At 64.0% G+C, this 55,469-nt stretch carries 54 protein-coding genes (2 of these 54 cut by a window edge); 19 read left to right on the top strand and 35 right to left on the bottom strand.

Features of this window, described 5'->3' with window-relative positions; all coding sequences use genetic code 11:
* Nucleotides 1–1,614 carry the 5' portion of a sodium-translocating pyrophosphatase gene (locus FJ988_RS20420; protein WP_140820146.1) on the bottom strand. 528 nt of this gene lie to the left of the window's left edge, so 1,614 of the gene's 2,142 nt are visible here — the first part of the coding sequence; it begins with the start codon at nucleotides 1,612–1,614; the stop codon falls past the left edge of the window.
* Between the two features lie 335 nt (nucleotides 1,615–1,949).
* On the opposite strand from FJ988_RS20420, the gene FJ988_RS20415 reads away from it, so the two are divergent.
* Nucleotides 1,950–2,153: a type II toxin-antitoxin system HicB family antitoxin gene (locus FJ988_RS20415; RefSeq protein ID WP_140820145.1), complete on the top strand. Its 204-nt coding sequence runs from the start codon at nucleotides 1,950–1,952 to the stop codon at nucleotides 2,151–2,153.
* A 209-nt stretch (nucleotides 2,154–2,362) separates the two neighbouring features.
* Here FJ988_RS20415 and FJ988_RS20405 read toward each other — a convergent pair whose 3' ends face one another.
* From FJ988_RS20405 to FJ988_RS20335, 14 genes are all read right to left on the bottom strand, one after another.
* Entirely contained in the window at nucleotides 2,363–3,112 is a 750-nt protein-coding gene (locus tag FJ988_RS20405) for an ABC transporter permease (protein ID WP_140820144.1), read from the bottom strand.
* A complete protein-coding gene (locus FJ988_RS20400; protein WP_140820143.1) occupies nucleotides 3,109–4,047 on the bottom strand; it encodes an ABC transporter ATP-binding protein in 939 nt (312 codons plus the stop codon). The genes FJ988_RS20405 and FJ988_RS20400 overlap by 4 nt, the downstream gene beginning before the upstream one ends.
* On the bottom strand, nucleotides 4,044–5,207 hold the full coding sequence (locus FJ988_RS20395) for an ABC transporter permease (protein ID WP_140820142.1): 1,164 nt from the start codon (nucleotides 5,205–5,207) through the stop codon (nucleotides 4,044–4,046). Before FJ988_RS20395 ends, FJ988_RS20400 begins: the two co-directional genes overlap by 4 nt.
* 249 nt (nucleotides 5,208–5,456) lie before the next feature.
* Nucleotides 5,457–6,368, bottom strand: a complete 912-nt coding sequence (locus FJ988_RS20385) for an ABC transporter substrate-binding protein (protein ID WP_140820141.1) — start codon at nucleotides 6,366–6,368, stop codon at nucleotides 5,457–5,459.
* A 159-nt stretch (nucleotides 6,369–6,527) separates the two neighbouring features.
* Nucleotides 6,528–7,748 carry an MFS transporter gene (locus FJ988_RS20380; protein ID WP_181183616.1) on the bottom strand — a complete coding sequence of 407 codons (1,221 nt, stop codon included), beginning with the start codon at nucleotides 7,746–7,748 and terminating at the stop codon, nucleotides 6,528–6,530.
* On the bottom strand, nucleotides 7,745–8,239 hold the full coding sequence (gene nusB, locus FJ988_RS20375) for a transcription antitermination factor NusB (RefSeq protein WP_140820140.1): 495 nt from the start codon (nucleotides 8,237–8,239) through the stop codon (nucleotides 7,745–7,747). The genes FJ988_RS20380 and nusB overlap by 4 nt, the downstream gene beginning before the upstream one ends.
* Nucleotides 8,236–8,727, bottom strand: a complete 492-nt coding sequence (gene ribH, locus FJ988_RS20370; RefSeq protein WP_140820139.1) for a 6,7-dimethyl-8-ribityllumazine synthase — start codon at nucleotides 8,725–8,727, stop codon at nucleotides 8,236–8,238. The genes nusB and ribH overlap by 4 nt, the downstream gene beginning before the upstream one ends.
* 85 nt (nucleotides 8,728–8,812) lie before the next feature.
* Nucleotides 8,813–8,974 (bottom strand): CopG family transcriptional regulator, encoded by a 162-nt coding sequence (locus FJ988_RS20365; RefSeq protein WP_140820138.1) that lies wholly within the window; start codon nucleotides 8,972–8,974, stop codon nucleotides 8,813–8,815.
* The gene (locus tag FJ988_RS20360) at nucleotides 8,974–9,591 is read right to left on the bottom strand and encodes a riboflavin synthase (RefSeq protein WP_140820253.1); all 618 of its coding nucleotides are present in this window, start codon (nucleotides 9,589–9,591) and stop codon (nucleotides 8,974–8,976) included. Before FJ988_RS20360 ends, FJ988_RS20365 begins: the two co-directional genes overlap by 1 nt.
* Nucleotides 9,591–10,721, bottom strand: a complete 1,131-nt coding sequence (ribD, locus tag FJ988_RS20355) for a bifunctional diaminohydroxyphosphoribosylaminopyrimidine deaminase/5-amino-6-(5-phosphoribosylamino)uracil reductase RibD (protein WP_181183615.1) — start codon at nucleotides 10,719–10,721, stop codon at nucleotides 9,591–9,593. The genes FJ988_RS20360 and ribD overlap by 1 nt, the downstream gene beginning before the upstream one ends.
* A gap of 2 nt (nucleotides 10,722–10,723) precedes the next feature.
* Nucleotides 10,724–11,203: a transcriptional regulator NrdR gene (gene nrdR, locus FJ988_RS20350; protein WP_127227519.1), complete on the bottom strand. Its 480-nt coding sequence runs from the start codon at nucleotides 11,201–11,203 to the stop codon at nucleotides 10,724–10,726.
* A gap of 131 nt (nucleotides 11,204–11,334) precedes the next feature.
* Nucleotides 11,335–11,925, bottom strand: coding sequence for a hypothetical protein (locus FJ988_RS20345; protein ID WP_140820251.1), 591 nt, complete (start codon nucleotides 11,923–11,925; stop codon nucleotides 11,335–11,337).
* Between the two features lie 97 nt (nucleotides 11,926–12,022).
* Entirely contained in the window at nucleotides 12,023–13,336 is a 1,314-nt protein-coding gene (gene glyA / locus FJ988_RS20340) for a serine hydroxymethyltransferase (protein WP_140820137.1), read from the bottom strand.
* Between the two features lie 128 nt (nucleotides 13,337–13,464).
* Nucleotides 13,465–15,102, bottom strand: a complete 1,638-nt coding sequence (locus FJ988_RS20335; protein ID WP_140820136.1) for a Na+/H+ antiporter — start codon at nucleotides 15,100–15,102, stop codon at nucleotides 13,465–13,467.
* Between the two features lie 552 nt (nucleotides 15,103–15,654).
* Here FJ988_RS20335 and FJ988_RS31410 point away from each other — a divergent pair.
* Complete coding sequence (locus FJ988_RS31410) at nucleotides 15,655–16,380, top strand: LuxR C-terminal-related transcriptional regulator (RefSeq protein WP_140820135.1); 726 nt, start codon at nucleotides 15,655–15,657, stop codon at nucleotides 16,378–16,380.
* Nucleotides 16,381–16,453: 73 nt separating this feature from the next.
* Here FJ988_RS31410 and FJ988_RS20325 read toward each other — a convergent pair whose 3' ends face one another.
* From FJ988_RS20325 to FJ988_RS20305, 5 genes are all read right to left on the bottom strand, one after another.
* Nucleotides 16,454–17,707, bottom strand: coding sequence for a murein L,D-transpeptidase (locus tag FJ988_RS20325; protein WP_140820250.1), 1,254 nt, complete (start codon nucleotides 17,705–17,707; stop codon nucleotides 16,454–16,456).
* Nucleotides 17,708–18,033: 326 nt separating this feature from the next.
* Nucleotides 18,034–18,414 carry a hypothetical protein gene (locus FJ988_RS20320; protein WP_140820134.1) on the bottom strand — a complete coding sequence of 127 codons (381 nt, stop codon included), beginning with the start codon at nucleotides 18,412–18,414 and terminating at the stop codon, nucleotides 18,034–18,036.
* A 176-nt stretch (nucleotides 18,415–18,590) separates the two neighbouring features.
* Complete coding sequence (gene ldtR, locus FJ988_RS20315) at nucleotides 18,591–19,106, bottom strand: transcriptional regulator LdtR (protein WP_040983294.1); 516 nt, start codon at nucleotides 19,104–19,106, stop codon at nucleotides 18,591–18,593.
* Between the two features lie 239 nt (nucleotides 19,107–19,345).
* The gene (locus tag FJ988_RS20310; protein ID WP_140820133.1) at nucleotides 19,346–19,768 is read right to left on the bottom strand and encodes a DUF6163 family protein; all 423 of its coding nucleotides are present in this window, start codon (nucleotides 19,766–19,768) and stop codon (nucleotides 19,346–19,348) included.
* A complete protein-coding gene (locus tag FJ988_RS20305; protein ID WP_140820132.1) occupies nucleotides 19,765–20,802 on the bottom strand; it encodes an enoyl-CoA hydratase/isomerase family protein in 1,038 nt (345 codons plus the stop codon). Before FJ988_RS20305 ends, FJ988_RS20310 begins: the two co-directional genes overlap by 4 nt.
* A gap of 164 nt (nucleotides 20,803–20,966) precedes the next feature.
* On the opposite strand from FJ988_RS20305, the gene FJ988_RS20300 reads away from it, so the two are divergent.
* The 3 genes from FJ988_RS20300 to FJ988_RS20290 all read left to right on the top strand — a co-directional run bounded on the left by FJ988_RS20300 (nucleotide 20,967) and on the right by FJ988_RS20290 (nucleotide 23,867).
* Nucleotides 20,967–21,782 (top strand): DUF2066 domain-containing protein, encoded by an 816-nt coding sequence (locus tag FJ988_RS20300; RefSeq protein ID WP_140820131.1) that lies wholly within the window; start codon nucleotides 20,967–20,969, stop codon nucleotides 21,780–21,782.
* A 214-nt stretch (nucleotides 21,783–21,996) separates the two neighbouring features.
* Entirely contained in the window at nucleotides 21,997–23,028 is a 1,032-nt protein-coding gene (gene hemB / locus FJ988_RS20295; protein WP_140820130.1) for a porphobilinogen synthase, read from the top strand.
* A 191-nt stretch (nucleotides 23,029–23,219) separates the two neighbouring features.
* Entirely contained in the window at nucleotides 23,220–23,867 is a 648-nt protein-coding gene (locus FJ988_RS20290; protein WP_140820129.1) for a dihydrofolate reductase family protein, read from the top strand.
* 193 nt (nucleotides 23,868–24,060) lie between these two features.
* On the opposite strand, the gene ppk2 is transcribed toward FJ988_RS20290, so the two are convergent.
* Nucleotides 24,061–24,981 carry a polyphosphate kinase 2 gene (ppk2, locus tag FJ988_RS20285; RefSeq protein WP_140820128.1) on the bottom strand — a complete coding sequence of 307 codons (921 nt, stop codon included), beginning with the start codon at nucleotides 24,979–24,981 and terminating at the stop codon, nucleotides 24,061–24,063.
* A gap of 251 nt (nucleotides 24,982–25,232) precedes the next feature.
* Here ppk2 and FJ988_RS20280 point away from each other — a divergent pair, with 251 nt between their 5' ends.
* The gene (locus FJ988_RS20280) at nucleotides 25,233–26,276 is read left to right on the top strand and encodes an aldo/keto reductase (RefSeq protein ID WP_140820127.1); all 1,044 of its coding nucleotides are present in this window, start codon (nucleotides 25,233–25,235) and stop codon (nucleotides 26,274–26,276) included.
* 5 nt (nucleotides 26,277–26,281) lie between these two features.
* Here FJ988_RS20280 and FJ988_RS20275 read toward each other — a convergent pair whose 3' ends face one another.
* Together FJ988_RS20275 and FJ988_RS20270 are read right to left on the bottom strand one after the other, a co-directional pair.
* Nucleotides 26,282–27,253, bottom strand: coding sequence for a glycosyl transferase family 90 (locus FJ988_RS20275; protein ID WP_140820126.1), 972 nt, complete (start codon nucleotides 27,251–27,253; stop codon nucleotides 26,282–26,284).
* Nucleotides 27,254–27,376: 123 nt separating this feature from the next.
* Nucleotides 27,377–28,042 carry a GntR family transcriptional regulator gene (locus FJ988_RS20270; protein ID WP_140820249.1) on the bottom strand — a complete coding sequence of 222 codons (666 nt, stop codon included), beginning with the start codon at nucleotides 28,040–28,042 and terminating at the stop codon, nucleotides 27,377–27,379.
* Between the two features lie 116 nt (nucleotides 28,043–28,158).
* On the opposite strand from FJ988_RS20270, the gene FJ988_RS20265 reads away from it, so the two are divergent.
* Nucleotides 28,159–29,409 (top strand): MFS transporter, encoded by a 1,251-nt coding sequence (locus tag FJ988_RS20265; protein WP_140820125.1) that lies wholly within the window; start codon nucleotides 28,159–28,161, stop codon nucleotides 29,407–29,409.
* Between the two features lie 39 nt (nucleotides 29,410–29,448).
* Nucleotides 29,449–29,823 carry a DUF423 domain-containing protein gene (locus FJ988_RS20260; protein WP_140820124.1) on the top strand — a complete coding sequence of 125 codons (375 nt, stop codon included), beginning with the start codon at nucleotides 29,449–29,451 and terminating at the stop codon, nucleotides 29,821–29,823.
* 21 nt (nucleotides 29,824–29,844) lie between these two features.
* Here FJ988_RS20260 and FJ988_RS20255 read toward each other — a convergent pair whose 3' ends face one another.
* On the bottom strand, nucleotides 29,845–30,093 hold the full coding sequence (locus FJ988_RS20255; protein ID WP_140820123.1) for a DUF6719 family protein: 249 nt from the start codon (nucleotides 30,091–30,093) through the stop codon (nucleotides 29,845–29,847).
* A gap of 431 nt (nucleotides 30,094–30,524) precedes the next feature.
* Between FJ988_RS20255 and FJ988_RS20250 the strand changes: the two genes are divergently transcribed.
* Nucleotides 30,525–31,619 (top strand): LacI family DNA-binding transcriptional regulator, encoded by a 1,095-nt coding sequence (locus FJ988_RS20250; RefSeq protein ID WP_140820122.1) that lies wholly within the window; start codon nucleotides 30,525–30,527, stop codon nucleotides 31,617–31,619.
* Between the two features lie 54 nt (nucleotides 31,620–31,673).
* On the opposite strand, the gene FJ988_RS20245 is transcribed toward FJ988_RS20250, so the two are convergent.
* On the bottom strand, nucleotides 31,674–32,849 hold the full coding sequence (locus FJ988_RS20245; RefSeq protein ID WP_140820121.1) for an OpgC family protein: 1,176 nt from the start codon (nucleotides 32,847–32,849) through the stop codon (nucleotides 31,674–31,676).
* Between the two features lie 197 nt (nucleotides 32,850–33,046).
* On the opposite strand from FJ988_RS20245, the gene FJ988_RS20240 reads away from it, so the two are divergent.
* Both FJ988_RS20240 and FJ988_RS20235 read left to right on the top strand, forming a co-directional pair.
* Nucleotides 33,047–33,712: an alpha/beta hydrolase gene (locus tag FJ988_RS20240; protein ID WP_140820120.1), complete on the top strand. Its 666-nt coding sequence runs from the start codon at nucleotides 33,047–33,049 to the stop codon at nucleotides 33,710–33,712.
* Nucleotides 33,713–33,858: 146 nt separating this feature from the next.
* Nucleotides 33,859–34,047: a hypothetical protein gene (locus FJ988_RS20235; RefSeq protein ID WP_246688617.1), complete on the top strand. Its 189-nt coding sequence runs from the start codon at nucleotides 33,859–33,861 to the stop codon at nucleotides 34,045–34,047.
* A gap of 36 nt (nucleotides 34,048–34,083) precedes the next feature.
* Here FJ988_RS20235 and sthA read toward each other — a convergent pair whose 3' ends face one another.
* Complete coding sequence (gene sthA / locus FJ988_RS20230) at nucleotides 34,084–35,472, bottom strand: Si-specific NAD(P)(+) transhydrogenase (protein ID WP_140820118.1); 1,389 nt, start codon at nucleotides 35,470–35,472, stop codon at nucleotides 34,084–34,086.
* A gap of 200 nt (nucleotides 35,473–35,672) precedes the next feature.
* Here sthA and FJ988_RS20225 point away from each other — a divergent pair, with 200 nt between their 5' ends.
* The 4 genes from FJ988_RS20225 (at nucleotide 35,673) to FJ988_RS20210 (ending at nucleotide 38,829) form a co-directional block, all read left to right on the top strand.
* Nucleotides 35,673–36,332, top strand: a complete 660-nt coding sequence (locus FJ988_RS20225; RefSeq protein ID WP_140820248.1) for an isoprenylcysteine carboxylmethyltransferase family protein — start codon at nucleotides 35,673–35,675, stop codon at nucleotides 36,330–36,332.
* Between the two features lie 92 nt (nucleotides 36,333–36,424).
* Complete coding sequence (locus tag FJ988_RS20220; protein ID WP_040983322.1) at nucleotides 36,425–36,895, top strand: RDD family protein; 471 nt, start codon at nucleotides 36,425–36,427, stop codon at nucleotides 36,893–36,895.
* A gap of 148 nt (nucleotides 36,896–37,043) precedes the next feature.
* Nucleotides 37,044–37,808: an arginyltransferase gene (locus tag FJ988_RS20215; RefSeq protein ID WP_140820117.1), complete on the top strand. Its 765-nt coding sequence runs from the start codon at nucleotides 37,044–37,046 to the stop codon at nucleotides 37,806–37,808.
* A gap of 124 nt (nucleotides 37,809–37,932) precedes the next feature.
* The gene (locus FJ988_RS20210; protein WP_140820116.1) at nucleotides 37,933–38,829 is read left to right on the top strand and encodes a DMT family transporter; all 897 of its coding nucleotides are present in this window, start codon (nucleotides 37,933–37,935) and stop codon (nucleotides 38,827–38,829) included.
* Here the strand turns inward: FJ988_RS20210 and FJ988_RS20205 are convergent.
* Both FJ988_RS20205 and parC read right to left on the bottom strand, forming a co-directional pair.
* The gene (locus FJ988_RS20205) at nucleotides 38,817–40,016 is read right to left on the bottom strand and encodes an AI-2E family transporter (RefSeq protein ID WP_140820115.1); all 1,200 of its coding nucleotides are present in this window, start codon (nucleotides 40,014–40,016) and stop codon (nucleotides 38,817–38,819) included. The genes FJ988_RS20210 and FJ988_RS20205 overlap by 13 nt on opposite strands.
* A 118-nt stretch (nucleotides 40,017–40,134) precedes the next feature.
* On the bottom strand, nucleotides 40,135–42,390 hold the full coding sequence (parC, locus tag FJ988_RS20200) for a DNA topoisomerase IV subunit A (RefSeq protein WP_140820114.1): 2,256 nt from the start codon (nucleotides 42,388–42,390) through the stop codon (nucleotides 40,135–40,137).
* A gap of 407 nt (nucleotides 42,391–42,797) precedes the next feature.
* Between parC and FJ988_RS20195 the strand changes: the two genes are divergently transcribed.
* Entirely contained in the window at nucleotides 42,798–43,988 is a 1,191-nt protein-coding gene (locus FJ988_RS20195; RefSeq protein WP_140820113.1) for a hypothetical protein, read from the top strand.
* Between the two features lie 231 nt (nucleotides 43,989–44,219).
* On the opposite strand, the gene aspS is transcribed toward FJ988_RS20195, so the two are convergent.
* Together aspS and FJ988_RS20185 are read right to left on the bottom strand one after the other, a co-directional pair.
* Nucleotides 44,220–46,007 carry an aspartate--tRNA ligase gene (gene aspS, locus FJ988_RS20190; protein ID WP_181183623.1) on the bottom strand — a complete coding sequence of 596 codons (1,788 nt, stop codon included), beginning with the start codon at nucleotides 46,005–46,007 and terminating at the stop codon, nucleotides 44,220–44,222.
* A 119-nt stretch (nucleotides 46,008–46,126) separates the two neighbouring features.
* Nucleotides 46,127–46,885: a DeoR/GlpR family DNA-binding transcription regulator gene (locus tag FJ988_RS20185; protein ID WP_140820111.1), complete on the bottom strand. Its 759-nt coding sequence runs from the start codon at nucleotides 46,883–46,885 to the stop codon at nucleotides 46,127–46,129.
* A gap of 107 nt (nucleotides 46,886–46,992) precedes the next feature.
* Here FJ988_RS20185 and FJ988_RS20180 point away from each other — a divergent pair, with 107 nt between their 5' ends.
* Nucleotides 46,993–48,207: an MFS transporter gene (locus FJ988_RS20180; protein WP_140820110.1), complete on the top strand. Its 1,215-nt coding sequence runs from the start codon at nucleotides 46,993–46,995 to the stop codon at nucleotides 48,205–48,207.
* Between the two features lie 137 nt (nucleotides 48,208–48,344).
* A complete protein-coding gene (gene rnd / locus FJ988_RS20175; RefSeq protein WP_140820109.1) occupies nucleotides 48,345–49,496 on the top strand; it encodes a ribonuclease D in 1,152 nt (383 codons plus the stop codon).
* A 208-nt stretch (nucleotides 49,497–49,704) separates the two neighbouring features.
* Here the strand turns inward: rnd and FJ988_RS20165 are convergent, their stop codons facing one another.
* From FJ988_RS20165 to guaB, 3 genes are read right to left on the bottom strand one after another with little or no spacing between them, the layout of a single operon-like run.
* Nucleotides 49,705–50,124 (bottom strand): MAPEG family protein, encoded by a 420-nt coding sequence (locus FJ988_RS20165; RefSeq protein WP_140820107.1) that lies wholly within the window; start codon nucleotides 50,122–50,124, stop codon nucleotides 49,705–49,707.
* A gap of 26 nt (nucleotides 50,125–50,150) precedes the next feature.
* Entirely contained in the window at nucleotides 50,151–50,789 is a 639-nt protein-coding gene (locus FJ988_RS20160; protein ID WP_246688616.1) for a hypothetical protein, read from the bottom strand.
* On the bottom strand, nucleotides 50,740–52,242 hold the full coding sequence (guaB, locus tag FJ988_RS20155) for an IMP dehydrogenase (RefSeq protein WP_140820106.1): 1,503 nt from the start codon (nucleotides 52,240–52,242) through the stop codon (nucleotides 50,740–50,742). The genes FJ988_RS20160 and guaB overlap by 50 nt, the downstream gene beginning before the upstream one ends.
* A gap of 302 nt (nucleotides 52,243–52,544) precedes the next feature.
* Between guaB and FJ988_RS20150 the strand changes: the two genes are divergently transcribed.
* On the top strand, nucleotides 52,545–53,966 hold the full coding sequence (locus FJ988_RS20150) for an MFS transporter (protein WP_140820105.1): 1,422 nt from the start codon (nucleotides 52,545–52,547) through the stop codon (nucleotides 53,964–53,966).
* A 159-nt stretch (nucleotides 53,967–54,125) separates the two neighbouring features.
* Here FJ988_RS20150 and FJ988_RS20140 read toward each other — a convergent pair whose 3' ends face one another.
* A complete protein-coding gene (locus tag FJ988_RS20140) occupies nucleotides 54,126–54,821 on the bottom strand; it encodes an RlmE family RNA methyltransferase (protein ID WP_140820103.1) in 696 nt (231 codons plus the stop codon).
* Between the two features lie 337 nt (nucleotides 54,822–55,158).
* On the bottom strand, nucleotides 55,159–55,469 hold the 3' portion of the coding sequence (locus FJ988_RS20130) for a Ppx/GppA phosphatase family protein (protein WP_140820102.1). Its footprint extends 1,024 nt past the window's final position; only the last 311 of its 1,335 coding nucleotides appear in the window; its start codon lies beyond the right edge, outside the window — the gene reads right to left on this strand; its stop codon occupies nucleotides 55,159–55,161.

Below are 55,469 nucleotides of genomic sequence, written 5' to 3'. Positions count from 1 at the left end.
GATGCCGCCGAACAGATAGGGGATCAGGCCGCCGAAGATCAGGCCGGCGACGACGTAAGGGTTGGAGAGGTCGAAGGAGACGTCGCCCATGCCCTGGAAGTAATGGTACTTGTCGCCATTGGCCGCGAAGAACTTCAGGTCGTTCGAGTAAGCCGCGAACAGCACCAGCGCGCCGAGACCGGCCGAGCCGATTGCATAGCCCTTGGTCACCGCCTTGGTGGTGTTGCCGACCGCGTCGAGCGCGTCGGTCGAGTGGCGCACTTCCTTGGGCAGGCCGGCCATTTCGGCGATGCCGCCGGCATTGTCGGTGACCGGGCCGAAGGCGTCCAGCGCCACGATCATGCCGGCGAGACCGAGCATGGTGGTGACGGCGATCGCGGTGCCGAACAGGCCGCCGAGCTGGTAGGTGGCAATGATGCCGCCGACGATGACGATGGCCGGCAGCGCCGTCGATTCCAGCGAGACCGCGAGGCCCTGGATGACGTTGGTGCCGTGACCGGTCACCGAGGCCTGGGCGATCGAGTTGACCGGGCGCTTGTTGGTGCCGGTATAGTATTCGGTGATCACCACGATAAGCCCGGTCACCACGAGGCCGATCAGGCCGCAGATGAACAGGTTCTTGCCGGTGATGGCGATGCCGGCGACGGTGCCGACCTCGCCCCAGCCGACGGTTGCCGAGGTGGCGATGCCGAGGCCGACGATGGAGAGCAGACCGGTGACGATAAGGCCCTTGTAGAGCGCGCCCATGATCGAGCCGTTGGCGCCGAGCTTGACGAAGAAGGTGCCGACGATCGAGGTCAGGATGCAGGCGCCGCAGATGGCGAGCGGGTAGAGCATCGCCGCGCCCAGAATGGCGGTGCCGCCGAAGAAGATCGCGGCCAAGACCATGGTGGCGACGACTGTCACCGCATAGGTCTCGAACAGGTCCGCGGCCATGCCGGCGCAGTCGCCGACATTGTCGCCGACATTGTCGGCGATGGTGGCGGGGTTGCGCGGATCGTCTTCGGGAATACCGGCTTCGACCTTGCCGACGAGGTCGCCGCCGACGTCGGCGCCCTTGGTGAAGATGCCACCGCCGAGACGGGCGAAGATCGAGATCAGCGAAGCGCCGAAGCCGAGCGAGACCAGCGCGTCGATGACGATGCGGTCATTGGGCTGCAGGCCCATCGGGCCGGTCAGGATCCAGTAGTAGATGGAGACGCCGAGCAGCGCCAGGCCCGCGACCAGCAAGCCGGTGATGGCGCCCGACTTGAAGGCGATGTCAAGGCCGGCGGCGAGGCTGTTGGAGGCGGCTTGCGCGGTGCGCACATTGGCGCGCACCGAGACATGCATGCCGATGAAGCCGGCGGCGCCTGAAAGCACGGCGCCGATCAGGAAGCCGAGCGCCGAGGTAAAGGAGAGCAGCCACCAGGCGAGCAGGAGCACGACGACGCCGACAATGGCGATGGTCGTATATTGGCGCGCCAGATAGGCCTGGGCGCCCTCGCGGATGGCGGCGGAGATTTCCTGCATGCGCTGGTTGCCCTGATCGGACGCAAGGACCGACCGTGTCGCCCAGATGGCGTAGAGCACTGAAAGCAAGCCGCAGGCGATGACGGCGAAGATGATGGTCATGCCGGATTTTTCCTCGATTTTTGGCCCAAAAGAACCCCTCCCTGGGCCGATGAGACAGAAGACGAATTGCCGGCAAGTCGGAATCCGCCCCTTCGCTGGCGTGTATGCGAAACAGGGCTCGGAACGTCAAGATATTGTTCGGTTTTTGCCCTGCTTTCACCCGAAAGACGAAGGCACTAAACGTTGTGCCAGCACGGGTCCGGAATTAGATCGATTGAAATGACGTTACGTCCGGCTGCTCGGATCTGGTCTTGAGCAAGGCCAATCGCTGACGGATCGCGCGCTTTGCAAATGCTCCAGACCAAGCATATCTTCAGGCGGACAGGAGCTGATCAATGACGTTCAAGGCTATCGTCCACGAAGCGGAAGAAGGCGGATTCTGGGCCGAGGTCCCCGCCATTCCCGGTTGCGCGACTGAGGGAGAAACTCTGGACGAACTTTACGCAAATCTGCGTGAAGCCATTGAAGGCTGTCTTTCGGTGGATCTGCCTTCCTCGGTCACTTCATTACCCGGCAGGTTGGTGGAAATCGCAGTTTGAAATCCATTTCAGGCAAGGACCTGGCAAAGGCCGTCGAGCGGCGAGGCTGGCAACTTCTGCGAATAGCGGGCAGCCATCACATCTACGGATAGGCGGGAAGCATCGTACGCCTCTCCATTCCGATACATGGCAACAAACCGCTTAAAACGGGGCTCGTTCGCCATCTTTTGAAGATGGCGGAAATCGACGAAACCGATGTCTGAGCCTCACTATTCCGTGCCCTGCCCCATGCGCCGCGCGGCGTAGCGTTCGACTGCCGACAGCGCGTCGTAGATAAGCACGGCCAGCGCGGCGACGATCAGGCCGCCCTGCAGCACGAAAGCAAGGTTGTTGGTGGTAAGCCCGGCGATGATGACCTCGCCGAGCGTCTTGGCGGCAACCGTCGAGCCGATGGTTGCGGTGGCGAGGCTGATGACCACCGAGAGCCGGATGCCGCCGAGGACCACCGGCGCGCTCAACGGCAGTTCCACCTTCAAGAGCCTTTGCCAGCCAGTCATGCCGGCACCGCGCGCCGCTTCCATGACGTTGCCGGGGAGCGTGGTGAGCGCGGTGAGCGCGTTTTCGAAGATCGGCAGCAGGCCGTAGAGGAAAAGCGCAATCAGTGTCGGCGTCTGCCCGAAGCCGACAGCGGGCACGGCGAGCGCCAGCACCGCAACCGGTGGAAAGGTCTGGCCGATATTGACCAGGCTGCGCGACAACGGCAGGAACTCGGCGCCGAACGGCCTGGTGACCAGAATGGCGAGCGCCACGGCGACGATGGTCGCGGCGACCGTCGCAATCGCCACGGTCCACAGATGCTGCAGGGTCAGGGACAAGAGGCTGCCCTGGTTGTAGATCGCCGGCGCGCCGTTCTCTGTCAACGGCTTGAGCAACGGCTCGAACCAGCCGGGATTGGTGATGAAGGCCACCAGAAACACCAGCACGGCGAGCCTGAGCAGCGCGGGCAGCCAGGCTTTCATCGCGGCCTCGCCGCGCGTTTCACCAGGCCTTCCACGGTGATGCGGCCGAGCGGCTTGCCGTCGGCGTCCGTGACCGGCAATGCCGGCCGGCCGGTCCACAACAGCTCAGCCAGCGCGTCGCGTTGGCTGGCGTCGCCAGGGATCGCCTCGCCTTCGGCGCCGCCCGGCTCTACGGCGTCGCGCACATGGCCGAGCGACAAGAGCCGGAACGGCCTTTCGCTGGCGCCGACCAGCGTCTCGACGAAATCATTCGCGGGTCTCGCCAGGATTTCGGCCGGCTTTGCGTACTGGACCAGCTTGCCAGCGTCCATCACGGCGATCTTGTCGCCAAGATGCACCGCCTCTTCCATATCGTGGGTAACGAGGATGATGGTGGTGCCGAAGCGTTTCTGGATCTTGAGCAGATCCTCCTGCGCCTTGGTGCGGATGATCGGGTCGAGCGCGCCGAAAGGCTCGTCCATCAAAAGCACGTTCGGCTCGGCGGCGAGAGCGCGGGCGACGCCGACGCGCTGCTGCTGGCCGCCGGAAAGCTCGTGCGGATAACGCGGCCCGTAGGCTTGCGGATCGAGTTGGTAGAGCGTCATCAGCTCATCGACGCGGGCCTTGATGCGGTCTCGGTCCCAGCCGAGCAGCACCGGCACCGTGGCGATGTTCTGCGCCACCGTGCGGTGCGGAAAAAGCCCATGGCCCTGGATTGCATAGCCGATGCTGCGGCGCAGCTGGTAGTCCGGCACCGAGCGGTTGTCGACGCCGTCGAGCTTGATCACGCCGGCGGTCGGTTCGACGAGGCGATTGATCATGCGAAGCAGCGTCGTCTTGCCGGAGCCCGAGGTGCCGACAATGGTTGCGATGGTGCGCGGCTCGATGACCATCGACACGTTGTCGACCACGGTCGTCTCGCCATAGCGCTTGGTGATGCCTTCGATCTCGATCATGCGGGTTCGGCCCTGCGCCTGGTGGAGGTCATTTCAATGATGGCGTCGAGGATGATGGCCGCGGCGAAGGCCAGCGCCACGGTCGGCAGCGCGCCGAGCAGCACGAGGTCCATCGCCGTCTGGCCGACGCCCTGGAAGACGAACACGCCGAAGCCGCCACCGCCGATCAGCGCCGCGATGGTGGCCAAGCCGATATTCTGCACCAGCACGATGCGGATGCCGGTCAGGATAACCGGAAAGGCGAGCGGGAACTCGACGCCGAACAGGCGCTGGCGGTCGGTCATGCCCATGCCGCGAGCGGCATCGTTGGCGGCACGAGGCACGCCGGCCAGGCCGACCACCGTGTTCGCGACCACCGGCAGCAGCGAATAGAGGAAGAGCGCGACGAAGGCCGGCGCGGCGCCGATGCCCCTGATACCGATTGCGGCCGCACCCGGAACATGCAACGCGACCCAGCCGAGCGGCGCGATCAGCAGGCCGAAGAGCGCGATCGAGGGAATGGTCTGGATGATGTTGAGCACATTGAGCACGCCGGCCCGCAGCCGCTCGACGCGATGGCAGAGGATGCCGAGCGGCAGGCCGACGATCACCGCGCCGGCCAGCGACCCCAGCGCCAGCGTGACGTGCTTGGAGGCTTCGGCCCAGAAGGAGTCGGCGCGGCTGGCGTATTCCTTGAGGATCGACAGGCTGTCCAGACTTCCAGATGCAAGCAAGGCGGCGATGGCGATCGCGGCGGCGACCAGGACGCCGACGCGCGTCCAGGGAGTAAGGTTCAGGCGGGTCAACACATCTGCCAGAAGCAGCGTAAAGGTGAAGACCAGCAGCCAGAAACCGGAGGCCGGCGCAACGCGGGCGAAGGTGTTGCCGGCGGGAGTGAGAAAGCTCCCAGCAGTGCCAATCAGGATCGCGAGGGCGACCAGCGCGACGACGCTTGTGGCGAGCCTGAGGATAAGCGGCGTCTTGAACAGCGCGACGATGGCGCCGGCCAGCATGACGGCGAGCAGCAGCCATCCGAGCGTGAGCGGCAGGGCTTCGAGGATCGAACGCCCCTGCCCCGGCACGATGCGGTTGGCGCGAAAGGTGGCGAAGGGGGCGAGGAGCGCCGCATAGGCGACGATCACGGCGATGACGACGCCGAGCTTGTCGAAGCGCAGCGTCATGACGCGCGCCCGTGCTGGGTGGCGGGCGTTGAGCGATAAGGGTTGTGAGGCTTGCGCGAAGCCCCCCCCTGTGGCCTGCCGGCCATTTCCCCCTCAAGGGGGGAGATCAGATGTCGCAAGCGCTTTCGCCAATCGCCCAGGCCGGAAAAGGAAGCGGAGCGCAGCAACTGCCAATCTCCCCCCTTGAGGGGGAGATGTCCGGCAGGACAGAGAGGGGGGCCTCGCACCGACGTCACGTTTCGAAGTGTGCTACTTCAAGAACCCGTTCTTCTTCAAAAAGTCCTCCGCCACGCCCTTCGCCGGCTCGCCGCCGAGCTGGACGCGGCCGTTGAGCTCCTGCAGCGTGACGAGGTCGAGCTTGGCGAAGACCGGCTTCAGCAGCGCCTCGATCTCGGGATGCTGTTTCAAAACCTCTTCGCGAATGATCGGCGCCGGCTGGTAGACCGGTTGCACGCCCTTGTCGTCCTCGAGCACGACGAGGCCGGACGGCGCAATGCCGCCGTCCGTGCCGTAGACCATGGCGGCATTGGCGCCGTTGGTCTGGTTGGCGGCGGCGGCGATGGTCGCGGCGGTGTCACCACCCGACAGCGTGATCAGTTGATCAGGTTTCAAGGTAAAGCCGTAAGTGGTCTGGAAGGCCGGAAGGGCGGCGGCCGAATTGACGAATTCGGCGGATGCCGCGAGCACCACCTTGCCGCCGCCAGCGACATATTTGCCGAAGTCCGACAGGGTGACGAGTTTGTTCGCGTCGGTCACGTCCTTGCGCAGCGCGATCGCCCAGGTGTTGTTAGCCGGCGACGGCGACAGCCAGACGATCTTGTTGGCGTCATAGTCGAGCTTCTTGGCGGTTTCGTAGGCCTTGGCGGCATCCTTCCAGACCGGATCGTCGGCCTTCTGGAAGAAGAAGGCGGCATTGCCAGTATATTCGGGATAGATGTCGATCTCGCCAGCGGTGATCGCCTTGCGCACGACTGGCGTCGCGCCAAGCTGGATGCGGTCCGTGGTCTTGATGTTGTTGGCGTTGAGGACCAATTGGATGATGTTGCCCAGGACACCGCCCTCGGTGTCGATCTTCGAGGAGACGACCACCTGGGCCTGAGCGGCGGTGGTGGCGAGGCCGAGCGCGACAGCCGCCACGGCGATCTTTCTCATTGAAAACATTGTGAAAATCCCTTGCTGTAAACCGAGAAACCGGTGGCGGCATATGAGCATGGCTTGAATGGGCCGTCGGGGCACACGGTTTCATAAGTTGTGGGACCAGCGCAATATTTTTGTTCCCGGCGCTAAGAGCGCGCCGTGCGATGTCCCGACAGCGTGATGTCAGTTGGCGGCGCGCAAGCCCGGCAGCTTCAGGGCGCCGAGCGCCAGGAAGCATAGCGCGACCACGGGGAACACGATCCAGTTCAGCATGGTCCAGCCCCAAGCATTGTAGATCGCGCCCGACATCAGCGAAGCGAAGGCGACGGACCCGAACAGCACGAAGTCGTGGAAGCCCTGCACCTTGCTCTTCTCCGAGGGACGGTAGCTGGCGGCGACCATGGCGGTGCCACCGATGAAACCGAAGTTCCAGCCGAGGCCGAGCAGGATCAGCGACGTCCAGAACTGCCACAGCGCCAGGCCGGACAGCGCCACCGCCGCGCAGCCGATCAGCAGGACAAGGCCGGTGGCGACGATGCGTTCGGCGCCGAAGCGATGAATCAGCGAGCCGGTGAAGAAGCTCGGCGCGAACATCGCCATTACATGCCAGGAAATGCCGAGCGTCGCGTTGTCTTCCGACAGGCCACAGCCGACCATGGCGAGCGGCGCGCCGGTCATGACGAAGCTCATCAGCGCGTAGCTGCCGACGACGCAGAAGAGTGCGGCGACAAAACGCGGTTGGGTCGCGATTTCGGCTAGCGGACGAGCGTCGCTGGCGGCAACCTCCGCGACCGCGCTTGTCCGCGTCGAAACATGCAGGAATGAAAGGATGATCGCGCCGACGGCTGCAAGCGGCAGGATCGAGACGAACGACCCGGCAAACATCACCGGCGCCAGCAACTCCCGGGTGTAGATGACGATCTGCGGCCCAAGGATGGCGGTGATGATGCCGCCCGCCAGCACGAAGGATATGGCGCGCGCCTTGAACTCGGGCGGCGCGTTGTCCGCCGCGGCGAAGCGGAACTGCTGGACGAAAGCGCCGCCGACGCCGATGACGCCGAGACCGAAGGCAAACAGCCAGAAGCTTGCGTGGTAGAGCGCAAGCGTCGCGATCAGGCCGCCAAACGCGGTGACGATGGTGCCGGTCATGAAGCCGCCGCGATAGCCGAGCCGGCGGATGATGGCAGCGGCAGGCAGGGCGCCGAGCGCGACGCCGATGTTGAAGCCGGTGACCGGCGCGGTCGCCAGCGACTTGTCGGGTCCAAGCAGATATTGGCCGGCGAGCGCGCCGAGCGAAATGGCGATCGGCGCCGCCGAGCCGACTATCGCCTGCGCGGCGGCAAGCAATACCGCTGTGCGGCGCGCCTCCCTGCCGGTCCCGGCGACCGCGATTGCGGCGGTCACGACGCGTCCTTGCCGCGCCCTTCGCCACGCACCCGGCGCGAGACCCGATCGAGCACGGCATTCACCAGCTTCGGCTCGTCCTCTTCGTAAAACGCCTTGGCGATGTCGACATATTCCGAAACGATGACGGCCACCGGCACGTCCTCGCGCTTCATTAGTTCATAGACGCCGGCGCGCAAGATGGCGCGCAGTGTCGAATCCAGCCGCGAAAGCGGCCAGTCCTCGGTGAGCGCCTGGCGGATGACGGGATCGATGGCCTTCTGGTTCTCGACGACGCCGGTCAGGATGGCGCGGAACCATTGCGCATCGGCCTCGCGGTAGAGCGCGCCGTCGACTTCCTTGCCGAGCCGGAAAGTCTCGTATTCGGCGGTGGTCTCGAAAACGCCGCTACCGGCCACGTCCATCTGGTACAGCGCCTGGACGGCGGCAAGACGAGCGGCGCCGCGCTTGTTGGCATGGCGCACCGTACCGGTCGAGGCGGGCTCGGTCACGATTGGGCTCCGAATTTCTCTTTCAGCGCAATCATGGTCAGTGCCGCGCGCGCGGCAAAGCCACCCTTGTCGCCTTCCGTCTTCCTGGCGCGCGCCCAGGCCTGCGCGTCGTTCTCTGTGGTCAGGATGCCGTTGCCGATGGCGATCGCCTCCTGCACCGAAAGGTCCATCAGGGCGCGGCTCGATTCATTGGCGACGATGTCGAAATGATAGGTGTCGCCGCGGATGATGGTGCCCAGCGCGACAAACCCGTCGTAGTGCGTGCCGGCCTCGGCGCCATCGAGCGCGAAGGTGATCACGGCCGGGATCTCGAGCGAGCCGGGAACCGTCACCACGTCATAGGTGGCGCCGGCTTCGTCGAGCGCGCTGGTCGCGCCATCGAGAAGCGCGTCGGCGAGATCGTCGTGAAAACGCGCCTCGATGATGAGCAGATGCGCCTTCGCCCGCGGACGAATGAACGCTTTGCCGTGTTGGGATGTGCCTGCCATAAAAGTCTCCGGGGGGTTGCCGGTGACTTAGGCCGAAGCGGGATTGATCGCAAGCGGAAGATGCTGCGGCGCGACGTCCTGTGACCTATTCAGGCTGACGCGTTGCGAGCTCCGCGCGATCCACAAGGGTCTTGACCCAAGCCTCGACGTCCTGGTGTTTGATCACTCTGCCGGCATCGACATCCGCTAACGCGTCGAGAGTCATCTGCCGGTGGTCGATGCTCTCTTCAGTTCCTTTGGGATCCATCACAACCCCTCTCTCTCCGCCTCGGCCAAACGCGCGGCGTAGCGGGCCATGGTGTCGATCTCGATGTTGACGCGCTCGCCGGCCTGGCGTTCGCCCCAGGTGGTGACGCTCAGCGAGTGATGGATCAATAGCACGTCGAAGCGGGTGCCTTCGACCTTGTTGACGGTAAGCGAGGTGCCGTCGAGCGCGACAGAGCCTTTCGGCGCGATGAATTTGGCCAGATGACGCGGGGCTTCGAGGGTGAAGCGCACGGCATCGCCCTCCTCCTTGCGCTCGACGATTTCGGCCACGCCGTCGACATGGCCGGAGACAATGTGGCCGCCGAGCTCGTCGCCGATCTTAAGCGCTCGTTCGAGATTGATCCGGGTTCCGGACTTCCAGCTCGAAGCAGTGGTCAGCCTGAGGGCCTCTTCCCAGGCCTCGACCTCGAACCAGCGCGCGTTCGAGCCTTGTTCTGGCAAGGCGGTGACGGTGAGGCAGACGCCGCCGCAGGAAATCGAGGCGCCGATGGCGATGGTTTCGGGATCATAGGCGGTGTCGATGCGCAGGCCGACGCCTTCGGCCAGCGGCTTCACGGTGGCGACAGTGCCGACATCGGTGACAATACCGGTAAACATCAGAAGTCCCTCACCCATTCAGCATAGGCGTCCTCGCCGAAGCGCATGTCGCGCAACTTGCGAAAGCCTGGCGGGATATGGTCGGCGTCCATGGGCGACGCAATGCCATCCTCGCCGATTGCTTCCGGGCCTTGATACAAAACGATGCGGTCGACAAGCTCTTCGTCGAGGAACGCCTTGGCGACCCGGGCGCCGCCCTCGACCAGCACCGTCGCCATACCGAGCGCCGCAAGGTCCTCGAGCAGTTCCGGCAAGGCGACGACGCCGTCATGGGTTTCGGTGCCGAGGAAGCGCACGCCCAGACGCTCGAGCGCCGCGCGCCGGTGCGGACCGGCCTCCAGGCAGGCCGCGACATAGAGCGGTACGCGGTCGACGCCGGACACGAGCTTCGACGTATCCGGCAGCCGGATCTGGCGGTCGAGGATGATGCGCGATGGCGAGCGGTTCTCCAAACCTGGCAGACGCACGGTCAGCGCCGGGTCATCCTCAAGTGCCGTGCCGATGCCGACGAGGATGGCGTCGGATTCCGCGCGCATCAGGTAGACGTCGCGGCGCGCGATCTCGCCGGTAATGGCGACCTGGCCGGCGCCCTTCCTGCCGATTTTGCCGTCGCTCGAAAGCGCAAGCTTCAGCGTGACTTCCGGACGTTTCCTGAGAGATCGAATCAAGTATCCGGCCATTTGCTCGGAGGCTTCGGCCGCGAGTACCTTCTCGACGACCTCGACACCCGCGGCGCGCAGGATAGCGTAGCCCTTGCCGGAGACGCGCGGATCTGGGTCGCTGGCCGCGCCCACGACCCGCGCCACACCGGCGTTGACCAGCGCGTTGGCGCAAGGCGGCGTCCGGCCGTGATGAGCGCAAGGCTCCAAGGTGACGTAGGCCGTGGCGCCACGCGCCAACTCGCCGGCTTCGGCCAGCGCCTCGGTCTCGGCATGCGGGCGGCCGCCGATGGCGGTGACGCCAGTGCCGACGATCATCGGGCCGGCGCCGTCGTCGCGGACCAGGATCGTGCCGACGGACGGATTGGTCGAGGTGCGGCCGGCATTGCGCCGCGACAGCCGGATGGCCGCGGCCATGAAACGGCGGTCAAGGACCGCCTGCCCGGCCTCGCTCAGTCGAGATCCCGCCATGATCAGTCGGCGTCCTCCTCGGCCTTTTCCTCGTCGCCCTTCAACTCGCCCAGCAATTCGTGAAAATCCTTGGCTTCGCGGAAATTGCGGTAGACCGAAGCGAAGCGGACATAGGCGACGTCGTCGAGCGACTTCAGCGCCTCCATGACCAGCCGGCCGACCTCGCCCGAGGCTATCTCGGTCTCGCCGGAGCTTTCCAACTGGCGCACGATGCCGGTCACAGCGCGGTCGATACGCTCGGGGTCGACATTGCGCTTGCGCACCGCGATCTCGACCGAGCGCAGGAGCTTGTCGCGGTCGAACGGCACCTTGCGGCCGGACTTCTTGACGACGACGAGGTCGCGCAGCTGGACGCGCTCGAAAGTGGTGAAACGGCCGCCGCAATCGGGGCAGACGCGGCGCCTGCGGATCGCCGCGCCATCCTCGGCGGGACGCGAATCCTTCACCTGCGTGTCTTCGGACTGGCAATAGGGGCAGCGCATGGAGAGCCTTGTTTGCGATTCTAGCGGGAGAAAAGGCTTAGTGCCTTTTGCCTCGAGGGCAAAGCACGCAGACTTTCATGCCCCAGAGATAGCGAGCCGCGGGCACAATTGCCAGCGCCCTGCCCAACGCCTCAGGGCGCAACGTCCTTGGTCGGAAAGCCGCAGGAGGTGCCTAGATTGCGATAGGCTTTGGTGAAGCCGTCCATCGGAATGCTGGCGACGGTTTGCTTGCCGAAAACCACGTCAAGCGAGGTGACCCTGCGCATCGCGCGCAGCAGCGCAAGGCTGGTCTTGGCCTGGTTGTCGACCATCCAACTCGGATGGCCACCGACGCCTGCGTTGGAGGTGACCGTCGCGGCCACCTTCACGCCGGGGTCACCGAAGGTCGCGGCAATCTTGTTGCCGGTCGGCAGACCAACGGCGTCGGACGTAATCGTGACGGCCGGATAAGCGTTGGGCGGCAGTGCGTCACCGGTCGAGATCGACAGCGTCAGCGTGCCCGGATTGCCGCTACCGTCGACAAAAGCGGTCGAGGCAGCACAGGTCTTGTGCGCATCCTGGCCGCTATCGAGCGTGTCGATGATGGTGGTCCAGCGGCCGAAAGTATTGGTTGCCGGCATGTCTGTCGCCGGCTGCGTGTCGTCCTGCGCAACCGCGCCGGAGGTGGCGAAGGCTGCCAGCGAACCCAACAAAGCCGCGGCGGCGAGACGGGACGTGCGCATCATCGGATCTCCAATAAGCCGCGCCGCTCAAGAGAGCGGCGCAAGCGCAGGATAAAAGATGACGCGCGGCGCCCAGTCAACCAACCGAAACGAGGGCTCAACCCAGATAGGGATAGAGCGGGAAGCGATCGGTCAGCGCCGTGACCTTGGCCTTGACCGCGGCTTCGACGGCGGCGTTGCCTTCGTCGGAGTTCGCCACCTTCAGCCCGTCCAGCACCTCGGCGATCAGCTTACCGATCTCGCGGAACTCGGCCTGGCCGAAGCCGCGCGTCGTGCCCGCCGGCGTGCCGAGACGCACACCGGACGTGACGAAGGGCTTTTCCGGATCGAAGGGGATGCCGTTCTTGTTGCAGGTGATGTTGGCGCGGCCGAGCGCGGCTTCCGCGCGCTTGCCGGTGGCGTTCTTCGGCCGCAGGTCGACCAGCATTAGATGGTTGTCGGTGCCGCCGGAAACGATGTCGAGGCCGGTTTCCTTGAGGCTCGAAGCCAGCGCCTTGGCGTTCGCGACGATGCTCTCGGCATAGGTCTTGAAGCTCGGCTTCAGTGCCTCGCCGAAGGCCACCGCCTTGGCGGCGATGACATGCATCAGCGGGCCGCCCTGCAGGCCGGGGAACACCGCCGAGTTCATCTTCTTGGCGATGTCCTCGTCGTTGCACAGGATCATGCCGCCGCGCGGGCCGCGCAGCGATTTGTGCGTGGTGGTGGTGACGACATGAGCGTAAGGCAGCGGCGACGGATGCACGCCGCCGGCGACGAGACCGGCGATATGCGCCATGTCGACCATCAGATAGGCGTCGATCGAATCGGCGATCTCGCGAAAGCGCTTCCAGTCCCAGATGCGCGAATAGGCCGTGCCGCCGGCCAGGATCAGCTTCGGCTTCGTCTCCTGCGCGGTCTTCTCGATCGCATCCATGTCGAGCAGGTGGTCGTCCTTGCGCACGCCGTAGGACACGACCTTGAACCACTTGCCGCTCATGTTGACCGGCGAGCCATGGGTGAGATGGCCGCCGGAATTCAAGTCCAGGCCCATGAAGGTGTCGCCGGGCTGCAGCAGCGCCAGGAACACTGCCTGGTTCATCTGGCTGCCGGAGTTCGGCTGGACGTTGGCGAAGTTGCAGCCGAACAGCTTTTTCGCCCGCTCGATGGCCAGTTCCTCGGCAACGTCGACGAACTGGCAGCCGCCATAATAGCGCTTGCCCGGATAACCCTCGGCGTATTTGTTGGTCATGATCGAGCCCTGCGCCTCGAGCACGGCGCGCGACACGATGTTTTCGGAAGCGATCAGCTCGATCTCATGGCGCTGGCGGCCAAGCTCGTTGCGGATGGCGCCGAAAATCTCGGGATCGGCATCAGCAAGCGTGGTCTCGAAAAAGGACTCGAATTTGCTGGAGACTGCCGCGGCATTTGACATGGCTTGCTTTCCCTTGGGGCCGGAGGTCTGCGAATTCGCCGCGCATTAACACAGTTGTTTTCGCCGTGCCACGTTTGCGCCGCGAAATTTGCTGGCCGGTTTGCGCCAAGACGAATGCGTCGCGCGGTCTATTGCGGCGCCCGGCCTTTCAGCACGGCCTCGGAAAAGGTGATCTCTGTGTAGAGCTTGCGCGCCGTGTGATCGTTGATGTCGCCGCGCCGGAACATTTTTTGCAGCTCGGCGCGCTCGGCCTCCATGCCGGCAAGCCTGAGCTCAAGCTCGAGCCGGCCGGATTCGCGAGCGTCGTCGCGCGCCTCGTCACCGTCGTCTGACAAGGCGATGCGGCGCCGGTAGATGGAAACGACGCTCTCGGCTATAGCGAGCCGGGCTTCGGCTGCCTCGCCTTCGCCGCCCTCGCCGGCGAGGCTTTCTATCCTGGCTATCGCGGCGTTGGCCGCGCCGACCCGCGCCTTGCGCTCCTCGGCAGCAGCCGGATCTTCACCGGGCTCGACCAGACCACGCGCGATGGCCGGCAAGGCGAGGCTGGCGATCGCCAGCGAGCAGATGATGACGCCGGCGGCAAGGAAGATGACGAGGTCGCGGGCCGGAAAGGGCGAGCCGTCCTGCAAGACGAGCGGCAAGGACAGAATGCCGGCCAGCGTGATCGCGCCGCGCACGCCGGCCACCGAGCCAGCCAAGCGGACGCGGAAGCCGAACGGCTCGGCCTTGCGCTTGCCCAATCGCGCGGCGAGCCCGGCAGCGATGTCGCCGATCCAGATCCAGATGAAGCGCAGGCCGATCAGGCAGAGCGTCAGCACAAGCACCGTCAAGGCCGGCTCGAACAGCCAGTGCCGGGTGGTGAGCTCCGGCGGCACCTTGCGGATGATGTCGGGCAGTTGCATCCCGAGCAGGATGAACAACGCGCCGTTGAACATGAAGATCAGCATCGACCAGAGCGAGAATGTCTGGATGCGCGCCGAGACCGTCATGAAACGGACAATGCCGGACAGGCCGGTGAGCAGGCCGGCGGTGACCGCCGCCAGGATGCCGGAAGCGCCGAAATGCTCTGCGATGAGATAGGCGACGAAGGGCAGCAAGGTCATGACCAGCACCTGCGCTTCCGCCGGCGTGCCGCCGATGCGGCCGAGGATCTGCAGCGCCTTGGCGGCGACAAACAGCGCCGCCATGCCGGCAAGGATGCCGATCGCCACGGCATAGAGGAAGCTCAGCGAGGCATTGGCGAAGGAAAAGCTGCCGGTGAGCGCGGCCGCGACGGCGAAGCGGAACATGACAAGGCCCGACGCGTCGTTGAGCAGGGATTCGCCTTCCAGGATGTGCATCAGCCGCGCAGGAACGACAGTACGGTCGACGATAGAAGACACGGCAACCGCGTCGGTCGGCGACAGCACGGCGGCCAGCGCGAAGGCGACGACCATCGGGATGCTCGGCACCAGCCAGTGCAAGGCATAGCCGAAGCCGATAATGGTGAAAAAGACCAGCCCGATGGCGAGATCGAGAATCGGACCGCGCAGCGCGATCAATTCGCGTTTCGGCGCCGAGAAAGCATCGCCGAACAGCAGCGGCGGGATGAACACGAGCAGGAAAAGCTCGGGATCGAGCTCGACATGCAGGCCGCGCGCCGGCCAGGCCAGAGCGACGCCGATAGCGATCTGCAGCACCGGCAGCGGCACGCGCACCAGCCGCGCCAGCGCGCCCGACAGCGTCACGAAGGCGAGCACGATGAGGATGAAGACGGCAACTTCCATGGCGCGATTCCGGCTCTTTCGCCGAACCATGCGCAATTGAGTGTGTGGCGTCCAGCCGGGCGCCACTCAACAGTCGTGATGAAGAATACGTCCGAAATAGAAGATGCGCCCCGACGCCCCGCCGCGCTGGTGCCCTCGCCCTCGGCCGTCGATAGCGGCGCCTGGTTGAAGGCAAGCCCCTGTCGGGGCGCATCTGGCGGCGACCGGCGAGAGGGCGCCGACCGCCGACCTCGATAGCGGCCGACAACGGCCGCGCAGGAAAAAGGCCGGCACCCGGCGTCAGCGCATGGCTGCCTAGGGGGCACCGGGTGTCCGGCCGCCGCGCCAAGGCCCTGGAGTCGGCACGGCAAATGCATAAGAGAACTGTGGCTCGCAGCCCCATCCGCGAGAAGGTGCCAGCATTAGCCGACGCTCATCTTTCCAGATACGCGAGGCGGCAGGTGCATCACACCTCTCGATAGCGCGGGGTTGACAGGTCGAAGCGCCCCTGCCCTCGCGGCATGCGGCGGCTCGTGTCACCGTATGCTCGGGTGGGTTGAATTGGGACGACCGATGCTGTCACGGTTGATGACGCATGTCGAAGGGGCGTATGCGGCGCCGACGGCCGAAGATGCCAGCGTGGCGTTCTTTACGGCGATGCAGGATTTCGGGGCGTCCTATCTGCAGACCAGGCTGTACCGACGGCCGACCTCGATCCTCACCTCGACCAGCCATTGGGCGGCCGGCGGCTTCATCACCAGGCTGGCGCCCACGGCGTGGCCCGGCAGCGCGGCCTTCGACTATGTCTGCTTCGAATGCAACCCGCTGCTCGGCGCCATCCGCGAGAGCCGGACCAGCTATCGCTTCAGCGATTTCGCGCCGCAGGACAGCGTGCAATATGGCGCCTATTGGGAGGCGCTCAGCGAAGCCGACATCGACGACGCGCTCTGCGCCACCTCCTATGGGTCCGACGGCGCCATCGCCTCGCTGCATCTCGGCTTTCACAAGCGCGATTTTTCGCCGGACGAGGCCTTTGCCATCCACATGGCCGGCCTTGGCCTGACCGAGCGGCTGATGAGCCTGACCTCGCCGCCGCCGACCGCCGCAGTCAGGCTGACGGCGCGCGAACGCGACAGCCTGGCGCTGGTGGCCGAAGGCAAGACCGATTGGGAAATCTCGGTGATCCTCGGCATCGCCGAGGCAACGGTACGCTTCCATGTCGACAATGCCAGGCGCAAGCTCGGCGCCGTCAACCGCGCGCAAGCGGTCGCGCGACTTGTGAACCAGCGGCTTATCTAAAAGCGATCATTGCGGCTCCAAACAAAAAAGGCCGCTTCATAGCGGCCTTCTTTTAGTTCGGAATATCAGAGACTTACTGCGCTGAGCTGATCTGCAGCTCCTGGGCGCCGTCGAGCGCGTAGATGTCGTCGCGGAACTGGACGACGCCCGGAGCGGTCGACCAGGCCGACAGATAGAGGAAGTGCACCGGCACCGGGTTCACCACGTTGATCGGCGTGTTCTCGCCGGTCTTGATCGCGGCCTCGAAATGCTGGCGGTCCCATCCGGGCGTGTCGCGCAGGATCCAGGTGACGAGGTCGCGCACGTTCTGGACGCGCACGCAGCCGGACGAGTCGAAGCGCATCAGCTTGCCGAACAGGCTCTGCTGCGGCGTGTCGTGCATGTAGACGCCGTCCGGACTCGGGAAGTTGATCTTGACCGATGCCATGGCGTTGTTGGAGCCCGGATCCTGGCGGAAGCGGTACTTCGCGGCGTCGTCCGTCGACCAGTCGACGGTCATCGGATCGACCTCGCTGCCATCCGGCGCGAACAGGCGGATATGGCTTTCCTTGAGGTAGTTCGGGTCCTTCCGCATCAGCGGAATGATGTCCTTGCGCACGATCGAGACCGGCGCGTTCCAGTACGGATTGACGATGATCTCGTTGATCTTGGAATTCACGATCGGCGTCTGGCGGTCGATCTTGCCGACGATTGCGGTGTGGCGCAGCACGACGCGGTCGTTCTCGACAGCCTCGACCTGCGCGGCCGGAATGTCGACAAGCACGTAACGGCTGCCCAGCGTGCCGGCCTTTTCCTTCAGGCGCTGCAGGTTCGTCTGCAACTGTCCGAGACGGATCTGAGGCGAAACGTTCATCGCCGCATAGGTGTATTTGCCCATGGAGCCGTCCGCCGGCAGGCCGTGACGGAGCTGGAAGCGCTTCACCGCCGAATCGACATAGGAATCGAAGGCCGTCGAGATGCCGGCGCTTTGCGGCAGGTCGCCCGAGACCATCAGGCGCTTGCGCAACGGCACGACATCCGGGTCGTCGACGCCGAGTTGCAATTTCTTGGTCGCCGGAACCTGCTCCCAGCCGCCCTGCGAGACGATGTTCTGGTACTGCGCCACCGCCTGCTCGGTAAAGGCAACGGTCTGCAGGCTGAAGATCGGCAGCGTGGAAGCGACCTTGCCTGTGTCGCTGGCGCGGGCATCGAACTGGTCGTCCCAATTACCGCGCGTCGAGGATTTTAGAATGTCCCCGATCACGTCCTGGGCGCTGGCATGGCCGGCGACCACGGCCGCGGCAAGCGCGGAAGCTCCGGTGAGGAAGAAACGGCGGCTGGTTCTCATGTCAGACATTTTTTCGCTTAATCGCTCTCGCTCAATTCGCTGGCCGGGCGGCATTGTCCGCACTCTAGGGGCGGCAAACTTAACATTTTGCCAACCATGACCCGACGTTTACCGGCTGCCAGAAACGCGCTGCCGCAACGCAGGTTCCAAGGAGCGCAGGGCATAGGCCCGCAGCTTCACCCGTAACCCGCATCGACCCCGATTATGGCGGTAACGTGGCCTTGGCCCGCGATTTGGTTGTGGCAGGGAGGCGAAGGGAAGGCAGCGATGCTTTTTTGCATCGCAGCAACGCTGTTGGGCGCGTGACGAAGGCTTTGCCCCTCAAATCAAGGCCGCGTGCCCGGCGGCCCCTTCAAGTCCGAGCATCGTTGCAGCACCTCATTTTGCGGGTAGCGCAGGATTTTGTTGTCCTCCAGCTTGAGCAGCAGCTCGCGCCTCTTGCTCGAACTTTCGCCATCCGTGCAGGTCATGTCGAGGATGACGGCATCCAGGCGATTGATCTTCTGGACCTTCTCCAGCGCGCAGCCGACTTCCCACATGTCCACCGTCTTGTCGGTGAATGTCACGATCGAGTCGTTGTTATCGCACGGCGAACTGCCCACGGCGGCGAAGGAATCCTTCCACCACTCTTCGGCGATGGCCGGTTGCGAGAACGACAGAAGCGTCGCGCCAACCCAGCAAACCTTCGCGCGTTTCCCCAAGTCCATGGTGTATCCCCCCGCCACGTCAAGACATTACGCAGCGCCGCTGCGAAAGAAAACCAGGCCGGGATCCGAGCCAGCCGCTTAACGCAAAAAGAAATGGACCGGCGCGTTTTCCGCACCGGCCCTCTATTTTTCCCCCGGCCGCGCTTCTTCGGCGCGGCTCGAAACTTGGTATCGGCTTACATCCGGTAAGCGATCGTATCGTTCCAGAAGCGATCCAGCCGCTGCAGCGCGCGGTTCATCTGCTTGAACTCGTCGGTGTTGATGCCGCCGACAGCTTCGATCGAACCGACATGGCGCTCGTAGAGGCCGGCGACGACGTCAGCGACCTCGTTGCCCTTCGGCGTCAGCGAGACGCGGACCGAACGGCGGTCGATGCGCGAGCGCTGGTGGTTGATGAAGCCCAGGTCGACCAGCTTCTTCAGATTGTAGGAGACGTTCGAGCCGAGATAGTAGCCGCGCGAGCGCAGCTCGCCGGCGGTCAGCTCCGAATTGCCGATGTTGAAGAGCAGCAGCGCCTGGATGGCGTTGATGTCGGAGCGGCCGTTGCGGTCGAACTCGTCCTTGATCACGTCAAGCAGGCGGCGGTGCAGGCGCTCCACCAGCTGCAGCGATTCCATGTACAGCGAGCGGATAGCCTCGCGGCGATCGTCGGATACGTTTGCGGTCTTCGCCGCCGGACGCGAATTGATCATTGTCTTTGCCTCTCGTTTGTCGCCTTGGTGATTTTTTGTTTTTCACCTTGATCGCGACACTATCGAATACTCATAAAATTCGACTTAAACGCCAGGGCTAACAAGAGCTTACCGGTAAGAGGTTTCGCAAGACGCTTAACGATCGGTCACCCGAGCAAGAACAATTAACCTAAAGATTTAGGCAACGGATTTTGGGGAAAAACGGGCACGAAAACGGCCCATGAAGGCCGGTTCTCGGCCTACTGGCGAAGCTGGCGCTTCTGCAGCCAGATGGTGACGCGGAAGACGATATAAAGCAAGGCCACGCAGGCATGCGAGACGAGGATCAGCAGCCGGTGGCCGAAGAGATCGGGAAAGCCGGCATACATCACCGTCTCGGTCGCGGCGCAGATGAACCAGATCACCGGCCCCCAGGACGCCAGCATCCACAAGCCCGCCGCCGCGAAGGGAAAGAAGACCGCCAGCATCGCGGCCGCCACCTGCCAATGCACCGGCATCAGGTCGAAGCGCCAGAGATCGCCCGGATAGATGCCGATCAGGCGGATCCAGTAGAGGATGCCGAACATCAGGCAGTAGCCGGCGATGACGCGCTGGAACCAGGCGAAGATCACCTCGGTGGTCGAGGGCTGCAGCACGACGCGCCTGGAGGTCACTTCGCTCACAGCGCAAGCTCCTGCTCGAGCGGCGCGAAATAGGCGTCGATGGCGGCCGCGTTGACGTCCTCGATCGCGGCCGGACGCCAGTCGGGCGTCGAGCCCTTGTCGATGATCGCGGCGCGGATGCCTTCGTAGAAATCATGACCGGCGAGCATACGGTTGAGGATGCGGAACTCCATCTTCATGCACTCGTCCATAGACAGCGTCGAGCCGGCACTGATCTCGCGCCAGGCGACGTGGAGGCTGGTCGGCGAGCGCGTTTTCATAACGTCAAGCGTCTTTGCGGCGAAGGCATCGCCCGAAGCGGCCTCGAGACTGGCGATGATGCCGGCAAGCGAGGTTTGCGAGAAATGCCGCGCGATCGCATCCAGATCCTGCCGCTCGGTCTCGCGCTTTGCCGGCACGAAGAAATCGCGCAGCTCGGCATTCGGATCGTTGCTGGCCGCCAGCTCGTCGAGCAGGCCGGCCTGGTCCGCCGCCTTGATCGTATGCGTGGCCAGCCCCGACCACAGCGCATCGCCGTAGCGGATGCGGGTTCCCGTGAGCCCCAGATACATGCCGAAGCTGCCGCCGAGATCCGGAAGCAGATGGCTGGCACCGACATCGGGGAAGAAACCGATGCCGACCTCCGGCATGGCGAATTGCGCGTTCTCGGTCAGCACACGATGCGAGCCGTGGAAGGAGATGCCGACGCCGCCGCCCATGACGATGCCGTCGATCAGCGCCACATAGGGTTTCTTGAATCGCGCGATGCGGGCGTTGAGCCGATACTCGTCGGCGAAGAAATCGACAGGTGGTGTGCCGGCGCGGCCAGCTTCGTAGATGTGCAGGATATCGCCGCCGGCGGAAAACGCCCTGCCCTCGGCTTTGACGATGACGACGTTGATGCCGGCATCCGCTTCCCAGGCCTCGAGCGCCCTACTCAGCGCCTTCACCATATTATGCGTGACGGCATTGAGCGCCTGCGGCCGCGTCAGCGTGACGACGCCGGCCTTGCCCAAACGCTCGAAGCGGATCTCGTCGCCTCCGCCAAAATCCATCACCAGAGAATCCCTCTCCCGGCCCTCCCAGGGGAGAGAAGTGCTAAAGGCGGCATAGGGATGCGTCAATGGCGGCGCGCCTTGCGCTGGCGGACGACCGCGCCAGATGTTAGGTAATCGGCAAAGCACTGCGCGGCGCCCGACAGATTTCGAGAAAAACCGACATGCCTGGAATTTCTCGCCTGGTGGCTGGATTGTTTGGCCTCCTATGCCTGGGAGGTCCAGCGGCATTTGCTGCGACGCCGACGGACCTCTACCAGGCGCAGGCCATCGTCACCGGCACCGGCGAGCCCAACCGCGAGATTGGTTTTCGCGAATGCCTGGACAAGGTGCTGGTCAAGGTTTCCGGCGACCAGCGGCTGACGCAGAAACCGGAGATACTGGCGCTTCGCGACAAGGCCGGCCATTTCGTCCAGTCCTTCCGCTACCATGACCGGTTGGAAGGCATTCCGATCCATGACGAGCAAGGCACGCATGACCGGCCGCACGACCTGACCTGCCTCTACAAGCCTGCCGTGGTCGACAAGCTGCTCGCGCAACTCGGCAGCAAGCCCTGGCTCGGCGAGCGGCCGCTGCTGGCCATCGTCATGACGGCCGAGCAGGGCCAGCGGCATTTCGTGCTGACGGCCGACGAGGACCAAGGCAAGACGATGCGCGAATCCTTCGCCAACGCCACAGCTCCGTTGCTGATGCGGATTGCCTTTCCAAAGGCCAAACAGCTCGGCGGGCTGGACGAAAAGGCACTCGCAGCGGCCGACATGACAAAGCTCGACCAGTTGGCGAGGAAGGCCGGCGCTGCCCGCGCGCTCGCCGGGTCGATCGTGTGGAGCGACAAGGAGCTCGGCTGGATCGCCGACTGGCGGCTCGCCAATCGCGGCAAGACCTATCGCTGGCAGGTGCGCGGGGTGAGCTTCGACGAGGCGTTCAGGGTGGCGATGCGGGGCGCGGCGCAGATCCTGTCGGGGAACGGGGCGCCCTGAGATTCCTCGCCCCACGCAGTGGGGAGAGGTGGCTCGGCGAAGCCGAGACGGAGAGGGGAGCGCCCTACGAAGGCCCCCTCTCCGTCCGCTTCGCGGACACCTCTCCCGCCTCTGGCGGAGGCGAGGAACTCGCGCGTCCCCCTGGCGCAATCGTGTCGCATTGGTCAGCGGCGGAGACGCGTGGTAAAAGCCGCGCCAAAAGAGAGTTTCGGCGATGAACAAATTCACCCCCGCAAAGCCCGCCGGCGCACGCAGCGTCGACGAGATCACCGGCAGCCGGCGGCTGAGGCGCATGCGCAAGGCCGACTGGTCGCGGCGGCTGGTGCAGGAGAACCAGCTTTCGGTGAACGACCTGATCTGGCCGATCTTCGTCATCGACGGCAAGAACACGCGCGAGCCGATCGCCGCCATGCCGGACGTCTATCGCCTGACCATCGACCTCGCCGTTAAGGAAGCCGAGCGCGCCGCAAAACTTGGCATTCCGGCCATCGCCACCTTCCCCAATGTCGAGCTTGCGCTGCGCGATCAGACGGGATCGCACATCCTCGATCCTGACAACATCATCAACCGCGCCACGCGCGCCATAAAGGCGGCGGTGCCGGAGATCGGCATCATCACCGATGCCGCGCTCGACCCGTTCACCAGCCACGGCCATGACGGCATCTTGCGCGACGGCGTCATCGTCAATGACGAGACGGTGGAACAGGTCACCGCCGCTGCCGTCATCCAGGCCGCGGCCGGCGCCGACATCATCGCGCCGTCCGACATGATGGACGGCCGCATCGGCGCCATCCGCGACGCGCTCGACGCCAACGGTTTCCAGGACGTGGCGATCATGTCCTATGCGACGAAATTCGCTTCGGCCTTCTACGGCCCGTACCGCGAGGCGGTCGGCACCGCCGGCCTGCTCAAGGGCGACAAGAAGACCTATTACATCGACCATGCCAATTCCGACGAGGCGGTGCGCGAGGCCGAGCAGGACATCGCCGAAGGCGCCGACATGCTGATGGTGAAGCCAGGCTTGCCCTATCTCGACATCATCCGGAGGCTGAAGGACGAATTCCAGATGCCGACCTTCGCCTACCAGGTGTCGGGCGAATATTCGATGATCAAGGCGGCAGCCGCCAATGGCTGGATCGACGGCGAAAAAGCGATGTTGGAATCGCTGCTGGCCCTGAAGCGCGCCGGCTGCGACGGCGTGCTCACCTATTTCGCGCCGACCGTGGCGGAGATGCTGAGGGGGTAGTTTCCACCAACCTCAGCGAAAGGCGGCGCGGCGTACCAGCGCCGCTATCCTTCTTTTGAACAATCGCCATCGACCTGGGTGTCAGGAGCCTTCCGCAGCCTGCTTCGCATCGGGTAAAACCGATTGTTTTTTGCAAGCAGTTAAGTTAGACGGGCACTGATTGCAAATTACATGCGGTTCAGGAGGCAACGATGTCCAAGCTTCGTGTCAACGCTTTCACCCTCTCACTCGACGGCTACGGCGCCGGCCCCGATCAGACTCTCGAATCCCCGCTCGGCGTCGGCGGCGAAAATCTACACAAATGGATGATCGGCACCCGCACCTTCCGCCAGATGGTGCTCGGCAAGAACGACGGGACCAGCGACGCCAATGACGGCTTCGCCGCGCGCAGCTTCGAGAATGTCGGCGCCTGGATTCTCGGCCGCAGCATGTTCGGGCCGATCCGTGGCGAATGGCCGGATGACAGCTGGAAGGGCTGGTGGGGCGACAACCCGCCCTATCATGTCCCGACCTTCGTGCTGACTCAGCACAAGCGCGCGCCGATCGAGATGGAAGGCGGCACGACTTTCTACTTCGTCACCGACGGCATCCATTCGGCGCTAGAACAGGCGAAAGCGGCGGCGGCCGGCAAGGATGTGCGCGTCGGCGGCGGCGTCTCGACTGTCCGGCAGTACCTGCAGGAGCGGCTCATCGACGAGATGCACCTGGCGATCTCGCCGATCCTGCTGGGCTCGGGCGAGCATCTCTTTGCAGGGCTGGACGTGCCGAAGCTGGGATACCGCTGCACCGGGCAGATCGCGACAGCCGATGCGACGCATGTGATGATTGGACGGGCTTAGGTACAGCCCTTTCTCCCCGTCACTATACGGGGAGAAATGCCCGGCAGGGCAATGAGGGGCGGCGCTGCCCTCCGAAAATTAGCGACAAGCTACCCAATGGCGAATTGGAGGCCGGCCACCGACGCCGGCGCCGCCCCTCATCCGCCCTTCGGGCACCTTCTCCCCGTGAAACGGGGAGAAGGAAAGATGGGGCTCAATACTTCTCCGGCACATACAACTCGCGCGGCAGCACCTGGCGCTCATATTGCGGGTTGAAGACGCGCTCGGGCAGCGAGATCTCCTCATGCGGCACGTCCTCATAGGGCAGTTGCTGCAACAGATGGTCGATGCAGTTCAGCCGCGCGCGCTTCTTGTCGTTGCCCTCGACGATGAACCACGGGGCTTCCGGAATGTTGGTGCGGGCGAAAGTTTCTTCCTTGGCCTTGGTGTACTGCTCCCAGCGCACGCGCGACTGCAGGTCCATCGGCGACAACTTCCACTGCTTCATCGGGTCGTGGATGCGCATGAGGAATCGCATCTGCTGCTCCTCGTCGGTGATCGAGAACCAGTATTTCACCAGCGTGATGCCGGAGCGCACCAGCATGCGCTCGAACTCGGGCACGTCGTGGAAGAACTCCTCGACCTGATGCTGATCGGCGAAGCCCATGACGCGCTCGACGCCGGAGCGGTTGTACCAGGAGCGATCGAACAGCACGATCTCGCCGCCGGCGGGAAGATGCGGCACGTAGCGCTGGAAATACCACTGCGACTTCTCGCGCTCGGTCGGCGCCGGCAGCGCGACGACGCGGGCGATGCGCGGGTTGAGGCGCTGCGTGATGCGCTTGATGACGCCGCCCTTGCCCGCCGAGTCGCGGCCCTCGAAGATCACCACCAGCTTCTTCTTGTGGTAGGCGACCCAGGACTGCAGCTTGATCAACTCGGACTGCAGTCTCAGCAGCTCACGGAAATAGGTCATGCGCTCGATGGAAGGCGGATGCGACTTTTTGTAGATCTTGGCGATCTCGAGCGAGAGCGCCGGCTCGGAAAGCTCCAACTCATAGTCCTCGTCGAGTGTGTCCTCGAGCTCGGCTTCCAGCCAGTCCTTCGCCCCGGAGTTCGGTTTTTCTTCGTTCATCGCATTGCTCCGCCTGCCTGTTAGCCGCCTTCGCTTCGGGTGCCCCTCCGGCATGGCCGGACACGCAACTCCGTAAGCCGACTGAGATACAGGCGCGCAATGACGGTTTTATTGCAAGCTGGCCTATTCGATATCTGACCGGCCCGTATCGATAGCGGGGCGACAAGCGACTTGAATTGTCCTACAAATCCCCTCGCCTCTTTCGCGGCGCCGGTACGGCGCCTCTCCAGAACAAAATCGCGAGGACCGACATGGAATACCGCACGCTGGGCCGTTCCGGCTTGAAAGTCTCGACATTGACGCTGGGCACCATGACCTTCGGTGGCACCGGACCGTTCGCCGCCGTCGGCAATTCCGATCTTGCGGAGGCCAAACGCATCATCGGCACCTGCATCGATGCCGGCATCAACCTCATCGACACCGCAAACGTCTATTCCAACGGCCTGTCGGAAGAGATCATCGGTGAGGCGCTCGGCGGCAAGCGCCCGAATGATGTACTGATCGCGTCGAAGGCGCGCATGCGCATCGGTACCGGGCCCAATGACGAGGGCCTGTCGCGCCATCACCTGATCCGCGAATGCGAAAAGAGCCTGAAGCGGCTCAAGACCGATGTCATCGACATCTATTTCGTCCATCAGTGGGACGGACAAACCCCGGTCGAGGAGACCGTCGCGGCGCTCGACACCTTGGTCAACCAGGGCAAGATCCGCTATATCGGCTGCTCCAACTGGTCCGGATGGCAAGTGATGAAGGCGCTGGCGGTGAGCGACAGCCGCCACCAGGCCCGTTTTGTCACCCAGCAGATCCATTACACGCTGGAAGCGCGCGAGGCCGAATATGAATTGCTGCCGATCTCGGTCGACCAAGGCCTGGGCGTGCTGGTCTGGAGCCCGCTGGCCGGCGGCCTGCTGTCCGGCAAGTACCATCGCGACAGCCCGACGGCGCGCCAGCTCGGCGGCTGGTCGGAACCGCCGATCCGCGACGAGGACCGGTTGTGGCGGATCGTCGATGTGCTCAACGACATCGGCAAGGCGCGCGGCGTCTCGGCCGCCCAGGTGGCGCTCGCCTGGCTGCTCGGCCGTCCGGCCGTCTCCTCGCTGGTGATCGGCGCTCGCAACGAAGCCCAGTTGAAGGACAACCTTGCCGCGGCCAGCCTGACGCTGTCGCTCGACGAGCGCCTGCGGCTCGATGCCGTCAGCCGGCCGCCGGTGCTTTATCCCTACTGGCACCAGCAGTTCACGGCCAAGGACCGGCTGAGCCCGGCCGACCTGGTACTCGACCGCAGCAGCATCTAACCCATTCAACCGGCAATGTAGCGCCAGACTTCCGGGTCGGGCCTTATCTGGCCGCTAAGCACGAAATATTTGTAGAGGACGAGCAGCGAGATCGCCTGCTCGTCCTTTTCGTTGCCGAATTGCCGGCAATAGGCGTTGGCGGCGGCGGTGATGCGCCCCGCCTCGGCCGGATGTTTCTCGAAATAGGTTATCTTGTCGACAAGGTCGGAGAAATCCGGCGCCAGCGGCACGTAATGCACGTTGGGCTCGACCCGCGCCTCGGCGAACCAGGTCTCGTAGGTCGGCTCCGGCATCAGGCAAAGCGAGTTCGAGCTCATGATCCATTTGAGGTTGGTGGCGACATCATTGCCTTCGAGCGAGACGACGTAGCGATAGCGCCGCTGCTCCTCGATGCTGAGAAACGGCTTGCGGAACTCTGCCGGCGCGTCCGCCTTCGGCGAGCCGGCGTCGCAGATCGGCAGAGCGCCGACCGTCTCCATGAAGCGGGTGCGGATCGGGTTGTTGAGATGGCCGCGCCAGACCGCCATCGGCCGCTTGGCGGCGAAGGACAGGCTGTCGGGCGGCATGTAGAAATGGCGGAACTTGTTGAGCTTCATCAACACGCCGTTCTCGTTGCCGTCCAGTATCGGCCGGTCCTTCACGATCCTCGGGATTTCCGGAACGCCGATGACGTCGCCGAATTCGAGATCGATGAGCAGGTTGGGGTCGAAGTAGCGGGCGAATTCCTTGAGGTCGTAATAATACATGCTGGCCGTGAACGGCACCTTGCCGGCCTCTATGGCGGCCGGGCTCGGCACGAAGGGCGTCGTCAGTTTGTTGTAGTAGTTCAGCCGCTCACGAACCGACTTGCCGGAAAGTCTGGCCTGATCGAGACGCGCGGCCAGGCGCGCACGGAACATCGCCTGCGGGGCGTGGTCGCGCGCATAGTTGCGCGCGTAGTAGAACAGCTTTGCGGCGGTGCGTGAGATTGTGGCCATGCGTCCGCGGTTCAACACAAACGATCGGCGGCTGCTGCCGCTCATCCCCCATCTTTCCTACAGCATTGTGCCGCCTATGTTGCAAGCCCGCTGACGCTGCCACCCCAGACAGCGTGTCATTCGTCACGCCGCAACCACGGCAAAGCCCCTGGCGCGCAGGCTGCGGCGGTCGTCATGCAAGGAGGTGACGAGACGGTCGCGGCTGCCGGCGATATGGGCCGACAGCAGCTTTGCCGCCTGATCGGCGTCGCCGGCCCTGACGGCGGCGAGGATGGCGTGATGCTCGGCCCAGGCGCGGCCGAGCGCCGCTTCGTCGCGGACCTCCAGCCAGCGGGCGCGAGACAGCCTGGTCATGGCGTCGCGCACGGCCCTTAGCAGGAACTCATTGCCGGAAAGCCTGGCCAGCTCGATGTGGAAATCCATGCCTACGCGGTGCCATTCCTCGCGCGGCGTCTCGGCATCGCAGGAGTCCAGCATCGCCGCGATCACCTCGACGCCGCCACGGTCCTCGAGCGCCGCCGTCAGCCTGACCGCGGCGACCTCGACGGCCTCGCGATAGACGGCGATCTGCCCGAGCTCGGCAAGATTGATCGGCGCCACGGTCCAACCGCGGCCGTCGCGGCTGACCAGGCCCTCCGTCTCGAGGCGAAACAACGCAGCCCGCACCGGCGTGCGCGAGGCGCCGAAGCGGCTCTCGATCCAGCGTTCGGTCAACCGCTCGCCCGGGCCGATCTCCAGCCCGAGGATCATCTCGCGAAGCTGCCTTTCGACATTCTGCATCTGCGACATCGTCGTCCCGCTTTCCAAAGCCGCATTGACAGCGGCGGGCTTGAGGTCCATGACGGATACCAAATTGGTATACCAAACTGGTATCTATAACAACCCGGATATCCGGCAGACGTGACATGAGCGAGAAATCTTCCGAGCAGGGCGGCTATAATATCCATTGGCGGCGCAACCTCGCCGTCTGCTTCGCCGGTTCCTTCAGCACGCTCATCGCCATGACGCTGCTGCTGCCGTTCCTGCCGCTCTATGTCGAGCAGCTTGGCGCCGAAGGCCATGCCGCGATCGTTCAGTGGTCGGGCATCGCCTATGGTGCCACCTTCTTCGCTGCGGCGCTGGTGGCGCCCCTGTGGGGGCGGCTCGGCGACCGCTATGGCCGCAAGGTGATGCTGGTGCGTGCCTCGTTCGGCATGGCGATCTGCATGTCGCTGACCGGGATGGTGCAGAGCGTGTGGCAGCTTGTGCTGCTCAGACTGCTGATAGGCTTTGCCGGTGGCTACTCCTCTGGGTCGACCATCCTGGTCGCGATGCAGACGCCGAAGGAACGCTCCGGCTGGGCGCTTGGCGTGCTGGCGGCCGGCATTACCGCCGGGTCGCTGGTCGGCCCGCTGCTCGGCGGCCTACTGCCGCCGCTGATCGGCATCCGCACCACCTTCCTGCTGTCCGGCGGCGTGATCTTCCTTGCCTTCCTGGCCACCACCTTCCTGATCAAGGAGAACCCGCCGGCGCCGCAACCCGCCGTGTCGATGGCTAAGCCGAAAAGCGGTTGGGCACAGATCCCGGACAAGCGGCCGATCGTGGCGATGCTGGCCACCGGGATGCTGCTCGCCTTCGCCAACATGTCGATCGAGCCGATCATCACGGTCTATGTGCAGCAGTTGGTCGAGGACCAGAGCAAGGTGACGATGGTCGCCGGCGTGGTCATGTCGGCGGCGGCGCTCGGCACCATCCTGTCGTCGTCATGGCTTGGAAAGCTCGCCGACCGCGTCGGGCACTGGAACGTGGTGGTCGGCGCGCTCGCCGTTTCTGCCCTGCTGCTGATCCCGCAGGCCTTTGTCACCAATGGCTGGCAGTTGATCGGGTTGCGCTTTCTGATGGGTCTGGCACTGGGCGGGCTGCTGCCCTGTATCACCAGCGTCATCCGCCACAACATCCCAGACGGGATCGGCGGCAATGTGCTGGGGCTTGCGATTTCGGCACAATATGTCGGCCAGGTTGCGGGGCCGCTGTCCGGCGGCTTCGTCGGCGGTCATTTCGGCATGCGCTCGGTGTTTCTGGGCACGTCGCTGCTGATGGCGCTGGGGGCGGTCTACAACTGGATTGTCCAGGCGCGTCGGGCGCGGCATATGCTCATCGAGGCCGGCGAATCCTGACGGTTCGCCTGCCCGACCAGTCAGCACGGAGCGTGTCCGATGAGCCTTTCAGAAAAACCTGCGAATGGCGGCAGCCGGCTCTTCATGCTGGCGGGTGGCCTGGTCGGCGCCGCAGGCGTCGCCTTGTCTGCGGCGGCGGCGCATCGCGGCGGCGCCTTCACCGGCACGGCGGCCAATTTCCTTTTGATGCACGCGCCGGTGTTCCTCGCTATCGGCCTTGCCGCATGCAGCCGGTGCCTCAGGATTGCCGGCCTCATCCTGCTGGTCGGCCTGCTACTCTTCGCCGGCGATCTGCTCGCCCGCGACTTTCTCGGCTCGCGGCTGTTCCCGATGTCTGCGCCGATCGGCGGCACGCTACTGATTGCCGGCTGGCTGGCGATCGCCATCTCGGCGCTGTGGCGGCCACGCCCTTAGAGCAGAAACCGACGATCAAACTCAGTAGCGCGCTATGCAGCGGTGAGTCCGGGGCGAACCGGCCATTTTTGTGCCGGTTTTGAAACTGCGATTGCTGCCTGCCTTGACTTCCTTGATCTGTCCTTTTGGGCAAGTGCCGTCATCGACAAGCACCGTCTGGCCCGTCCGCAACTGCCCCCTGCCGGGCTCGTGGCGCAGTATCTGGACATCCGCGTATGCCTGGCCAACGCCAAGCATCCCTATCAACACCGAACCAATCAGCATTCTCATGGCGGCCCTCCTGCCCTGAGCGATGGCGTAGCACCGCCTTTGACCGGGGCACAATTTCAGCCAGCGCTAAAATTGAACACGTTTTCTTGATAGGCCCAGCGAGCAAACGAGGGCGCACCCTGGTCAAGCCCTTGGTTTCCTTCCACCCTTGGCCGCGGGCTCGGCAGCACGCCGCCGCGTAGGCGGATTACCACGGCCGATACCCCAATAATTACGATAAAGGTCTTCGAACAAATAATTCAGCGGATGCATGGCAGTTCTCCTTTTCTCAACGCCAAGGCTTGTCCTTAGTGAAATTGGATCGATTCAATACATAATATCCGCGCCCTTGGATGACAAGTGAAAATTTGAATCGATCCAACGAAAATGTTAGATGACCGACAGCAATTCAGCGGTCATGGTCGCGATATGACCGGATTCGGAGGAACGACATGGCATCACTCCTCGAGGGCCAGGCGAGACCCATCCGGCTGGCCGACATCGCCAAGGCCGCCGGCGTCTCGCATGGCACGGCCTCGAACGTCTTCAGCCGGCCCGAGATCGTGCGCGCCGAGGTGCGCGAGCGGGTCAAGGCGGTGGCGGAGCAGATGGGCTATGCGGGGCCGGATCCGAAGGGCCGGCTCCTGCGCGCCGGCAAGGTCAACGCCATCGGCGTCGGCACGACCGAGCCCCTCTCCTATTTTTTCGACGATCCCTTTGCCCGCGCCATGATGGCGAGCATCTCGGAGGCATGCGACGCCACCGGCGCCGGGATAGCGCTGGTGTCGGCCGCCAACCAGGAAAAGCTGGCCTGGAACATCCAAAGCGCGCTCGTCGACGGTTTCATCCTGTTCTGCATTGAAGGCGGTTCACGCCTCGTCGAGCTGACCCGCGAGCGCAAGCTGCCCTTCGTGGCGCTGGAACACGGTCTCGACGACGAGACCTTCTCGGCGATCGGCATCGACAATGTTGCCGGTGCGCGGCTCGCCGCGCGCCATCTCGCCGAACTCGGTCATCGACGGTTCGCTGTGCTGTCGCTGGGGTTTGCCGACGACCGCACCGGGTTCGTCACAGCCGAGGTGCTTCGGGGGCCAGCCTACACGGTAACGCGCGACCGGCTTGCCGGCTATCTTGAGGAACTCTCGCGCTTCGGCATCGATACGACACGGATTCCGGTTTACGAGACCGAGAACGACGAAAAGAGCACCAGGGCCGGCCTCGAGGCGATCTTCGCCGGCGGCGAACCGCCAACCGCGATCCTTGCCATGTCGGACCGGATGGCGATGATCGCCATCGATTGGCTGACCGCGCGGGGGCTCAAAGTGCCACAAGACGTCTCCATCGTCGGTTTCGACGGCGTGCCGGACAGCGCGCTTTGCGACCCGCCGTTGACCACGATCGCGCAGCCGATCGCCGAGATCGGCCGCAAAGCCGCGCGCATGATCCTTGACTATGACGGCACGGTGCGCCGCGAGACGATGAGCGTCGAGCTTGTCGTCAGGGCCTCGACCGGCCCTGCCCCGAAAGCAATTCCAGGAAAAGTGTGAAACGGTTTCCGTCCGGAATTGCGTAAAAACAAAAAAGATACCTGACGTCGTTCATCAGTAGCCACCGACCCTTACTGGCACCGGCTGCGCGCCGAACGAAGGCCGCGCGGGCTCCTCGCGCACCGGCTTGGCACGGACCTGGCCGAGGCCGGCAAGCCATTCGAGATAGAGCGCAAGCGCGAACTGAATGGCGATGCCTGCCGCGATCAAGAGCGTGTCATAGGCGATGCCGCCGGGATTGATCAGCTTCAGCACCTGCGCCGCCATGGCCAGCAGCGTACCGGCGATGAACACTGGCAGCGAGCGCTTGCCGAGGATCGCCAGCGGATTGTCCGGACGGAGCCGGAAGACGTTCGAGACCGCCGGCAGCGCGACGATCAGGTAGCTGACCGACAAAATGTGCAACAGGCGCGGCAGCGACAGAAACGTCTTGTCGAAGCCGCCGATCACCACCGGCAGGTTGAACCAGGTGATCTGGCCCCAGAGCGGGCTGTGCACCCAGATAGCGGCGCCGACCGCATAAACGCCGGCAGCGCCAACCAGCCAGCGGTTGACGGGGATGGCGCCGCCGCGTTTGACATGCAGCATGGCGGCAAGGCCGATGTTGAACAGGAACTGCCAGGACAAGGGGTTGAGGAACCACAGGCCGGGTTCGGGATAGTTCGACGGCGCGATCTGCCAGATGCCGGCGACCAGCCACAGTAGGCCGGACAGGGTCAGCGCCAAGGCCGGCCTGTAGCTGATGAACAGCAGAAACCCCGGCGCGGCCAGCAGCAGCGCCGCATAGACCGGCAAGATGTTGTTGTAGCCGAGTTGATGGCCGAGCGTAACGATGCCGAGCAGCACTTGCGGCGTGTTCTTCATCAGCGGCTCGATGTTGATCATCGTCAACATGTCGGGCCGATGGGCGAACACCGCGGCGGCGCAAAACAGCGCGATCACGACCATGGTGATGACGATGTGGGAGATATAGAGCACGCTGGCGCGCCGCCACATTTTCAGCGTCGCGAGCAAACGGCCGCCCGACTTGAACTTGCCGCCATAAGCGAGCGCCACCGAAATGCCGGAGATCAGCACGAAGGCTTCGGCGGCATCGGAGAAGCCGAAATTCTTGTAGGTCCAGTTCTCGAAGATCGTGCCCGGCACATGGTCGACGAAAATGGTGAGCAGCGCGAGCGCGCGCAGGACATCGATACGCGTATCGCGCACGGTGGGAACAGGGGTGGTCATCGACAAAAGGCCTCAAAGCTGGTTGTTCATACCCAGCAATGCGACCCCCGGGGCGCACCGCTTCGATTCCTCCCACGAGGAGGTATCGGCGCAGAAACGGGCTCAAATGCGCCTGGTTCAATCAACTTTCGCGGAGCGCGAAAATATTCCGTTTTGAAGCCGGCAAATCAACGAATCTCTCATGGAATCAGATGGATATGAGCACGTCTGAATATAGCGGCGAAAACAGCATTCTTCGCCGCGATCTCGCTTTCGCCTACCGCTTGTTGAAGCCGGTGAACGCAAGCGGCGAATGCCTGTTCGTGTTGCACGGATCGGGCGTCGACGAGACGACGATGCTGCCGCTGGCCATGCAGATCGCGCCGCGCGCGGTGATCGTCGCGGCGCGCGGCCGCGTTCCACAGGAGGACGGGTTTCGCTGGTTCGAGCGAATCACGCCTACCAGTTTCGAGCAGGCCAGCATCCGCGACGAGACCGCCGCCTATGCCGAATTCGCGGCCGACGCGGCGAAGCACCATGGCCTCGACCTGAGGCGTGCGACCTTTCTTGGCTACTCGAACGGCGCCAATGTGGTTTCGACACTTTTGCTGCTCCACCCCGGCCTTGTACGGCGCGCGGCCATGCTGCGGGCGATGCCGGTGCTCGACAATCCTCCGATGGCGGATCTCGGCGGCACGCGGGTGCTGATCATCGCCGGCGCCGCCGACCAGACCTATGGTCTCTACGCACCGGCCTTGGTGACGCTGCTCAGCCAGCGAGGCGCCGAGATCGACGCGCGCATCGTCGCCTCCGGCCATGAGTTCGGCGACGCAGACGCCGCGATCGTTAGGCAGTGGCTGACAGATCCTATGCCGGTGGCCTGAAAGCGCCCGGCATACGGGTCCCGGCACCGGCGATCAGCGGGTCGTTTTCAAAATTGCGCCGCGCGACCACTCGGCTTGTAGCGGACAAGCACCCTCCGCAGAAGCGGTCATTCAGCGAATGCCCATAATGTGCTATGATTCTACACATGGGGAAGAAGGCAAAGCTTAGGGCTAAGCATGCCGTCGAAGCGCCGGTAGAAGGCGAACTTGCTGCGGAAGCAGCCTACTATGCGCGCAAGTGCGGCATCACCATCGACGAAGCCGCCAGGATCATCCGCCAGGCTCACGCGCCAATCTCGCCTGGAAAGCGCAAGGATCACCCTAAGGACAGATAGGCAAGCGCGGGTGCGTCAATCAACCAGAGTTTGGGCCTAACCCCGGCCCATCCGGTTCCACGCATCCAGCCCGGCGATCTTGTAGGCTTCGGCAAGAGTCGGATAGTTGAAGGTGTTGTTGACGAAGAAGTCGACCGTGCCGCCGAGATTGATTACCGCCTGGCCGATATGGATCAGTTCGGTCGCGCCCTCGCCGACGATGTGGGCGCCGAGCAGGCGGCGCGTCTCGACCGAGAACAGAAGCTTCAGGAAGCCGCTCGATACGCCCATGATGTGGCCGCGCGAGGTCTCGCGGAAGCGCGCCAGGCCGACTTCGTAGGCGACGCCGCTCTCGCGCACCTGCTCTTCCGACTGACCGACGGTCGAGATCTCCGGCACCGCATAGATGCCGTAGGGAAAGCTCTCCGGCGGCGGCGGCAGGTTGACGCCGAAGGCGTGGCAGGCCGCCACGCGGCCCTGCTCCATCGATGTCGAGGCAAGGCTCGGAAAACCGATGACGTCGCCAGCCGCATAGATGTTCGGCACGGTGGTCTGAAAAGTTTGCGGATCGACCTTGATGCGGCCTCTGGTATCCGCCTCGATGCCGACCACGTCTATGCCGAGGCTGCCGACATTGCCGGTGCGGCCCGCGGCATAGAGCACCATCTCGGAGCGGATGGTGCGGCCATCGGCCAGCGTCACTTCTGCATGGTCGGGCTTCGAGGCGATTTCCTTCACCGTGCTGCCGAGGCGTATGGTCATGCCGCGGTCGCGCATCTGGTGAATGAAATCGTCGACGATCTCGCGGTCGATGAAGTCGAGGATCGTGTTGCGCGGCTCGACCAGCGTCACCGGCACGTCGAGTGCTGAAAAGATGGTGGCGTATTCGACGCCGATGACGCCGGCGCCGATCACCGTCAGCGTGCGCGGCAGATGGTTGAGCTCCAGCATCTCATCGCTGTCGAAGACGCGCTTCCTATCGAAGGGCACGTCGGCCGGCCGATGCGGCCTGGTACCGACGGCGATCAGCGCGTTGGCGAAGCCGATCTCTGAGTAGTCGCCATTATCGGCCGTCAGGCTGACCTTGTTCGGCCCGAGGAATTTTACCGCGGCGCGCGCGCTTCTAACCGTGTTGCGCATGAACTGGTGTTGCAGCACCTCGACCTCGTGATCGAGCGTCTTTTGCAGGCGGTCGACAAGGTCGGAAATGGAAATATCCTGCTTTACCCGGTAGCCGCGCCCATAGAAGCCGCGCTCGCGCCAACCCGAGAGATTGAGCACGGTTTCGCGCAACGTCTTGGACGGGATGGTGCCGGTGTGCACGGAGACGCCACCGAGGCGTCTGCCCCTGTCGGCCACCAGCACCGACTTGCCGAGCTTGGCCGACTGCACGGCAGCGCGGCGCCCCGAAGGCCCGCTGCCGATGACCAGCATATCGTAATCCATGTTTCCCCGTCCCCTCGGCGCCTTGTTGCGCCGCAACAAGCTAAACTGGGGAGAGTGTCATGTTCAACTGCCAACACGCGATGCCGGCGTCGTGAAAATCGCAATGATGCGAGCCAAGGCGCACAACTTAACATTGCAGTAAGAGTTGCATGCGATGGTCGAACCTCGAGGTAGCGCCGGGGGCAAGCTGCGTGACCATTATGTTGCCTGCAAAAACGGATACCCTATCCAGGTTCAGGGCAAGCCCGATCGTCGACGATCTGCGGGAAGGTTTCTTGCGCTTCCTGGCAGTGGCCGCAATGTTCATCTTTGCCTATCGAGGCGTGTACAATCTCGTTATCGATCCGGCCCGGCTCAACGTCCTGTTGCTGACGATTTCCGAGACCCTTACCTTGATATGGCTGCTTCTGGCCCGGCGTCCGAAGGTTCGCGATTGGAACCCGTTGACCGTGGTCATCACGCTAACGGCCACCCTCGGCCCGGGTCTTATCTCACTGCAGCCGGGCGTGGAGATCATTTCGCTCGCGGTCGCCGCGCCGTTACAGTGCCTGGCGTTGTGGATGTCCATCTGGGGAAAGCTCTCGCTCGGTCGCTCCTTCGCGCTTCTTCCCGCCAACCGAGGCGTTGTCACCGGGGGCGCATATAGGTTCGTCAGGCACCCGATTTACGCCGGCTATATCACCGGTCACATCCTGTTCTTGTTGTCGAATTTCTCTCTCTACAATTTCGGCGTCTACGCGATCATAAGCTCCTTCCAGATCTACCGCCTCACGCGTGAGGAGGCCATTCTGGCCATGGAACCGGAATACCGCGACTATCTCGGCAAGGTCCGCTACCGGTTCTTCCCCGGCATCTTCTAGGGGGCCTGCCCAATCTCCTTCCTTGAATTCGGCGCGACCTTCACCATCTCATTGGTCGGCATCGCATTGAAATGCCGTTGTGAGGAATGGACATGAACGCGCGCGTGCTTGACGGCGAGATCATCACCACCCGGTTCGAGGACACCCGCGCCTATCGCGGCGTGCGCACGAGGCGCATCTTTGCCTTCCTGCTCGACTATTTCTTCGTCGCACTGCTGACCATTCCCTTCGCCATCCTGGTCGCCATTCTCGGGCTGTTGACCTTCGGCCTCGGCTGGGCGCTGTTTTCGGTGTTGGTGCCGATGGTGGCCATCCTCTACATCTGGAACACGCTGGGCAGCCGGAATCAGGCGACGACCGGCATGAAGATCATGGGCATCCGGCTGGAGAAGCTCGACGGCAGCCGTATCGACGGCATGACGGCGGTGGTGCATTCGGTGCTGTTTTGGGCTGGCAACGTCATCCTGACGCCGCTGGTGCTCTTGGTGACGCTGTTTTCCGACCGCAAGCGCACGCTGCATGACCTTTTGCTCGGCACGGTGGTCACCCGCACCGATATCTGACGGTTCCGGCAACGATCTTCTCCGATTTGTCTAACCCGATGCGCGCAAATATGATTGCAGCGCGCCGGCCAAGGCGTCACAATCCTGTTGAATTTTTCTCCGGCCGGACCAAAGGTAAGGCGATTCGCAGGAGCGTTTCCAAGATTAGATGACGCAGCATCCGACCCAGTCGCCGCAGTTCTTCCTGACCGCGCCGTCGCCCTGCCCCTATCTGGAGGGCCAGTTCGAGCGCAAGGTGTTCACGCACCTCGTCGGCGACAAGGCGCCGGAGATGAACGACCTGTTGACGCAAGGCGGCTTCCGGCGCTCGCAGAACATAGCCTACCGCCCCGCCTGCGAATCCTGCCGCGCCTGCGTGTCGGTCCGCATCCTGGCCCAGGAATTCGAGCCCAGCCGCAACATGCGCCGTGTCACGCAGCGCAACGCCGACCTGGTCGGCGCCATGCATGATGCACAGCCTTCGACCGAACAATATTCGCTCTTCCGCAGCTATCTCGATGCCCGCCACCGCCGCGGCGGCATGTCGGACATGACCGTACTCGACTATGCCATGATGGTCGAGGACACGCATGTCGACACCAAGATCATCGAATACAGGCGCCGCGGCCCCGACACCTTCATCACCGGCAAGGGCCATGGCGAGCTGATCGCGGTGGCGCTGACCGACAAGATGGCCGACGGGCTGTCGATGGTCTATTCCTACTTCAACCCCGACTTCGAGGACCGCTCGCTCGGCACCTTCATGATCCTCGACCACATCGCACGGGCCAAGGCGATGGGACTGCCCCACGTCTATCTCGGCTACTGGGTCAACGGCTCGCGCAAGATGAGCTATAAGATGCGCTTCATGCCGCAGGAGCATCTCGGCCCGAAGGGCTGGGAACGCTACGACCACGAAGCGGTCAGTCGCTGACCCGCCTCACGCTTCATCCTTAAAACTGTTTCAAGGAGGAGGACGCTGGTCTTTCGGCCATCAGGCTGGAAGGACCGCGGCATGGCCGCAATGCGCCTCTTCAATATTGTTGCGAGATAGCCGAGTGTCGACCCATACCGACCACCAGAAAGGCCTCCTGCTTACCGCCCTTGGCGGGGTGACGCTCACTGTCGATATTCCGCTGATCCGGCTTGCCCATGGCGAGGCCTGGACGATCCTTCTGCTGCGCACCGGCAGCATGTTCACTGCCGCGCTTGTCATCTGGGCAGTCTGGCGCTCGTTGAGCGATAAGGCGCCGAAGCTCATCCCGGGCCGGCTGGGTCTGGTGGTCGCCACGCTTTATGGGCTGGGCTCCATCGCCTTCATCACCGCCGTCTATCACACCTCGACCGCCGATCTCGTCTTCATCCTGGCCTTCACCACCATGTTCTCGGCGCTGCTGTCCTGGCTGTTCCTGAAGGAGCGGCCGCGAGCGGTGACGCTCGCGGCGCTGGCGCTGATGATCGTCGGTGTCGCCATCATCGTCGGCGATTCGATCGGCACCGGAAATCTGTTCGGCGATATGATGGCGTTGTGCGCCGCGCTCTGCGTCGCATGCGCCATCACCGTCTCACGAGCCAGCGGCAGGGAGATGGGCTTCACCTCGCTCGTGGGCGTGATCCTGCCGTTCGCCGTGGCGCTCTTCATGGTGTCGAAGACCGGCTTACACGTCGACGCACCGTGGTGGATCCTCCTCAACGGCGCCGTGATCATGCCGATCTCGTTCTTCTGCCTGGCCAACGGACCGAAATACATTTCCGGGCCGGAGGTGGCGATGTTCTACCTGCTGGAAACGGTGTTCGCTCCGGTCTGGATCTGGCTGATCTTCGCCGAGGCGCCGTCGCGAAATAGCCTGATCGGGGGCACGATTTTGATCGTGACGCTGGTCGCGCATTCGCTGTGGCAATTGCATGAAGGCCGCAAGCGCCGCGCCGATCTGGCGGTGCATCACCCGGCCTGAATCTTCCTGGGCTCGGGGGCGACTTCGATCTGCGGCGGCGCGCTGCCTTCCTCGGCGACCGCCGGAAGCTCGTCCATGATCTCGACCTCGCGCAGCCATTCGCGCCAGATGGCGACGAGCAGCGCCATCAGCACCGGGCCGATGAACAGGCCGAGGAAGCCCATCGTCTTGACGCCGCCGATGAGGCCGAAAAAGGTCGGCAGGAAGGGCAATTTGATCGGGCCGCCGACCAGCTTCGGCCGCAGCGTTTTGTCGACGATGAAAAGCTCGACCGCACCCCAGATGAACAGCGCCAGGCCGGCGAACAGCTTGCCGCTGGCAGCCAGGTAGATCGAGACCAGCGTGAAGGAGAGCGGCGCGCCGCCAGGGATCAGCGCCATGATGCCGGTGAGCGCGCCGAGCGTCACCGGCGATGGCACGCCGGCCAGCCAATAGGCAATGCCGAGCACCAGGCCCTCGCCGATGGCGATGATGGTCATGCCGGTTACGGTGGACGAGATCGTCGCCGGCACGACGCGCGAGATGCGCTCCCAACGCGTCGGCAGGATGCGTTCGCCGAGACGATCGACCTGGGCAGCGAAGGATTCGCCATCGCGATAGGCGAAGAACAGCGCGATCATCATGAATAGCAGCGTGAGCAACAGGCCGAACGCGCTGCCGCCGGCGGCCAAGGCGCCGCGATAAATGGTGCCGATGTTGGAGCCGCTGACCGCCTGGATCAGTTCGCCGATGCCGCCCGGATGGCCGAGATAGGCGGTCCATTGATCGTTCAGCCAATCGCCGACCACCGGCATGGTGGCAATCCACCCGGGTGTCGTCGCGCCATGGCGGTTGGTCTCGATCGCCCAGACCACCCATTCGCGCAGCTCGTTGATGGCATAGGTGCCGGCAAGCGCGATCGGCACCACCAGGAAGGTGAGGATGAAGAGGATGGCTAGGGTTGCGCCGATGGTGCGGTTGCCGCCGACAGCGCCAAGCAGCCGGCGATAGAGCGGCCAGCTGGCAAAGGCGATGACGAGCGCGGCCAGAACCGGGAATAGGAAGCCGTGGAAGAAATAGACGCCGGCGGCGACGATCAGCACCAACAGCCAGCGCGCCGCCGAAAGCGGCGGGATGACTGCGGCGCGAAGCGGCGTCGAAAGGCCGAACAGGCGCTGCCCCGGCTTCTGGATTTCTGCCCGCTTCAAGCGCGCGTCTCTCCCCTACCCCGATGGTTCAAGGAATGCTTATGCAGCATGATAGTGCAGCAATCGTGACGAGAGTCCAAATGTTTGGGTAATCCCCCTCACCGGGGAGATCGGCAAATCACCCAAACTTCCCCGTCCGCGGAAATCCCTTCGGCACCATACGGCCGGCGGCGGCACGCGCCCCGATCCACTCGGCCAATTCCTCGCGCGACTTGGTGAAGGTGCGGTCGGCGGAATCCTGCCAGGACAGGCCGGCCTCGAGCGTGAAGGTCTTGAGGTCCAGCACGCCGCCGTCCTTGTATTTCTGCAGGCGCACGCCCTTGCCGCGCGCCATTTCCGGGATTTCGGCGAGCGGGAAGACCAGCATCTTGCGGTTCTCGCCGACGATGGCGAGATGGTCGCCCGAGACCGGAATGCAGCGTTTGGCCTCATCCGGCGCCTTGACGTTCATCACCTGCTTGCCCTTGCGGGTGTTGGCGACGACCTCTTCTTCCGCAACGACGAAACCGTTGGCCTCATAGGAGACGAGCAAGAGCTTGCGCTTCGGATCGTGGACGAACGCGGTGACGATGTCCTGGTCGTTTTCCATGTCGACGATGATGCGGATCGGCTCGCCATGGCCGCGTCCGCCCGGCAGCCGGTCGGCTCCGATGGTGTAGAACTTGCCGCCGGTGGTGAAGACCAGGATCTTGTCCGTGGTCTGGGCATGGAAGGCGAGCTTGAGGCTGTCACCTTCCTTGAAGGCGAGCTGCGAATGGTCAGTCAGATGGCCCTTCATGGCGCGCAGCCAGCCCTTTTCCGACACCACGACGGTGACCGGCTCTCGCTCGATCATGGCATGCGCGATATCGGTCAGGTCATGCTCGGGCGCGTCGGCGAACTGTGTGCGGCGCCGGCCGAGCTCGGTCTCAGGGCCGAACTTGTCGCGTATCTGGGTGACTTCCCACTTGATCGTCGACCATTGTTTGGCGTCGGACGCCAGCAGCGCCTCGATCTGCTTCTTCTCCGCGGTCAGGCCGTCGAATTCCTTGCGGATCTCGATCTCTTCAAGCTTGCGCAAGGCGCGCAGGCGCATGTTGAGGATGGCTTCGGCCTGGTTGTCGGTGAGCGACCAGCGGGCCATCATCACCTGCTTGGGCTCATCCTCCTCGCGGATGATCCGTATCACCTCGTCGATGTTGAGATAGGCGATCAAATAGCCGGCGAGGATTTCCAGCCGCTTTTCGATCTCGCCCAGCCGGTATTTCGAACGACGGATCAAGACGTCGCGGCGGTGGTCGAGCCACTCCTTCAACACGCTCTTCAGCGAGAGCACGTTGGGCACCTTGCCGCGCGACAAGACATTCATGTTGAGCGGGAAGCGGCTTTCGAGCTCGGTGAGCTTGAACAGCGATTCCATCAGGATGCCGGGATCGACGGTGCGGCTCTTCGGCACCAGCACGATGCGGATGTCTTCCGCGCTCTCGTCGCGGATGTCTTCCAGCAGAGGCAATTTGCGCGCCATCAAGAGCTCGGCGATCTTCTCGATCAGCCGGGCCTTCTGAATGCCGTAGGGGATTTCGGTGACGACGATGCTCCACGTGCCCCTGCCCTGATCCTCCTGACCCCATTTGGCGCGCACGCGGAACCCGCCGCGGCCCGTCTCATAGGCGTCGAGGATCGAGGCGCGGCTGTCGACGATGATGCCGCCGGTCGGAAAATCCGGCCCTTGGACGAACTCCATCAGCTTGGCCACCGGCGCATCCGGATGCTCGATCAGATGGAGCGCCGCATCACAAAGCTCGGCCGCATTGTGCGGCGGGATCGAGGTCGCCATGCCGACGGCAATGCCGGACGAGCCGTTGGCGAGCAGGTTCGGGAAGGCGCCGGGGAGAACCGACGGCTCCTCGTCCTCTTCGTTGTAGGTCGGCCGGAAGTCGACGGCGTCCTCGGTGATACCGGCGAGCAGGTCCGCCGCCACCTCGGTCATGCGCGCTTCAGTATAGCGCATGGCGGCGGCGTTATCGCCGTCGATGTTGCCGAAATTGCCCTGCCCGTCGACCAGCGGGTAGCGCATCGAGAATTCCTGCGCCAGCCGCACCAGCGCGTCATAGATCGACTGGTCGCCATGCGGGTGGAACTTACCCATGACGTCGCCGACGATGCGGGCGCATTTGGCGAAACCCTGGTCGGGATTGAGCCTCAAGAGCCGCATGGCATGCATGATGCGGCGATGGACCGGTTTCAGCCCGTCGCGCACATCCGGCAATGCCCGGTGCATGATGGTCGACAGCGCGTAAGCGAGGTAACGCTTCTCCAGCGCCTCTTTCAGATCGACCGGTTCGATATGATCACCGCCGCCGCTATCGTCGGGCGGCAAAAGCCTTTTTCCCATCGGGTTGGACTAGCCGAGCGGGTGATTCGCGGCAAGCGCCGCCTTGGAAATCCGCCGGGAAGAACGGCCGCACGGGCGATGTGAAGCACTTCACGGAAACGGCAAGCCGGAAATTCCAGTTTGCCGGCAATCTGCAACAGGCACCGGCGACGGGGCAGCGCCGGCCAACATCAATCTGTTACATGCGGCCTCTATCTGGCATGCAACGCGCTGGCGAAGGGGAGCCGCGGTCTTCATGACATATTCACCGCATCAGGCAATGCCGCCGGCCAGCGTTTGCTTTTCGTCGCCGTTTTCGACAAATGGGGCTGGGCAATGCCTTCTTCCCGTCCCGTTCCTCACGGAATGGTGATGGAGCAGGTTTCAAAACACTTCTCATCATAGGCAACCAGGACAGGGAACTCGCCATGACGATCCAACGCTCGACCTTCAAGAAACTGGCTCTTTCGACCTTTCTGCTGACGCTGCCGCTCAATGCCGCCTTCGCCGCCGATCCGGCGGTGGCCGAGCGTCTCAAGGCGTTGTTGACCGCCCAGGGCGTCGATATCTCCTGGACCGGAACGTCGGGCGACGATGCCAACGTGACGCTGCAGGGCGTCTCGATCAAGCCGGCGGCGGAAAAGGAAGCGCTGCCGATCGGCGACGTCAAGCTGGAAGGCGTTGCCGCCGACAATGGCGGCTTCGATATCGCCACCGTCTCGACCTCGGCCTTCGAGCACAGCAAGGATGGCGTGACGCTCAATCTCAGCCCCTTCGTCATCCACGACATGAAGGTGCCGGCCGAGGGCAGCACCGACCCGCTCGGCTCGATCCTCATGTACAAGTCGGCCGAACTGTCGAACATGACCGTCAAGGTCGGCGACAAGACGGCCTTCTCGATGGACGGGCTGAATGTGCAGATCACCCCGCCCGCCGACGGCAAGGCGATGGAGTTCACCGCCAACACCGAGAAATTCACCGGCGACCTTTCGCTGGTCGATGACCCGAAATCCAAGGAAGCGATCGAGGCGCTCGGCTACCAGAACATCTCCGGCACGATCGCGATGGCCGGCAACTGGCAGCCCAGCGACGGCAAGATGGAGCTGTCGAAATACGACATCTCGGTCGACAATGCCGGCACGCTCGGCATGACCTTCGATCTGGGCGGCTACACCGTCGATTTCGTCAAGTCGATGCAGGCCATGCAGAAGCAGATGGCCGCGCAACCGGAAGGCGCCGACAATTCGGCGCAGGGCATGGCGATGCTCGGCCTGTTGCAGCAGCTTTCCTTCAACGGCGCCTCGATCCGTTACGAGGACGACTCGCTGACCGGCAAGGTGCTGGACTATGTCGGCAAGCAGCAGGGCATGTCGGGCAAGGATGTCGCCAACCAGGCCAAGGCAATCGTGCCGTTCGGCATGGCGCAGCTCAACAATCCGGAGCTGACGGCCGAAGTGTCGAGCGCGGTCAACACCTTCCTCGACGACCCGAAGAGCCTGGAGATCTCGGCAGAGCCGCCGTCGTCAGTGCCGTTCGCGCTGATCATGGCCGGCGCCATGTCCAACCCGCTCGACCTGCCCAAGACGCTCGGCGTCAAGGTCAAGGCGAACCAGGACTGATTGATTAGCTGCCTTCTCCCCGTCTCTATACGGGGAGAAGGTGCCGGCAGGCGGATGAGGGGCAGCGCCACCGCTTGCGCATATGAATTCGATGCTGAACCGACTGCCTGTCGGAGGGTTTCGGCTTCTGTGACGCTCGCAAATCGCCAGCGTTCGCGCTGCCCCTCATTGTCCTGCCGGACATTTCTCCCCGTATAGTGACGGGGAGAAAGAGCAGTTCCAACGCTGCCGTCAGTCCTTCTTGGCCACCGCCACCCGCAGCGACAGCTCGCGCAGCTGTTGCGGCGTCGCTTCCGAGGGCGCGTTCATCAACAGGTCGTAGGCCTGCTGATTCATAGGGAACATGGTGATCTCGCGCAGGTTCTTGGCACCGACCAAAAGCATGACGATGCGGTCGACGCCCGCCGCCATGCCGCCATGCGGCGGCGCGCCGTATTGGAAGGCGCGGTAGAGACCGCCGAAGCGCTCCTCCACCGTCGCGCGGTCGAGGCCGCGTATCTCGAAAGCCTTCACCATGGTTTCCGGCAGATGGTTGCGGATGCCGCCTGAGGCGATCTCGAAGCCGTTGCAAACCATATCATACTGGAATGCCTTGATTTCGAGCGGATCCTTGGTCGTCAGTGCCTCGATCCCTCCTTGCGGCATCGAGAACGGATTGTGCGCGAAATCGATCGCCTTGGCTTCTTCGTCCCATTCATAGAAGGGGAAGTCGATGATCCAGCAGAGCTCGAAACGGTCGCGGTCGACGAGGTTCAATTCCTCGCCGGCGCGGCTGCGGGCAGCACCGGCGAAGGAGACGAACTTCTTCGGGTCGCCGGCGACGAAGAAGGCGGCGTCGCCGTCGGCGAGGCCGAGTTGCTGGCGGACCGCCTCGGTGCGCTCCTCGCCGATGTTCTTGGCGATCGGGCCGGCGCCTTCCAGCTTGTCGCCCTCCTTGCGCCAGAAGATGTAGCCGAGACCCGGCTGACCCTCGCTTTGGGCCCAGGAATTCATGCGGTCGCAGAAGGCGCGGCTGCCGCCGGTCTTGGCCGGAATGGCCCAAACCTCGGCCTTCGGGTCGTTGGCCAGGATGTTGGCGAACACCTTGAAGCCGGAACCGCGGAAATGGTCGGACACCGCCTGCATCTCGATCGGATTGCGCAGGTCCGGCTTGTCGGAGCCGTAAACGCGCATCGCTTGATCATAGGGAATGCGGCGGAATTTCTGGGTGACCGGCTTGCCGTTGGCAAAAGTCTCGAACACGCCGCGCAGCACCGGCTCCATGGTGGAGAGCACGTCGTCCTGCTCGACGAAGCTCATTTCGAGGTCGAGCTGGTAGAATTCGCCTGGCAGGCGGTCAGCGCGCGGATCCTCGTCGCGGAAGCAGGGCGCGATCTGGAAATAACGGTCGAAGCCGGAGACCATGATCAGCTGCTTGTACTGCTGCGGCGCCTGCGGCAGCGCGTAGAAGGTGCCGGGATGGATGCGCGAAGGCACCAAGAAGTCGCGCGCGCCCTCCGGCGACGAGGCGGTCAGGATCGGCGTCGAGAATTCGGTGAAACCGACCTCGCCCATGCGCTTGCGCATCTCGGCGATGATCTTCGTGCGCGCCACGATGTTCCGGTGCAGCGTCTCACGGCGCAGGTCGAGGAAGCGGTATTTCAGGCGGATGTCTTCCGGATACTCCGGCTCGCCGAAAACCGGCAGCGGCAGTTCCTTGGCTGCCGACAGCACCTCGATCTCGCGCGCGAAAATCTCAATCTCGCCGGTCGGCAGGTTGGCGTTCGTCGTTTCGGGCAGGCGCGCCTTGACCTCGCCGTCGACGCGGATCACCCATTCGCCGCGCACGGTTTCGGCGACCTTGAAGGCCGGCGAATCCGGATCGGCGACGATCTGGGTAAGGCCGTAATGGTCTCGCAGATCGATGAAGAGCAGGCCGCCATGGTCGCGCACGCGATGCACCCAGCCCGACAGGCGGACGGAATTGCCGACGTCGCTCTTGCGCAACTGGGCACAGGTATGGCTGCGGTAACGATGCATGGTCATGGGTAAAGTCCGGAAATTGCGGGCACCAGCCCGGCTCGAAAATTGGCGCGAAAAGCGCATGAGAGCCCGGCTTTGTCAAGGCAAGCGGTCACACAGGCGCACCGCTAGATCTTTCAGGCGAAATGGATTTCGGCGCCTTGCCGCTGGAAATCCGCGAGCACTGCGGCCGGCGCGGTCTTCTCCACCACCAGATGGCGGATCGCGTCGGAGCCGGCAACCCGGTAGGGCGCGGCGGTGGCGAGCTTGTCGCTGGTGGCGGCGATGACGATGCCGGCGCTGTTTTGGGCCATTGCGCGCTTCACCTCGGCTTCGGCCGAATCGAAGGCGGTGATGCCGCGTGAAACATCCAGGCCGCAGGAGCCGAGGAAGAACAGATCGGCGCCGAGTTGCGCTATCGCGGCCAGCGTGTCACCGCCAACGCAAGTGCCCAAATCGGGCAGATAGCGGCCGCCAAGCACGATCAGCTTGACCAAGGGCAGGTCGGCCAGCGCCGCTGCGACGCCTAATGAATTGGTTGCGACCGTCAGCTCCTTGTCGCGCGGGATGGCGCGGGCGATCGCCTCATTGGTGGTGCCGCCGTCGATGAACAGTGACTGACCGGCTTCGAGCAGCATCACCGCCGCCCGCGCCAGGCGCGCCTTTGCCTCGACCGCATGGCCGCTGCGCTGGCTGATCGTCGCAGCTGCGAAGGGCGCCGAGGCGACCGCGCCGCCATAGACGCGGCGCAACTGCCCTGCCTTGGCAAGCTCCCTGAGATCGCGGCGCACTGTGTCTTCCGAGACGCCGAAACGGCTGGCAAGCTCGCCCGCAAGCACCTTCCCGTCAGCCGCCAACTGGTCGCGAATGAGTTGTTGCCGTTCTTCGGTGAGCATACACGATCCTATTTCTTTGTGCATGTTCTTGCATGTTTTGCACGATCATGCAAGAAACGGAATCGTGAACGGCTGGCGACGCGCCGTCGACATGGATGGATTTTCCAATGACTTTTGGCCTGAAACTCGCCTCGCAGCACCGCGTCTATGCCGGCTTCGCGATCTATTCCTTCGCCATGGGCAACATCTTCCCGCGCCTGCCCGACATCAAACGCGCCATGCAGATCGAGGACGGAACGCTCGGGCTCGCCCTGATCGGCACACCGATCGGCACACTGATCGCGCTAACGCTGGCGACGCCGATCCTGGAGCGCGTCGGTTTTCGCCGCGTGCTGCTTTGGCTGGTTCCGCTGTTGGCCCTGGCCTATTCCGTTGCCGTGCACGCGTCGGGACCGGCCGCACTGTTCCTGCTCTTGCTTCCGGTCGGGCTGATGATCGGCAGCATCGAGATCATCTTGAATGTCGAGGCCGACAGGACCGAATTCATGGTCGGCCGCCGCATCATGAACCGCGCGCATTCCTTCTGGAGCGCGGGCTTCTTCGGCGCCGGTCTGTTCGGCGGCGCGATGGCGCATCTCGGCCTGTCGCCGCAGTTGCATCTGGCGCTGGTCGTGCCGGTGGTGGCGATCGCCATGGCACTGTTCCTGGGCGGTTACCAGCCAGCGCCCGCGCGGTTTGCCGATAGCGGCGACAAGCCCCCGATGTTCGCGCGGCCTAGCCTGCCGATTCTAATTCTCGTCGCGGTGACGCTTTCGGCCATGCTGATGGAAGGCGCCAGCATGGATTGGTCGGCGATCTATATGCGTACCGTCTTCGAATCCGGACCGCTGACCGCCGGCTTCACCGTGGCGCTGTTCGCCTTCTCGCAAGCCGCGACCCGCTTCTTCGCCGACAGCTTCGTCGATCGCCACTCGCCGGCGGGCGTGGCGCGCGTGCTTCTGGCAACGATGGCGTTTGGCGTCTTGATCGTGTTCTTCTCGCCCCTGCCCTTCATCTCGATGCTGGGCTTCGCGCTGATGGGCGTCGGCTGCAGCGCCATTTTTCCGCTGGCGATATCGGCGGCGGCGCAGCGGACGGATCGTCCGGCGGCGATCAATGTCGCGGCACTGTCGCAGATCTCCTTCGTCGCCTTCCTGCTCGGGCCGCCGCTGCTCGGCTTCGTGTCGGACCATTGGGGCATCCGCTCGGCCTATGGTATCGGCATTCCGTTCATCGTGCTCAGCCTTGCAGCCGCCGGCGCGCTTGGACGGCGGCCTGTGCCGGACGGCGCCGGATCCGGCTCGGCGGGAGAGCGGGTCCCGGCGCGAGCCTATGAGGCGTAAACGGCTGGTCTTTGGGCACTCAGGAGATTTCACACGGGAGAATTGGGCGATCGAGCCATCGCTTACGCTGCGGCGCTTGACGAAAGCGCGCGCGGCTGAAATTGAAAGCGGTCCAATAGTGTGCCAAAAGCGATTTGATGCAGGTCATCACCACACAAGAAGAACTTGAGCGCGTCATCGCGGCGTTCGAAAAGTCGGAATTCGTCACCGTCGACACCGAATTCATTCGCGAGACGACGTTCTGGCCGATCCTGTGCCTGATCCAGATCGCCGCGCCCGGGATCGAGGCGCTGATCGATCCGTTGTCGCCCGATATCAACCTCAAACCTTTCTTCCGGCTGATGGCCAACGAGGCGGTGCTGAAGGTTTTCCATGCGGCGCGCCAGGACATCGAAATCATCGTCCATCTCGGCGATCTGGTGCCGCATCCGGTGTTCGACACGCAGGTGGCGGCGATGGTCTGCGGCTTTGGCGACAGCGTCTCCTACGACCAGCTTGTGCAGAAGGTCACCGGCGCCCGGCTCGACAAATCCTCGCGCTTCACCGACTGGCGGCATAGGCCGCTGTCCGACAAGCAGCTCGAATACGCGCTTGCCGACGTCACGCATCTCATCGAGGTCTACCAGCATCTCAGCGCCGAGCTGAAGCGCGAGGATCGCGCGCATTGGCTGAACGAGGAGATGGACGTGCTCACCTCGCGCGAGACCTACGATCCGCATCCGGAAGACGCCTGGAAGCGCCTGAAGATGCGACTGCGCAAGCCGCAGGAACTGGCGATCGTGCAAGCGGTGGCCGCCTGGCGCGAGCGCGAGGCGCGCGAGCGCGACGTGCCGCGCGGCCGCGTGCTCAAGGACGACGCGATCTACGAGATCGCCCAACAGGCGCCGCGCGATGCGGCAGCGCTCGGCAAGCTGCGCACCACGCCAAAGGGCTGGGAACGCTCGGCGACCGCTACGGCGCTGCTTGGCGCCGTCAATGCGGCGCTTGCGCTGCCCAGGGACGCGATGCCGAAACTGCCGAAGAGCGTGCAGCCGCCGGAAGGCTCGAGTGCTGCGGCGGAGCTGCTCAAGGTGCTGCTCAGGATCGTCGCCGAAAAGGAAGGCGTCGCGACGAAAGTGCTCGCCTCCAGCGACGACATAGACCGGATCGCGGCCGAAGGCGACGAGGCCGACGTGCCGGCGCTACAAGGCTGGCGGCGCGCCGTGTTCGGCGACCAGGCGCTCAGGCTGGTGCGCGGCGAGATCGGCATCAAGTTCGACAAGCGCCGGATCGCGGTGTTCGAGCTGTAGAGCCCTCTTCTCCTTCTCCCCTTGTGGGAGAAGGTGGATCGGCGCGCAGCGCCGAGACGGATGAGGGGTGTTCCAGCGGAGTGAGACGCTGGCGATCTCGTCGTGGCGTCCAACGCTGGCAAAGGTCTGCGTCAAGCTGGAGCACCCCTCATCCGACCGAGCTTCGCTCGGCCACCTTCTCCCACAAGGGGAGAAGGGAAAGACGCGCTCAGACCACCCCGAGCAGGTGGAACGCGAACCAGATCCAGGCGACCAGCAGAATGCCCGCGCCGAGAAAGAACATGCCGCTGCGGTGCATCAGATTGTTGCTGGTGAGATGCACGAAAGCGTGGGCGTAGCGCGTCAGGACGAAGAGCCACATCAAGACCAGCGTCAGATAGTTGACGCCGTTGGTGACGAACAACGCCAGACACAGAACGTGGAAGAGAACCGGCAGCTCGAACTGGTTGATCAGGTTGTTGGCGACGGTCACGCTCGACGCCGGCTCGGTCGTGCGCACCTTGTAGGCGCTGACCCTGGCCTCGCCGGACTTCACCGCGCCATGGCGTCGCTTCGCCATCACCAGATAGACGATATAGACCAGCAGCACCTGGGCGAGCATCGGCCAGAAGATGGCGGTCTGGTGCATCTGCTCTACCCTGTCCTGGAATGGCCTTAGCGCCGCCGCTGGCCGGCCAGCGCGAACACCGCGATGACGAAGAACGGCACCGCCAGCAGCGCGAATTTGGTCACGATCAGCGACGAGGCGAAGGCCAGAGAATCGGGATTGGCCGACTGGAGATCGGACAACAGCCGCGCCACGACGAGGTTCTGTACATAATCGGCGATCGTGTAAGGCAGCACCAGCACCAGCGAAAACAGCGCCTGCAACTGCGCCGGCATGGCGCGGAAATTGCTGAGCCGGCGGCCCAGCGCCAGGATCAGGCTGACCAAAGTGAGCGACAGCAGCGCCGGGAACAGAAGATCGAAGGTCAGGTAATGCCAGACGATGATGATCTCGCCGCCGCGCCGGCCGAGCGCGGTGAGCCACGCCATGCCCTCGTCCGGCGTGAAGCCGGTCAGGCGCATGTCGAGCGAAGGCAGTCCGCCGCTCAAGCCGCGGAAATAGAAGAACTCCAGCGCATTCATGGCCAGGAAGACGGCGAACGAAGCGAAGGAAAGCGCCGCCGCATGCCGCGACAGCCGCAGCACCGCGAAACTCAGGCCGCGCCACGGCCCCTGGCGGTCGGGCGCGGCGTCCTGATCAAAGTCCGCCCGGATAGTTCGGGCTTTCGCGGGTGATCGTGACGTCATGGGCGTGGCTTTCACGAAGTCCGGCGTTGGATATGCGCACAAAGGTGGCGCGGTCACGGAATTCTGCAAGATCGCGGCCACCGACATAACCCATAGCGGCTTTCAGGCCGCCTGCAAGCTGGTGCAGCACGCCAGACACAGGTCCTTTGTAGGGAACCTGCCCTTCAATGCCTTCCGGAACCAGTTTCAGGGTATCGCGCACCTCGGCCTGGAAATAGCGGTCGGCCGAGCCGCGCGCCATGGCGCCGACCGAACCCATGCCCCGATACGCCTTGAAGGAGCGGCCCTGGTGCAGATAGACCTCGCCCGGGCTTTCGTCAGTGCCGGCAAGCAGCGAGCCGATCATGGCGGCACTTGCGCCGGCGGCGAGCGCCTTGGCGAGATCGCCGGAATATTTGATGCCGCCATCGGCGATGACGCTGACGCCCGCCTTATGCGCCGTTTCCACCGCCGACATGATGGCCGAAAGCTGCGGCACGCCGACGCCGGCGACGATGCGCGTCGTGCAGATCGAGCCCGGGCCGATGCCGACCTTGACGGCGTCCGCGCCGGCGTCGATCAGCGCCTGCGTGCCATCGGCGGTGGCGACGTTGCCGGCCAGGATACGCACCGAATTGGACAGCTTCTTTGCCCGCGCAACGGCGTCGAGCACGCGCTGCGAATGACCGTGCGCGGTGTCGATGACGAGAAGATCGACGCCGGCGTCGATCAGCCGCTCGGCGCGCTCGAAGCCGTCATCGCCGACGCTGGTGGCGGCGGCGGCGCGCAGGCGGCCTTGCGCGTCCTTGGTGGCGTGCGGGTTGAGCTGCGACTTCTCGATGTCCTTGACCGTGATCAGGCCGACGCAATTGCCCTTCTTGTCGACCACCACCAGTTTTTCGATGCGGTGCTGGTGCAAGAGCCGCTTGGCTTCTTCCTGGTCGACATTCTCCTTGACCGTGATCAGGTTCTCACGCGTCATCAGCTCGTAGACCTTCTGCGAAGGATCCGAAGCGAAGCGCACGTCGCGGTTGGTGAGGATGCCGACGAGACGGCCAACGGTATGGCCACCGGTGCCACCATTCTCGACCACCGGAATGCCGGAAATGCCGTTCGAGCGCATCAGCGCCAGCGCATCCGCCAGCGTCGCGTCCGGGCCGATGGTGACGGGGTTCACCACCATGCCGGATTCGAATTTCTTCACCTGCCGGACCTGCTCGGCCTGCTCGACCGGCGTCAGATTGCGGTGGATGACGCCGATGCCGCCGGCCTGCGCCATGGCGATGGCCAGCCGCGCCTCGGTGACGGTGTCCATGGCGGCCGACAGGATCGGCACGTTGAGGTCGATATCGCCGGCGATGCGGGTGCGGATGTCGGTTTCGCCGGGCATCACTTCGGAATGGCCGGGCTGCAGAAGCACGTCGTCGAAGGTCAGCGCCAGCGCGCCGGTGGACGTTTCGATGATTTTTGACATGGCCAGCCCTTTTGAATGCGGAAAAGGCGCTGGGCCAATTGGCCAGCGCCGACTCTCTTCTTCCCTTTCAGGATTGGCGCTGGCTGGTAACACGTCGCGATGACATTGAAAAGACGGTCGTTGCGTCCAATCGCAAACTGTTGCGTTCCGCCCCTTTCAAGCCACCAGTGGTTGCGGTCGCACAAAAGTGACAGCAATTTAATGCGACATCCGGGCCAAGGCGTGATACCGCCCGGGCATATGCCGGCTCGCCTCCAAGACGGTCCGACGACTCATTCGCTAAGACATATCAGGGCGTTCCTTTGAATCGCATCATTCCGCTCATACTGGCGGTCGCACTTTTCATGGAGAACATGGATTCGACCGTTATCGCGACGTCGCTGCCGGCGATCGCCGTCGACATCCACACCAGCCCGATCGCGCTGAAGCTGGCGCTGACCGCTTATCTGGTGTCGCTGGCGATCTTCATTCCGATCAGCGGCTGGATGGCGGACCGGTTCGGCGCCAAGAACGTGTTCCGCGCCGCGATCGGCGTGTTCATCGCCGGCTCGATTGCCTGCGCCTTTTCCGACTCGCTGCCGGCCTTCGTCGTGTCGCGCTTTCTGCAGGGCATCGGCGGCGCGATGATGACGCCGGTCGGCCGCCTGGTGCTGGTGCGCGCCACGCCGAAGAGCGAGCTCGTCGCGGCGATGTCCTGGCTGACCGTGCCGGCGCTGGTCGGACCGCTGGTCGGCCCTCCCATCGGCGGCTTCATCACCACTTATTTCACTTGGCACTGGATTTTTCTCATCAACGTGCCGATCGGGCTTCTCGGCATCTGGCTCGCAACCCGCTTCCTGCCGGAGACCGAGCCCGCGGAGACGCCGCCGCTCGATTTTCCGGGCTTCGTGCTGAGCGGCCTCGCCGCTTCCGGCGTCGTCTTCGGCCTTTCGGTGGTCAGCCTGCCTGCCTTGCCACCGATGGCGGGTTTCATCACCGTGGCGGTCGGCGTGATAAGTGGCGTGCTCTATCTGCTGCATGCCCGGCGTGCCAGGAACCCGCTCTTGGCGCTCGATCTCTTCCGCAACCAGGTGTTTCGCGCTTCCGTGCTAGGCGGCTCGCTGTTCCGCATCGGCATCGGCGCGGTGCCGTTCCTTTTGCCGCTGATGTTCCAGATCGGCTTCGGCCTGACACCGTTCCAGTCCGGCATGATCACCTTCGTCTCGGCGATCGGCGCCATTGGCATGAAGTTCGTCACAGCATTGCTTTTCCGGTTGGCCGGTTTCCGCCGCGTGCTGATCTGGGGCTCGCTGGTCGCGGCCGCCTCGATCGCCATCTACGGCCTGTTCACGCCAGACACACCTTATGTGCTGATGCTGGCGATATTGCTGGTCGGCGGCTTCATCCGCTCCATGTTCTTCACGGGCGTCAACGCGCTCTCCTATGCCGAGGTCTCGTCAGCAGACACGAGCAAGGCAACGCCGATCGTCGCGGTGTTCCAGCAGCTCTCAATCGCGCTCGGTGTCGCGATGGCCGGCGGCATACTGGAAGTGTCGACCTCGATCCATGGCGGACCGCTGCGGCTCGCCGACTTCCACATCGCCTTCTTCATCGTGGCCGCGGTGTCGGCGGCAGCATCGATCACTTTCATGCGTCTGGCGGCGGACGCCGGCAGCGCGGTGTCGGGGCATGGCCGGCTGGCCACGCCGAAGACGCTGGAATCGGTTGGGACGGCGGGGAAGTAGGGCCCTTCCCTTCTCCCCTTGTGGGAGAAGGTGGATCGGCGCGTAGCGCCGAGACGGATGAGGGGTGTTCCAGCGGAGTGAGACGCTGGCTTTTCCTGGAGCACCCCTCACCCGGCCGCTTCGCGGCCACCTTCTCCCACAAGGGCAGAAGGAAAGGCGCTACCCCTTGAACTCCTTCGCCAGCAGATAAAGCTCCACCGATTCATCCCGCGAAGCCGGTGGCTTCACATGATGGACGGAGCGGAAATTCTGCTTGAGCTGCGTCAACAACTCGTTCTCCGCTCCGCCCTGGAATGTCTTGGCGAGGAAATGGCCGCCGGGCTTCAGGACCTGCAGCGCGAAATCGGCCGCGACTTCGCACAGATGCATGGTTCGCAGATGGTCGGTCCGGCGATGGCCGGTGGTCGGGGCGGCCATATCGGAGAGCACGATATCCGGCTGGCCGCCGAGTGCTTGGGCGAGCTTTTGCGGCGCGTCGGGATCGAGGAAATCCAGCTGCAGGATGACGGCGCCGGGCACCGCGTCCATTTCGAGATAGTCGATGCCGACGACATGCGGATTTTCCGCGCTCGACTTCGTCCGCGCCGCAGCCACCTGGCACCAGCCACCGGGGGCGGCGCCGAGGTCGATCACCTTCATGCCGGGCTTCAGCAGGTGATGCTTGTCGTCGATCTCGATCAGCTTGTAGGCCGCGCGTGAGCGATAACCGTCGGCCTTGGAGCGCTGCACATAGGGGTCGTTCATGTGCCGCTCGAGCCAGCGGCGCGAGGATTCTTTCAGGCCGCTCTTCTTCTTGATGCGGGTCTTGAGGACGCGGATGCTGGCCGAGCCCGGCTTTTCGGGTTTCTTGGTCATTGCCTGATTTCTTGCCCGAGCATGATCCTGCGCGAAAACCGATCGCCACATTTGGCTGGCCCGGCCCTGAAATTCAGGATCAGGATTTCCGGTCCGCTTTTTATCGCTCGCCGAGTCGTGGCCATTTTTCGGCGGCAGCGCGCTTCGCGAATGGCTTCCCCCACTCCGTCGCCGCTTCGCGGCGCCACCTCTCCCCCCTCCGGAGGGAGAGGAAGGGAGCCAAGGTCGGCGCCCTCGCGCCTTTCCTCTCCCCCGTCGATCGGGGGAGAGGTGTCGAGCGAAGCTCGACGGAGTGGGGGTCGACTATTCGCCAAGGCAACGCAGCCACTTTTTGAGATCATGCGCGGCGCCCCTCGTTGCGCCAGACGCCATCATCGGCCATCAGTTCGCTCAGGATTCCCTCGCGCAGGCCGCGGTCGGCGACGCGCAGGCGCTCGGACGGCCACACGGCGCGGATCGCTTCGAGGATGGCGCAGCCGGCCAGCACCAGGTCGGCGCGGTCGGCGCCGATGCAGGGGTTGGCGCAGCGCTGCTGGAAATCCCAGCCGATCAGCCTCTCGATCATGCGGTCGACGCTGTCACGATCCATCCACAGCCCGTCGACGCGGCGACGGTCGTAGCGCTCGAGGTCGAGATGCACGCCGGCCA

It is taken from the genome of Mesorhizobium sp. CU3 (assembly GCF_006442965.1).
Lineage (GTDB): Bacteria > Pseudomonadota > Alphaproteobacteria > Rhizobiales > Rhizobiaceae > Mesorhizobium.
Note: the sequence above shows the minus strand (reverse complement) of the source record. Positions and strands in the feature narration are given on the sequence as shown.

Excerpts from the sequence above, each read along its gene's own strand:
- FJ988_RS20415 (WP_140820145.1), top strand. The coding sequence starts at position 1,950 with ATGACGTTCAAGGCTATCGTCCACGAAGCGGAAGAAGGCGGATTCTGG.
- FJ988_RS20405 (WP_140820144.1), bottom strand. The coding sequence starts at position 3,112 with ATGAAAGCCTGGCTGCCCGCGCTGCTCAGGCTCGCCGTGCTGGTGTTT.
- FJ988_RS20400 (WP_140820143.1), bottom strand. The coding sequence starts at position 4,047 with ATGATCGAGATCGAAGGCATCACCAAGCGCTATGGCGAGACGACCGTG.
- FJ988_RS20395 (WP_140820142.1), bottom strand. The coding sequence starts at position 5,207 with ATGACGCTGCGCTTCGACAAGCTCGGCGTCGTCATCGCCGTGATCGTC.
- FJ988_RS20385 (WP_140820141.1), bottom strand. The coding sequence starts at position 6,368 with ATGTTTTCAATGAGAAAGATCGCCGTGGCGGCTGTCGCGCTCGGCCTC.
- ribH (WP_140820139.1), bottom strand. The coding sequence starts at position 8,727 with ATGGCAGGCACATCCCAACACGGCAAAGCGTTCATTCGTCCGCGGGCG.
- FJ988_RS20365 (WP_140820138.1), bottom strand. The coding sequence starts at position 8,974 with ATGGATCCCAAAGGAACTGAAGAGAGCATCGACCACCGGCAGATGACT.
- FJ988_RS20360 (WP_140820253.1), bottom strand. The coding sequence starts at position 9,591 with ATGTTTACCGGTATTGTCACCGATGTCGGCACTGTCGCCACCGTGAAG.
- ribD (WP_181183615.1), bottom strand. The coding sequence starts at position 10,721 with ATGGCGGGATCTCGACTGAGCGAGGCCGGGCAGGCGGTCCTTGACCGC.
- nrdR (WP_127227519.1), bottom strand. The coding sequence starts at position 11,203 with ATGCGCTGCCCCTATTGCCAGTCCGAAGACACGCAGGTGAAGGATTCG.
- FJ988_RS20345 (WP_140820251.1), bottom strand. The coding sequence starts at position 11,925 with ATGCGCACGTCCCGTCTCGCCGCCGCGGCTTTGTTGGGTTCGCTGGCA.
- glyA (WP_140820137.1), bottom strand. The coding sequence starts at position 13,336 with ATGTCAAATGCCGCGGCAGTCTCCAGCAAATTCGAGTCCTTTTTCGAG.
- FJ988_RS20335 (WP_140820136.1), bottom strand. The coding sequence starts at position 15,102 with ATGGAAGTTGCCGTCTTCATCCTCATCGTGCTCGCCTTCGTGACGCTG.
- FJ988_RS31410 (WP_140820135.1), top strand. The coding sequence starts at position 15,655 with ATGCTGTCACGGTTGATGACGCATGTCGAAGGGGCGTATGCGGCGCCG.
- FJ988_RS20325 (WP_140820250.1), bottom strand. The coding sequence starts at position 17,707 with ATGAGAACCAGCCGCCGTTTCTTCCTCACCGGAGCTTCCGCGCTTGCC.
- FJ988_RS20320 (WP_140820134.1), bottom strand. The coding sequence starts at position 18,414 with ATGGACTTGGGGAAACGCGCGAAGGTTTGCTGGGTTGGCGCGACGCTT.
- ldtR (WP_040983294.1), bottom strand. The coding sequence starts at position 19,106 with ATGATCAATTCGCGTCCGGCGGCGAAGACCGCAAACGTATCCGACGAT.
- FJ988_RS20305 (WP_140820132.1), bottom strand. The coding sequence starts at position 20,802 with ATGGATTTTGGCGGAGGCGACGAGATCCGCTTCGAGCGTTTGGGCAAG.
- FJ988_RS20300 (WP_140820131.1), top strand. The coding sequence starts at position 20,967 with ATGCCTGGAATTTCTCGCCTGGTGGCTGGATTGTTTGGCCTCCTATGC.
- hemB (WP_140820130.1), top strand. The coding sequence starts at position 21,997 with ATGAACAAATTCACCCCCGCAAAGCCCGCCGGCGCACGCAGCGTCGAC.
- FJ988_RS20290 (WP_140820129.1), top strand. The coding sequence starts at position 23,220 with ATGTCCAAGCTTCGTGTCAACGCTTTCACCCTCTCACTCGACGGCTAC.
- ppk2 (WP_140820128.1), bottom strand. The coding sequence starts at position 24,981 with ATGAACGAAGAAAAACCGAACTCCGGGGCGAAGGACTGGCTGGAAGCC.
- FJ988_RS20280 (WP_140820127.1), top strand. The coding sequence starts at position 25,233 with ATGGAATACCGCACGCTGGGCCGTTCCGGCTTGAAAGTCTCGACATTG.
- FJ988_RS20275 (WP_140820126.1), bottom strand. The coding sequence starts at position 27,253 with ATGGCCACAATCTCACGCACCGCCGCAAAGCTGTTCTACTACGCGCGC.
- FJ988_RS20270 (WP_140820249.1), bottom strand. The coding sequence starts at position 28,042 with ATGTCGCAGATGCAGAATGTCGAAAGGCAGCTTCGCGAGATGATCCTC.
- FJ988_RS20265 (WP_140820125.1), top strand. The coding sequence starts at position 28,159 with ATGAGCGAGAAATCTTCCGAGCAGGGCGGCTATAATATCCATTGGCGG.
- FJ988_RS20260 (WP_140820124.1), top strand. The coding sequence starts at position 29,449 with ATGAGCCTTTCAGAAAAACCTGCGAATGGCGGCAGCCGGCTCTTCATG.
- FJ988_RS20255 (WP_140820123.1), bottom strand. The coding sequence starts at position 30,093 with ATGAGAATGCTGATTGGTTCGGTGTTGATAGGGATGCTTGGCGTTGGC.
- FJ988_RS20250 (WP_140820122.1), top strand. The coding sequence starts at position 30,525 with ATGGCATCACTCCTCGAGGGCCAGGCGAGACCCATCCGGCTGGCCGAC.
- FJ988_RS20245 (WP_140820121.1), bottom strand. The coding sequence starts at position 32,849 with ATGACCACCCCTGTTCCCACCGTGCGCGATACGCGTATCGATGTCCTG.
- FJ988_RS20240 (WP_140820120.1), top strand. The coding sequence starts at position 33,047 with ATGAGCACGTCTGAATATAGCGGCGAAAACAGCATTCTTCGCCGCGAT.
- FJ988_RS20235 (WP_246688617.1), top strand. The coding sequence starts at position 33,859 with ATGGGGAAGAAGGCAAAGCTTAGGGCTAAGCATGCCGTCGAAGCGCCG.
- sthA (WP_140820118.1), bottom strand. The coding sequence starts at position 35,472 with ATGGATTACGATATGCTGGTCATCGGCAGCGGGCCTTCGGGGCGCCGC.
- FJ988_RS20225 (WP_140820248.1), top strand. The coding sequence starts at position 35,673 with ATGTTGCCTGCAAAAACGGATACCCTATCCAGGTTCAGGGCAAGCCCG.
- FJ988_RS20220 (WP_040983322.1), top strand. The coding sequence starts at position 36,425 with ATGAACGCGCGCGTGCTTGACGGCGAGATCATCACCACCCGGTTCGAG.
- FJ988_RS20215 (WP_140820117.1), top strand. The coding sequence starts at position 37,044 with ATGACGCAGCATCCGACCCAGTCGCCGCAGTTCTTCCTGACCGCGCCG.
- parC (WP_140820114.1), bottom strand. The coding sequence starts at position 42,390 with ATGGGAAAAAGGCTTTTGCCGCCCGACGATAGCGGCGGCGGTGATCAT.
- FJ988_RS20195 (WP_140820113.1), top strand. The coding sequence starts at position 42,798 with ATGACGATCCAACGCTCGACCTTCAAGAAACTGGCTCTTTCGACCTTT.
- aspS (WP_181183623.1), bottom strand. The coding sequence starts at position 46,007 with ATGCATCGTTACCGCAGCCATACCTGTGCCCAGTTGCGCAAGAGCGAC.
- FJ988_RS20185 (WP_140820111.1), bottom strand. The coding sequence starts at position 46,885 with ATGCTCACCGAAGAACGGCAACAACTCATTCGCGACCAGTTGGCGGCT.
- FJ988_RS20180 (WP_140820110.1), top strand. The coding sequence starts at position 46,993 with ATGACTTTTGGCCTGAAACTCGCCTCGCAGCACCGCGTCTATGCCGGC.
- rnd (WP_140820109.1), top strand. The coding sequence starts at position 48,345 with ATGCAGGTCATCACCACACAAGAAGAACTTGAGCGCGTCATCGCGGCG.
- FJ988_RS20165 (WP_140820107.1), bottom strand. The coding sequence starts at position 50,124 with ATGCACCAGACCGCCATCTTCTGGCCGATGCTCGCCCAGGTGCTGCTG.
- FJ988_RS20160 (WP_246688616.1), bottom strand. The coding sequence starts at position 50,789 with ATGACGTCACGATCACCCGCGAAAGCCCGAACTATCCGGGCGGACTTT.
- guaB (WP_140820106.1), bottom strand. The coding sequence starts at position 52,242 with ATGTCAAAAATCATCGAAACGTCCACCGGCGCGCTGGCGCTGACCTTC.
- FJ988_RS20140 (WP_140820103.1), bottom strand. The coding sequence starts at position 54,821 with ATGACCAAGAAACCCGAAAAGCCGGGCTCGGCCAGCATCCGCGTCCTC.